Origin of the sequence: Pseudonocardia lutea, assembly GCF_042658055.1 — a bacterium.
GTDB classification, from domain to species: Bacteria; Actinomycetota; Actinomycetes; order Mycobacteriales; family Pseudonocardiaceae; genus Pseudonocardia; species Pseudonocardia lutea.
The window spans coordinates 1-47,677 of record NZ_JBHSQK010000063.1; the positions used below are offsets into that span (position 1 = coordinate 1).

General features: G+C 75.2%; 43 protein-coding genes and 1 pseudogene. 18 read left to right on the plus strand and 26 right to left on the minus strand.

Features of this window, described 5'->3' with window-relative positions; all coding sequences use genetic code 11:
* The 7 genes from ACFQH9_RS22750 to ACFQH9_RS22780 all read left to right on the plus strand — a co-directional run.
* Positions 1-2,902, plus strand: a 2,902-nt coding sequence (locus tag ACFQH9_RS22750) for a Pls/PosA family non-ribosomal peptide synthetase (protein WP_379568702.1), incomplete at its 5' end; no start/stop codon positions are given.
* A gap of 11 nt (positions 2,903-2,913) precedes the next feature.
* On the plus strand, positions 2,914-6,186 hold the full coding sequence (locus ACFQH9_RS22755; RefSeq protein ID WP_379568704.1) for a non-ribosomal peptide synthetase: 3,273 nt from the start codon (positions 2,914-2,916) through the stop codon (positions 6,184-6,186).
* 51 nt (positions 6,187-6,237) lie between these two features.
* Entirely contained in the window at positions 6,238-7,230 is a 993-nt protein-coding gene (locus ACFQH9_RS22760; RefSeq protein ID WP_379568706.1) for a TauD/TfdA family dioxygenase, read from the plus strand.
* Positions 7,227-8,291: a 2,3-diaminopropionate biosynthesis protein SbnB gene (gene sbnB, locus ACFQH9_RS22765; RefSeq protein WP_379568708.1), complete on the plus strand. Its 1,065-nt coding sequence runs from the start codon at positions 7,227-7,229 to the stop codon at positions 8,289-8,291. The genes ACFQH9_RS22760 and sbnB overlap by 4 nt, the downstream gene beginning before the upstream one ends.
* Before the next feature lie 169 nt (positions 8,292-8,460).
* Positions 8,461-8,604: an alpha/beta fold hydrolase gene (locus tag ACFQH9_RS22770; RefSeq protein WP_379568710.1), complete on the plus strand. Its 144-nt coding sequence runs from the start codon at positions 8,461-8,463 to the stop codon at positions 8,602-8,604.
* Positions 8,605-8,672: 68 nt separating this feature from the next.
* The gene (locus tag ACFQH9_RS22775) at positions 8,673-9,032 is read left to right on the plus strand and encodes a hypothetical protein (RefSeq protein ID WP_379568712.1); all 360 of its coding nucleotides are present in this window, start codon (positions 8,673-8,675) and stop codon (positions 9,030-9,032) included.
* On the plus strand, positions 9,016-9,186 hold the full coding sequence (locus tag ACFQH9_RS22780) for a hypothetical protein (protein ID WP_379568714.1): 171 nt from the start codon (positions 9,016-9,018) through the stop codon (positions 9,184-9,186). The genes ACFQH9_RS22775 and ACFQH9_RS22780 overlap by 17 nt, the downstream gene beginning before the upstream one ends.
* A 79-nt stretch (positions 9,187-9,265) precedes the next feature.
* Here the strand turns inward: ACFQH9_RS22780 and ACFQH9_RS22785 are convergent, their stop codons facing one another.
* The gene (locus tag ACFQH9_RS22785; protein WP_232872009.1) at positions 9,266-9,448 is read right to left on the minus strand and encodes a hypothetical protein; all 183 of its coding nucleotides are present in this window, start codon (positions 9,446-9,448) and stop codon (positions 9,266-9,268) included.
* 54 nt (positions 9,449-9,502) lie between these two features.
* Entirely contained in the window at positions 9,503-9,787 is a 285-nt protein-coding gene (locus ACFQH9_RS22790) for a YggT family protein (RefSeq protein ID WP_379568717.1), read from the minus strand.
* Between the two features lie 95 nt (positions 9,788-9,882).
* On the opposite strand from ACFQH9_RS22790, the gene ACFQH9_RS22795 reads away from it, so the two are divergent.
* Positions 9,883-10,026 (plus strand): hypothetical protein, encoded by a 144-nt coding sequence (locus tag ACFQH9_RS22795; RefSeq protein WP_379568719.1) that lies wholly within the window; start codon positions 9,883-9,885, stop codon positions 10,024-10,026.
* A gap of 33 nt (positions 10,027-10,059) precedes the next feature.
* Here the strand turns inward: ACFQH9_RS22795 and xylB are convergent, their stop codons facing one another.
* From xylB to ACFQH9_RS22815, 4 genes are all read right to left on the minus strand, one after another.
* The gene (gene xylB, locus ACFQH9_RS22800; RefSeq protein WP_379568721.1) at positions 10,060-11,451 is read right to left on the minus strand and encodes a xylulokinase; all 1,392 of its coding nucleotides are present in this window, start codon (positions 11,449-11,451) and stop codon (positions 10,060-10,062) included.
* A 157-nt stretch (positions 11,452-11,608) separates the two neighbouring features.
* Complete coding sequence (locus ACFQH9_RS22805) at positions 11,609-13,093, minus strand: deoxyguanosinetriphosphate triphosphohydrolase family protein (RefSeq protein ID WP_379568723.1); 1,485 nt, start codon at positions 13,091-13,093, stop codon at positions 11,609-11,611.
* A gap of 62 nt (positions 13,094-13,155) precedes the next feature.
* A complete protein-coding gene (locus tag ACFQH9_RS22810; RefSeq protein ID WP_379568725.1) occupies positions 13,156-13,395 on the minus strand; it encodes a hypothetical protein in 240 nt (79 codons plus the stop codon).
* 163 nt (positions 13,396-13,558) lie between these two features.
* Positions 13,559-15,004 (minus strand): cytochrome P450, encoded by a 1,446-nt coding sequence (locus tag ACFQH9_RS22815; protein ID WP_379568784.1) that lies wholly within the window; start codon positions 15,002-15,004, stop codon positions 13,559-13,561.
* Positions 15,005-15,145: 141 nt separating this feature from the next.
* On the opposite strand from ACFQH9_RS22815, the gene ACFQH9_RS22820 reads away from it, so the two are divergent.
* The gene (locus ACFQH9_RS22820; RefSeq protein ID WP_379568727.1) at positions 15,146-15,724 is read left to right on the plus strand and encodes a TetR/AcrR family transcriptional regulator; all 579 of its coding nucleotides are present in this window, start codon (positions 15,146-15,148) and stop codon (positions 15,722-15,724) included.
* Positions 15,725-15,760: 36 nt separating this feature from the next.
* Here the strand turns inward: ACFQH9_RS22820 and ACFQH9_RS22825 are convergent, their stop codons facing one another.
* From ACFQH9_RS22825 to ACFQH9_RS22835, 3 genes are read right to left on the minus strand one after another with little or no spacing between them, the layout of a single operon-like run.
* A complete protein-coding gene (locus tag ACFQH9_RS22825; protein WP_379568729.1) occupies positions 15,761-16,588 on the minus strand; it encodes an ABC transporter permease in 828 nt (275 codons plus the stop codon).
* The gene (locus ACFQH9_RS22830) at positions 16,548-17,372 is read right to left on the minus strand and encodes an ABC transporter ATP-binding protein (RefSeq protein WP_379568731.1); all 825 of its coding nucleotides are present in this window, start codon (positions 17,370-17,372) and stop codon (positions 16,548-16,550) included. The genes ACFQH9_RS22825 and ACFQH9_RS22830 overlap by 41 nt, the downstream gene beginning before the upstream one ends.
* Positions 17,369-17,866 (minus strand): MarR family transcriptional regulator, encoded by a 498-nt coding sequence (locus ACFQH9_RS22835; protein WP_379568734.1) that lies wholly within the window; start codon positions 17,864-17,866, stop codon positions 17,369-17,371. Before ACFQH9_RS22835 ends, ACFQH9_RS22830 begins: the two co-directional genes overlap by 4 nt.
* Before the next feature lie 118 nt (positions 17,867-17,984).
* On the opposite strand from ACFQH9_RS22835, the gene ACFQH9_RS22840 reads away from it, so the two are divergent.
* Entirely contained in the window at positions 17,985-18,179 is a 195-nt protein-coding gene (locus tag ACFQH9_RS22840) for a hypothetical protein (protein WP_379568736.1), read from the plus strand.
* A gap of 71 nt (positions 18,180-18,250) precedes the next feature.
* On the opposite strand, the gene ACFQH9_RS22845 is transcribed toward ACFQH9_RS22840, so the two are convergent.
* Both ACFQH9_RS22845 and ACFQH9_RS22850 read right to left on the minus strand, forming a co-directional pair.
* Complete coding sequence (locus ACFQH9_RS22845) at positions 18,251-18,976, minus strand: SRPBCC family protein (protein ID WP_379568738.1); 726 nt, start codon at positions 18,974-18,976, stop codon at positions 18,251-18,253.
* A gap of 92 nt (positions 18,977-19,068) precedes the next feature.
* A pseudogene (locus ACFQH9_RS22850) lies at positions 19,069-19,365 on the minus strand (ArsR/SmtB family transcription factor); the annotation flags it as partial.
* Between the two features lie 81 nt (positions 19,366-19,446).
* Between ACFQH9_RS22850 and ACFQH9_RS22855 the strand changes: the two are divergent.
* From ACFQH9_RS22855 to ACFQH9_RS22870, 4 genes are read left to right on the plus strand one after another with little or no spacing between them, the layout of a single operon-like run.
* On the plus strand, positions 19,447-19,641 hold the full coding sequence (locus ACFQH9_RS22855; protein WP_379568740.1) for a hypothetical protein: 195 nt from the start codon (positions 19,447-19,449) through the stop codon (positions 19,639-19,641).
* A 50-nt stretch (positions 19,642-19,691) separates the two neighbouring features.
* The gene (locus ACFQH9_RS22860) at positions 19,692-20,435 is read left to right on the plus strand and encodes an SDR family NAD(P)-dependent oxidoreductase (RefSeq protein WP_379568742.1); all 744 of its coding nucleotides are present in this window, start codon (positions 19,692-19,694) and stop codon (positions 20,433-20,435) included.
* 8 nt (positions 20,436-20,443) lie between these two features.
* Positions 20,444-21,118, plus strand: a complete 675-nt coding sequence (locus tag ACFQH9_RS22865; protein WP_379568744.1) for a TetR/AcrR family transcriptional regulator — start codon at positions 20,444-20,446, stop codon at positions 21,116-21,118.
* Positions 21,115-22,164 carry a phosphotransferase family protein gene (locus ACFQH9_RS22870; RefSeq protein ID WP_379568746.1) on the plus strand — a complete coding sequence of 350 codons (1,050 nt, stop codon included), beginning with the start codon at positions 21,115-21,117 and terminating at the stop codon, positions 22,162-22,164. The genes ACFQH9_RS22865 and ACFQH9_RS22870 overlap by 4 nt, the downstream gene beginning before the upstream one ends.
* A 158-nt stretch (positions 22,165-22,322) precedes the next feature.
* Here the strand turns inward: ACFQH9_RS22870 and ACFQH9_RS22875 are convergent, their stop codons facing one another.
* The 3 genes from ACFQH9_RS22875 to ACFQH9_RS22885 are packed head-to-tail and all read right to left on the minus strand — an operon-like array spanning position 22,323 to position 24,125.
* Complete coding sequence (locus tag ACFQH9_RS22875; protein WP_379568748.1) at positions 22,323-22,829, minus strand: gamma carbonic anhydrase family protein; 507 nt, start codon at positions 22,827-22,829, stop codon at positions 22,323-22,325.
* Positions 22,830-22,839: 10 nt separating this feature from the next.
* A complete protein-coding gene (locus tag ACFQH9_RS22880; protein WP_379568750.1) occupies positions 22,840-23,343 on the minus strand; it encodes an O-acetyl-ADP-ribose deacetylase in 504 nt (167 codons plus the stop codon).
* Positions 23,340-24,125, minus strand: coding sequence for a 5-formyltetrahydrofolate cyclo-ligase (locus tag ACFQH9_RS22885; RefSeq protein WP_379568752.1), 786 nt, complete (start codon positions 24,123-24,125; stop codon positions 23,340-23,342). Before ACFQH9_RS22885 ends, ACFQH9_RS22880 begins: the two co-directional genes overlap by 4 nt.
* Before the next feature lie 54 nt (positions 24,126-24,179).
* Here ACFQH9_RS22885 and ACFQH9_RS22890 point away from each other — a divergent pair, with 54 nt between their 5' ends.
* On the plus strand, positions 24,180-26,441 hold the full coding sequence (locus ACFQH9_RS22890) for a molybdopterin-dependent oxidoreductase (protein ID WP_379568754.1): 2,262 nt from the start codon (positions 24,180-24,182) through the stop codon (positions 26,439-26,441).
* Positions 26,442-26,532: 91 nt separating this feature from the next.
* Here ACFQH9_RS22890 and ACFQH9_RS22895 read toward each other — a convergent pair whose 3' ends face one another.
* The 11 genes from ACFQH9_RS22895 to ACFQH9_RS22945 all read right to left on the minus strand — a co-directional run bounded on the left by ACFQH9_RS22895 (position 26,533) and on the right by ACFQH9_RS22945 (position 43,721).
* Positions 26,533-27,225 carry a DUF4383 domain-containing protein gene (locus ACFQH9_RS22895; protein ID WP_379568756.1) on the minus strand — a complete coding sequence of 231 codons (693 nt, stop codon included), beginning with the start codon at positions 27,223-27,225 and terminating at the stop codon, positions 26,533-26,535.
* A 152-nt stretch (positions 27,226-27,377) separates the two neighbouring features.
* A complete protein-coding gene (locus tag ACFQH9_RS22900; RefSeq protein WP_379568758.1) occupies positions 27,378-27,635 on the minus strand; it encodes a DUF7218 family protein in 258 nt (85 codons plus the stop codon).
* A 248-nt stretch (positions 27,636-27,883) separates the two neighbouring features.
* Positions 27,884-29,590, minus strand: a complete 1,707-nt coding sequence (locus ACFQH9_RS22905) for an MFS transporter (RefSeq protein ID WP_379568760.1) — start codon at positions 29,588-29,590, stop codon at positions 27,884-27,886.
* A gap of 252 nt (positions 29,591-29,842) precedes the next feature.
* Positions 29,843-30,331 (minus strand): NUDIX hydrolase, encoded by a 489-nt coding sequence (locus ACFQH9_RS22910; protein ID WP_379568786.1) that lies wholly within the window; start codon positions 30,329-30,331, stop codon positions 29,843-29,845.
* A 67-nt stretch (positions 30,332-30,398) separates the two neighbouring features.
* Positions 30,399-30,737 carry a UBP-type zinc finger domain-containing protein gene (locus ACFQH9_RS22915; RefSeq protein WP_379568762.1) on the minus strand — a complete coding sequence of 113 codons (339 nt, stop codon included), beginning with the start codon at positions 30,735-30,737 and terminating at the stop codon, positions 30,399-30,401.
* Positions 30,734-32,164, minus strand: a complete 1,431-nt coding sequence (locus tag ACFQH9_RS22920; RefSeq protein WP_379568764.1) for an ATP-binding protein — start codon at positions 32,162-32,164, stop codon at positions 30,734-30,736. The genes ACFQH9_RS22915 and ACFQH9_RS22920 overlap by 4 nt, the downstream gene beginning before the upstream one ends.
* A complete protein-coding gene (locus ACFQH9_RS22925; RefSeq protein WP_379568766.1) occupies positions 32,164-33,849 on the minus strand; it encodes an NAD(P)/FAD-dependent oxidoreductase in 1,686 nt (561 codons plus the stop codon). The genes ACFQH9_RS22920 and ACFQH9_RS22925 overlap by 1 nt, the downstream gene beginning before the upstream one ends.
* 155 nt (positions 33,850-34,004) lie before the next feature.
* Positions 34,005-35,966 (minus strand): exodeoxyribonuclease V subunit alpha, encoded by a 1,962-nt coding sequence (gene recD, locus ACFQH9_RS22930; RefSeq protein WP_379568768.1) that lies wholly within the window; start codon positions 35,964-35,966, stop codon positions 34,005-34,007.
* A complete protein-coding gene (locus ACFQH9_RS22935; RefSeq protein ID WP_379568770.1) occupies positions 35,963-39,781 on the minus strand; it encodes a UvrD-helicase domain-containing protein in 3,819 nt (1,272 codons plus the stop codon). The genes recD and ACFQH9_RS22935 overlap by 4 nt, the downstream gene beginning before the upstream one ends.
* Complete coding sequence (recC, locus tag ACFQH9_RS22940; protein WP_379568772.1) at positions 39,778-43,140, minus strand: exodeoxyribonuclease V subunit gamma; 3,363 nt, start codon at positions 43,138-43,140, stop codon at positions 39,778-39,780. The genes ACFQH9_RS22935 and recC overlap by 4 nt, the downstream gene beginning before the upstream one ends.
* Before the next feature lie 86 nt (positions 43,141-43,226).
* Complete coding sequence (locus tag ACFQH9_RS22945; protein ID WP_379568774.1) at positions 43,227-43,721, minus strand: DUF6319 family protein; 495 nt, start codon at positions 43,719-43,721, stop codon at positions 43,227-43,229.
* 126 nt (positions 43,722-43,847) lie between these two features.
* Between ACFQH9_RS22945 and ACFQH9_RS22950 the strand changes: the two genes are divergently transcribed.
* Genes ACFQH9_RS22950 through ACFQH9_RS22960 form a run of 3 tightly spaced genes read left to right on the plus strand, consistent with a single transcriptional unit; the run spans position 43,848 to position 46,119 of the window.
* A complete protein-coding gene (locus ACFQH9_RS22950; protein WP_379568776.1) occupies positions 43,848-44,390 on the plus strand; it encodes a MarR family winged helix-turn-helix transcriptional regulator in 543 nt (180 codons plus the stop codon).
* Complete coding sequence (locus ACFQH9_RS22955) at positions 44,387-45,673, plus strand: MFS transporter (RefSeq protein WP_379568778.1); 1,287 nt, start codon at positions 44,387-44,389, stop codon at positions 45,671-45,673. Before ACFQH9_RS22950 ends, ACFQH9_RS22955 begins: the two co-directional genes overlap by 4 nt.
* Positions 45,670-46,119, plus strand: a complete 450-nt coding sequence (locus tag ACFQH9_RS22960; protein WP_379568780.1) for a universal stress protein — start codon at positions 45,670-45,672, stop codon at positions 46,117-46,119. Before ACFQH9_RS22955 ends, ACFQH9_RS22960 begins: the two co-directional genes overlap by 4 nt.
* Here the strand turns inward: ACFQH9_RS22960 and ACFQH9_RS22965 are convergent.
* Positions 46,116-47,677, minus strand: a 1,562-nt coding sequence (locus ACFQH9_RS22965; RefSeq protein WP_379568782.1) for an alpha/beta fold hydrolase, incomplete at its 5' end; no start/stop codon positions are given. The two genes, ACFQH9_RS22960 and ACFQH9_RS22965, sit on opposite strands and share 4 nt — an antisense overlap.

Genomic DNA, 47,677 nt, shown 5'->3' on the forward strand with positions numbered 1-47,677 from the left:
CCCGCGCCCGCCCGTCGTCGCGTCGCCCGGGCCGGCCCCGGCCCGGCAGGCGCCCGTCCCACCTCCGGCGCCCTCCGCCCCGGCCCACACCCCGTCCGGCGGGGCGTCGACGGCCGGCCCGGCGGCGGCGCTCGCCGTCGTGCTGGCCGAGGTGCTCGCGGTCGAGCACGTCCCGACCGACCGCAACGTCTTCGACGACCTCGGCGCGGACTCGATGGTGATGACCCGGTTCTGCGCGCGGCTGCGCAAGCGGGACGACCTGCCGTCGATCTCGATCAAGGACGTGTACGCGCACCCGACCATCGCCGGGCTCGCGACCGCCTTCGCGCCGTCCATGCCCGCCACCGCACCGGTGGTCCCGGCCGGGGCCCCCGGCGACGACGTCGTCCAGGGGCTGGCCCGGGTCCTGGCCGAGGTGCTGGGCGTCGACCGGGTGCCGACCGACCGCAACGTGTTCGACGACCTCGGCGCGGACTCGATGGTGATGACCCGGTTCTGCGCGCGGCTGCGCAAGCGGGAGGACCTGCCGTCCGTCTCCATCCGCGACGTCTACGCCAACCCGACGATCGCCGGCATGGCCGCCGCGGCGGGCGTCGCGCCGTCGTCGGACCCGGTCCCGCGGCCGGCGGCCCCCGCACCGGTCCGGCCGGTGCGGCACAGCACCTTCGGCTACTACCTCACCGGCGCCCTGCAGCTGGTGCTCTTCCTGCTCTACGCGACCGGCGCCGGGTACGTGATGGACCGCGCCTACCTCTGGATCTCGTCGAGCACCACGCTGCTCCAGACCTACCAGCGCTCGGTCGAGGCCGGCGCGGGGGCGTTCCTGGCGCTGGCGCTGCTGCCGGTCGTGGCCAAATGGCTGCTGATCGGGCGGTGGAAGGAGACGGAGTTCCCGGTCTGGGGCCTGCGCTACTTCCGCTTCTGGCTGGTCAAGACGCTGGTGCGCGCCAACCCGCTGGTCTTCCTGATCGTCGGCTCGCCGCTCTACACCCTCTACCTGCGGCTGCTCGGCGCGAAGGTGGGCAGGAACGTCGTGATCCTCACCCGCCACATCCCGGTGTGCACGGACCTGGTCACGATCGGAGCCGGCACCGTCGTGCGCAAGGACGCCGTGCTGCAGAGCTACCGCGCCCACGCCGGCACGATCCAGCAGGGCCGGATCACGCTCGGCCGCGACGTCGTGGTCGGCGAGAAGAGCGTGCTCGACATCGGCACGGCGATGGGCGACGGCGCCCAGCTCGGCCACGCCTCCTCCCTCCAGCGGGGGCAGAGCGTCCCCGCCGGACAGAGCTGGCACGGCTCGCCCGCGGTCCCGACGGACACCGACTTCCGCGCCGTCCCGCCCGCCCGGGTGCGCCCGCTCCGCAAGCTCGCCTACGTGACCAGCCAGCTGGTCAAGCTGTTCGCGATCTACCTGCCGCTGGGGTTCGGCGGGCTCTTCCTCCTGCTGACCGCGGTCCCGCAGCTCACGGCGCTGCTCGACCCCGGCGCCGTCGGGTACACCACGTCCGGCTTCTACGTCGACGCACTCGTCGGCGCGACCGCGACCTACTTCGGCGGGCTGGCGCTCGGCCTGGTGGTCGTCCTCACCGTCCCGCGGCTCGTGGCCCTGTTCGTGCGACCCGACCGGGTCTACCCGCTGCACGGGTTCCGGTACTCGCTGCACCGCACCGTCACGCGGCTGACGAACCTCAAGACCTACGTCCTGCTCCTGGGCGACAGCTCCTTCATCACCAGCTACCTCTACCTGCTCGGCTACGACCTCGGCCGGCTCGAGCAGACCGGGTCGAACTTCGGCTCCGCGGTGCAGCAGGAGAGCCCGTACCTGGTCTCGATCGGCCGCGGCACGGTGGTCGCGGACGGGCTGTCGGTGAACAACGCCGACTTCTCGAGCACGTCGTTCCGGACCGCGCACGTGGCGATCGGCGGGAACAACTTCCTCGGCAACCACATCCCCTACCCGATCGGCGGCCGCACCGGCGACAACTGCCTGCTCGCGACGAAGGTGGCGATCCCGATCGACGGGCCGGTGCGCGAGGGCGTCGGGCTGCTCGGCTCGCCGGCCTTCGAGATCCCGCGCACGGTGCAGCGCGACAAGGTCCTCGAGGTCGACGAGCGCGAGCGCCGCCGCCGGCTGCGCCGCAAGAACCGGCACAACCTGCTGACCCTGATGTTCGCGCTCGCGGTCCGCTGGGGCCACGTCGTCGGGCTCCTGCTGCTCGGCATGCTGGCGGTGGACCACTACGCCGACCACGGCGCGGTCGCCTTCGGCGCGGAGATCGTGGCCAGCGTCCTGTTCACCATCCTCTGGTTCGTCCTGTGGGAGCGCCTGGTGATCGGGTTCCGCCGGCTCCGCCCGAAGTCGTGCTCGATCTACGACATCCAGTTCTGGCGGCACGAACGCTTCTGGAAGCTCGTCGTCCCGCCGATCGAGCGCCAGCTGGCCGGCACGCCCTGGAAGAACCTGGTCTCCCGGATGCTCGGCGTGCGCCTCGGCCGACGGGTGTTCGACGACGGGGTCGCACTCACCGAGCGCACCCTCACCACGATCGGCGACGACTGCGTGCTGAACGCCGGCAGCATCATCCAGTGCCACTCGCAGGAGGACGGCGCGTTCAAGTCCGACCACACCGCACTCGGCGCGGGCGTGACGCTCGGCGTCGGTGCCCTCGTCCACTACGGCGTGACGATCGGCGACGCCGCGGAGATCGCCCCGGACTCCTTCGTCATGAAGGGCGAGGAGATCCCGGCCGGCTCGCGGTGGGGCGGCAACCCCGCCCACGAGCTGCCCGAGACGCCCGTCGCCCCGGCCCTCCCGTCCCCCGCCGCCCCGACCTCCCCGACCTCCCCGACCTCCCCGGGCGCGTCCGACTGGACCGCCGCCCTGCTGACGGCCCGCTAGGAGCCCCCGCGATGACCACCCCGACCACCCCGTCCACCGGCCCGATGATCACCCGGGAGAACCTGATGACCTCGCCGACCGCCGCGCCGACCTGCGCCCCGGGCAGCCCGGCCCGCGTCTGGTGGACCGCCGCGCTCACCGCGGGTGGACGCACCACGCTCCCGCGCTGGGCCGCCGAGCCGCGCCCGGGCGTCGCCACGGTCGAGGTGCCCCTGTCGGGCCCGGCCGGCGAGGCCGCGCTGGTCGCCGCGCACGCGAAGGTGCTGGCCGCGTTGTCCGGCGAGCCCGAGACCGTCGCGGGGCTGGTCACCCCGGCGGGTCCGCTGCCGTTGCGGCTCCCCGTGGAGCCCGGCCCGTGGCGGGGCCTGCTCACGGCGGCCGAGAAGACCCTCACCGAGCTGCACGCCCACCAGGACTTCCCGGTCGACGCGCTGCGGGCCGAGCTGGGCGTCGCCGGGCCCGGGTTCGAGACCGTCCTGGACCCCGCCGGGCCCGCGCCGGAGCCGACCGGGGAGGTCGTGCTCACCGTCGGCGTCCGGGACGGGCGGCTGGAGCTGCGGCACCGCACGGAGGTCCTCGACGCCGCCGCGGGCGCCCGGATCGCGGGCTACCACCTCGCCGCGCTGGCCCAGCTCGCCGCGGACCCGGAGGCCGACCACACGGCGTCGTCCCTGCTCTCCCACGAGGAGCGCACCTACCAGCTGGAGGGCCTCGCCGGTCCGCGGCGCCCGCTGCCCGACCGGCGCTTCCACGAGCTGGTCGAGGAGCGCGTACGGCGGCACCCCGACGCGATCGCCGCGGTCCAGGGCGAGATCCGCTTCACCTACGCCGAGCTGAACGACCGCGCCAACCGCCTCGCGCGGGCGCTGCGGGCCCACGGGCTGGAGCGCGAGGGCGTCGTCGGGGTGGTGATGGAGCGCAACCTCGACTGGATGACCGCGGTGCTCGCCGTGTTCAAGGCGGGCGGGGTGTACCTGCCCATCGAGCCGGGCTTCCCCGACGAGCGCATCCGCAAGACGCTGACCCGCGCGGAGGCCGTGCTCGTGGTGACCGAGCCGGGCAGCACGGAGTCGCTCGACCGCGCGCTCGACGCGATGCCCGAGGTCCGGGTGCTCACCCTGGCCGGCGCGCTCGCGGAGGAGGCGGACGGTTCCGACCTCGGGATCGCCGTCGGGCCGGACCAGGCCGCGTACGTCTACTTCACCTCCGGCTCCACCGGCGAGCCCAAGGGCGCGATGTGCGAGCACGCCGGGATGCTCAACCACCTGTTCGCCAAGATCGAGGACCTGGAGATCGCCGAGGGCGCGGTCGTCGCGCAGACCGCCCCGCAGTGCTTCGACATCTCGCTCTGGCAGCTGGTGTCCGCGCTGCTGGTCGGCGGCCGGACCGTCGTGATCGCGCAGGAGGCGATCCTCGACGTCGAGCGGTTCGTCGACACCCTCGCCGGCGAACGCGTCGCGGTGGTGCAGGTCGTGCCCTCCTACCTCGAGGTCGTGCTGTCCTACCTGGAGCGCACGGGCCGGACGCTGCCGAACCTGCGCTGCGTCTCCGCGACCGGCGAGGCACTCAAGACCGAGCTCGCGCAGCGGTTCTTCGCGCAGGTCCAGGGCGTCGCGCTGGTCAACGCCTACGGGCTGACCGAGACCTCCGACGACACCAACCACGAGGTCATGCGGTCCGCGCCGGCCAAGGTGGTGCTCGGGCCGGCCGTGCGCAACGTGCGGGTCTACGTCACCGACGAGAACCTCGAGCCGGTCCCGCTCGGCGCCCCCGGCCTGATCTGCTTCGCCGGGGTCTGCGTGGGCCGCGGGTACGTCAACGACCCGGAGCGCACGCGTGCGGTCTACCTGACCGACCCGCACGTGCCGGGGGAGCGGCTCTACCGCGGCGGCGACTACGGCCGCTGGACACCGGAGGGCAAGCTCGAGTTCCTCGGCCGCCGGGACAGCCAGGTCAAGATCCGCGGCTTCCGCATCGAGATCGGCGAGATCGAGAACGCGCTGCTGGGCGTGCCCGGGGTGCGCGACGGCGCGGTCGTCGTGGCCGAGCGGCCGGGCGCCGGCGCCCAGCTGGTCGCCTTCTACGCCGCGGCCGAGGATCTGCCGGTCGACCTGCTGCGCGACACCCTGGCCCGGTCGTTGCCCGTGTACATGGTCCCCGCGGCCTTCCACCGCCGGGAGCCGTTGCCGCTCACCGCCAACGGCAAGATCGACACGAAGGCGCTCACCGCGCTGGCGGTCGAGCTGGCCCAGGAGCCGGCGCCGACCGACCAGGAGCCGCCGGCCACCCCCGCGGAGCGCCGGCTGGCCGCGGCGTTCGCCCAGATCCTCGGCGTGCCGGAGGCGGAGATCGGGCGGCACGACCACTTCTTCGACCGCGGCGGCTCGTCGCTCTCGGCGGTCAAGCTCGCGGTCGCGCTGGACCGGGCGGTCTCGCTCAAGGACATCACCCGCAACCCGGTGCTCGCCGACCTGGCCGTGCTGCTCGAGCCGGCCGGGGGCGCCGCGACCGCCGGTACCCCCGAGGCGCCCGCGGAGCTGCTGCAGCCCCTCACCACCGGCGGCGACCCGGCGCGGGCGCTGGTCTGCTTCCCGCCGGCCGGCGGCAACGCCGTCAACTTCCGGCCGCTCGCCGCGCAGCTCGCCGGGCTGACCGTGTACGGCGTCGAGCCGCCCGGGCACGACCCGTCCGCCACGGAGAAGTTCGCGCCGCTCGGCCGGATCGTCGACCGCGTCGCCGCCGAGATCACCGCCAAGGGGCTCACGTCGGTGCTGCTGTGGGGGCACTCCTCGGGCACGGCGTTCGCCGTCGCGGCCGAGCAGGAGCTGGCGAGGCGCGGCGTCGCCGTCGAGCTGGTCGTCCTGTCCTCGCAGCAGCTCGGCGACCCGACCACCAGGCGCAACGGGATCGTCGAGCTGTCCGGCCGCTCCGACGCGGCACTGGTCGACCGGCTGCGCGAGACCGGCCTCCACCCGGAGCTCGACCAGCTCGACACCGAGGGCGCCCAGCGGGTCGCGGCGGCGTACCGCCACGACTGCGTCGAGGCGCACCGGTACCTGGCCGACGCGGCCACCGGCGGCGTGCGGATCACCGCACCGGTCCTGGTCGTGCGGGCCGCCGACGACCCGAGCACGGCGGACGAGACCCGGCGGCGGGACTGGGAGCTCCTCGCCGGGGTGGTGCAGACCCGCGAGCTCGACGGGGGCGGGCACCACTTCCTCCGGAGCCGGCCGCACGAGGCGGCCGCGGTCGTACTCGACGCCCTCCCCGCGCGCTCTTCCTGATCACACCCTCCGTCCGCCCTCCCTGTCCACACCGTTCGAGAGGACACCGAGATGACCCAGCCGGCACCCGCCCTGGACCTGACGCAGCGCCCCGGTGGGCCCGTCGTCCTGACCACGACCGCACCCGCCGGACCGGCCGCGTGGGCCGCGGAGAACCGGGAGGCCGTCCGGAACCTGGTCGCGCAGTACGGGCACCTGTTCGTCCGCGGCCTCGGCCTGCAGGACTGGGCGGCCACCGCGGCCGTCTTCCGCGGGCTCACGAACCAGCTGCTCGGCGAGCGGGAGGCGTTCGCGCCCCGACAGCACTTCGGCGACGGCGTGCACTCGTCGACCGCCTGGCCCGCCAACCAGCAGATGTGCATGCACCACGAGCTGAGCTACACGCTCGAGTTCCCCGGCCTGATGCTGTTCGCCTGCCTCAACCCGCCCGCGGCCGGCGGCGCCACCACGGTCTCGGACTCCGCCGCGGTGCTGGAGGCGCTGCCCGCCGACCTCGTCGGCCGGTTCGAGCGCGAGGGCTGGATGCTGACCCGCACCTACAACGACGAGATCGGCGCCTCGTGGGCCGAGGCCTTCGGCACGGACGACCGCGCCGCCGTCGAGGCCTACTGCCGGGCCAACGCGATCGAGTTCGAGTGGACCGGGGACGGCGGCCTCAAGACCCGGCAGCGCCGGCTCGCCGTGGTCCGGCACCCGGTCAGCGGGGCGCGCTGCTGGTTCAACCAGATCGCCTTCCTCAACGAGTTCACGCTCGACCCGGACGTCCGCGAGTTCCTCGTGGACACCTACGGGCCGGACGGTCTGCCGTTCACCACGAGGTTCGGCAACGGCGAGCCGATCGGCCCCGAGGTGATCGCGCTGATCAACGACGTCTACACCGCCCACACCCTGCGCGAGCCCTGGCAGGCCGGGGACCTGCTGCTCGTCGACAACGTCCGGTGCGCGCACAGCCGCGAGGCCTACCAGGGCGACCGCCAGGTGCTCGTCGGGCTGGCCGACTCGGTCAAGCTCGCCGACTGCGCCCCCACGGCGGGTGCCCAGTGACCGCCGTCGACCCCGCCCGTGCGCCCGCCGGCGCCGGGCTCACGGTGCCGCCCTTCGCCGTCGTGTCCGGGGCCCAGGTCCAACGGGCGCTGCAGGGCCGGGAACGGGAGATCACCGACCTGGTCGAGGCCACCTACCGGCTGCACGGGGCGGGGGACACGGTCAACCCGCCGTCGTACTTCCTGCGGTTCCCGGACCGGCCGACCTCGCGGATCATCGCGCTGCCGGCCTCGCTCGGCGGTCCCTCCGCGGTCGACGGGCTGAAGTGGATCTCCAGCTTCCCGGACAACGTCCAGGCCGGGATCCCGCGCGCCTCCGCGGTGCTGATCCTCAACGACCACGACACCGGCTACCCGTTCGCCTGCATGGAGAGCTCGATCATCAGTGCGACCCGCACGGCGTCGTCGGCGGCGCTCGCGGCGGCCCGGCTCAGCGAGGGCCGTACGCGCCCGACCCGGGTCGGGTTCTTCGGCACCGGCCTGATCGCGCGCTACATCCAGATCTTCCTCGCCGGCACCGGCTGGGAGTTCGAGGAGATCGGCGTGTTCGACCTGTCCGCGGACAGCGCGGCCGGGTTCCGCGGGCACCTCGAGCGCACGGGGACGCCGGGCCGGGTCACGATCCACGAGACACCCGAGGAGCTCGTCCGGAGCAGCGACCTGGTGGTCTTCGCGACGATCGCCGGCACCCCGCACGTCACCGAGGTCTCCTGGTTCGACCACGGGCCGCTGGTCCTGCACGTCTCGCTGCGCGACCTCGCGCCGGAGATCCTGCTGGCCGCGACCAACTACGTCGACGACGTGGAGCACTGCCTCAAGGCGGACACCTCGCCGCACCTGGTCGAGCAGCGGCTCGGGCACCGGGACTTCCTGGCCGGGACGCTCGACGACGTCCTGGAGGGGCGGGCGCCGGTGCCGGCCGAGGGCACGGTGATCTTCTCGCCGTTCGGCCTGGGCGTGCTGGACCTTGCGGTCGGCAAGTACGTGTACGACGAGGTCGTGCGGGCGGGGGAGCTGCAGGTCGTCGACGGGTTCTTCCACGAGCTGAAGCGGCACGGGTAGGTCGGCGCGCGCCCTCGTACGCTCCGCTCCGTGGTGGATCACGTCACCGGGCGAGCCGCCGGCGGGATGGCTGGCCCAGTACGAGGCCCAACGGGCGTTCGACGGGCGCGCCGACCCGCCCCGCATCGTCGCTCCGACGCTGGTCCTGGCCGGGGCCGAGGAGCGGCTGGTGACGGCCGGCGACGTGCGGGCGGTGGGCGACGGGATCACGGGCGCCTCGACCAGCACGTTCCCGGGGGCGGGGCACCTGATCGGCGTCGAGTGCCCGGAGCGGTTCGTCGCCGAGGTGCGGGCCTTCCTCCTGGGTGCCTGACGGTCGTGCGGGCGGCGCGCCGCCGGGTTCGCCGGTTTCGTCGGTGGGGCCCGCTAGCGTCCGCGTCGATGGCTGCGACGTGGATGAGCTTCCTGGGCGGGCTCCTCGGCGCGCTGCTCGGCGCCGTGGCCAACATCCTGGTCGGCGAGGGCAAGCGGCGCCGCGAGGAGGACACCGCGCTGCTGGGCTGGTGCAGCCAGGTCTACGACTGGGTGGTCGAGGGCAAGATCAGCCCCGGGTCCGCCCGGCACATGCTGGAGGAGCGGCGGATCGTCGGGCACTGGTACGCCTTCAACCGGCGCTACGCGAAGCGTGTCGACGCTATCCTGGACGAACTCGACCGGGCGTTCGCGCCGCCGGAACCACCGGCCGCGGTCCGCGAGGAGTTCGTGCTCGATACGGAGGACGACGATGGCCGACCAGGATGACGCCCACGTGGTCACCGAGGTGACCGCGCGCCAGGTCCGCGCCGCCCGTTTCCGGGTGGAGCGGGACTCGAGACAGGGCCGGGCCACGCCGGAACGCATCCGCAGGCTCGCCCGGGTGCTGCTGCCGGGGGAGGAGTCCCCGCAGCCCGGCTGAGCCCGTCCTGCGCGCCGGAGATCCGCCGACCCGCCTGGACCTCTCACGACGCGCATCCGCGCGCCCGGCGGTGGGTGGGTCAGCCCTCGCCGTCGGCGTCCGCCACGTCGGGGCTGTCGCCCCGCGGGTCCTGCGTGCCCCCGTCCGGCCGGTCCTCCGGCGGCGCCGTCATCGTGGGCTCGGCGTCCTGGTCCACGGGGTCGTCCGGCAGCGCCGGCTCGTCCTCGGCCCTGCTGTGCTCGGGGTTCTGCGGGTCGGTCATGACCTGGGCCTACCCGGGTGGGGATCGGGTATGCCGGGCGCGGCTCGCCGTCCCTCAGAACGGGATCAGCGGGACGATCGCGGTGCGCAGGATCAGCACGCCGACGAAGACGATGATGAAGGCGAGGTCGAGGCTGATCCCGCCGAGGTTGACCGGCCTCACCACCCGGCGCACCGGCGCGATGACGGGTTCGGTGATGCCGTGGGTCACGCGGCGGGCCTGGTAGAGGGCCGAGCCGCCGCTGCCGGGGGAGAGCACCCCGATCCAGTCGACGACCACCCGCGCGAGCAGGACCAGCTGGAACAGCACCAGCAGCACCCCGAGGAGGGAGGCGATCACGGCGGTCTCCTTTCCGGTTCCTCTCCGAGTGTCCCGATCCCAGGTGAGAGGGGCCTGAGAGTTTCCGTCGATGGGCCGCCCCAAGGTCGACGACCATGACGGCCGCCGCTCCCGTGGTGTCGGCCGCGGACGCGAGCGGCAGGGCGCGCTGGCACGCGCTCGCCCTCACGGACCCGATCGCCCGGCTGGTGGGGTTCGCCCGCGAATCGACGCCTCTGCTGCCCGAACACGGATCATGAGCGGAAGGGACGGCCCACAGCTGGCGGTCGTGGTCAGCGAGGAAGGTACTTCTCCGCGGCCTCGCGGTAGCGCTCCTCCAGGCCGGCGGTGAGCTCGCCCTCGAACCTCTCCGGGGTGCCGCCGGCCTCCCAGACCGGCGGTTCCGATCCGCCCGCCAGCACCCAGGCGGCCTGCCGGGCCGCGCCGTCGGCCACGTACTCGCCCGGTTCGGGCACCACGACCGGCACGCCGAACACCGTCGGGGCGATGCGCCGCACCGCCTCCGAGCGTGCGGCCCCGCCGATCAGCATGATCTCGTGCGCGTGCACGCCGACCGCGGCCAGCGCGTCGACCCCTGCCTTCTGCCCGGACAGCATCCCCTCGATCGCGGCGCGGGCCAGGTTGGCCGGCGTGGCGTTCGCGAGCGTCATGCCGTGGATCGCGCCGGTGGAGTCCGGCAGGTTCGGCGTGCGCTCGCCCTCCAGGTACGGCACGAGGGTGAGGCCCTCGGCGCCGGGCGGGGCGGAGAGGGCGAGCCGGGAGAGCTCGTCGTGGTCGACACCGAGCAGCCGGGCGGCGGCGTCGAGCACCCGGGCCGCGTTGAGCGTGACCACCAGCGGCAGGAAGGCGCCGGTGGCGTCGGCGAACCCGGCGATCGTGCCGGTCGGGTCGTTGCCCTGCCGGTCCCCGCGGGCCGACACGACACCCGAGGTCCCCAGGGAGACGACGACGTCGTCGCCCGCCCCGAGCCCGAGCGCCGCGCCCGCGTTGTCCCCGGCCCCGGGCCCGAGCCGGAACCCCGGGCCCTCGATCGACTCGGCCGGGCCGAGCACCCGGGGGAGGACGACGTCGTCGCGGCCGAGGCCGAGCCGCAGCAGGTCGCGGCGGTACGCACCGGAGGAGGCGTCGAAGTACCCGGTGCCGGAGGCGTCGGACCGGTCGGTGACCAGCGCGTCCAGGCCCGAGGTACCCGCCAGCTGCCAGGTCAGCCAGTCGTGCGGCAGGCAGACGGCGGCGGTACGTGCGGCGTTGGCGGGCTCGTGCTCCGCGAGCCACCGCAGCTTCGTCACGGTGATCGACGCGACCGGCACCGTGCCGGTGGCGTCCGCCCAGGCCTGCGCGCCGAGCTCCTCGACGAGCGCGGCGGCGGCGGGAGCCGAGCGGGTGTCGTTCCACAGCAACGCCGGCCGGACGACCTCGCCGGTCTCGTCGAGGCACACCATGCCGTGCTGCTGCCCGGCGACGCTGACGGCCGCGACGTCGTCGAGCCCGCCGGCCTGCTCGAGGGCCTGCTGCAGCGCCGCCCACCAGTGCTTCGGCTCGATCTCCGTCCCGTCGGGGTGCGCGGCCCGCCCGGAGCGCACCAGCTCCCCGGACTCCGCGTCCCGGACCACGACCTTGCAGGACTGCGTCGACGAGTCGACGCCGGCGACCAGCTCACCCATGGGCACACCCTGCCGTGCGAGGCCCTTCCCGCGCGAGGGCAGGATCACTGCGTGCAGAGAGTTCTGATCACGGGGGCGTGTCGGCCAACACCCGGCGGGTCTGGTCGCTCGACGGCGGCGCGGCCATCGGTACCGCGACTCGCGGAGGAGCGGAGCGTCAGAGCGCCATCGCGTCGGTCCAGAGGCGGGCGGAGCGGCCGGTGAGGACGTCGAGCAGGGCGCCGGCCTGCGCGTCCGTCAGCGAGGCCACGTAGTCGATCACCGCCCGGCCGCGGGCGAGGTCGCCGACCTGCGCCGCCTTGACGACGCCTTCCTCCGCGAGCGCCGCGTACTCGCCGCGGGCCAGCTCGACCAGGTCGTGCAGGCGCGGCGGGAGGCCGGGGGCGTCCGGGGAGCGGCCGTCGGCCAGCCAGTCGTGCAGCGCCCCGACCAGCCCGGTGACGACGGTCGCCTGCCCGCGCTGGTGCGAGGCCAGGTCCGCCCGGCGCAGCACGAACTGCTGGTGCACGAACTTGAGCACCGCCACCTCGTGCCACTGCGCCTCACCGAGCGCCACGTGCGCCGCGCGGACCGGCGGGTCCGCGAGCACCCGGATGCCGCCGACCAGCCGCGAGGTCCAGCGGGCGGAGAACTCCGCGACCGCCCGCTCGGCGGCCATCGACCCGTCGAACGGCACGGCGAGCAGGCCGTCGACCAGCTCGGCCCGCACCCGGGCGACGGCCGCGGCGAACGCGTCGTCGGAGTAGACCCAGTCGTCCCGCTCGGCGAGGCGGCGGCGCAGCCGCTCCAGCGCGGCACCCGGGCCGGCGGTCGGCCCCGGCTCTGCGGACCGCTCCCAGCAGCGCAGCTCGGCGGCCACCCCGGCCTGCTGGAGCACGCCGACCCGGTGGAAGTCCTCGACGTCGTGGATCGCGTAGGCGATGTCGTCGGCGGTGTCCATGACCGCGGCCTCGACGGTCTGCTGCCACGGCGCCACCGGGAACGGGGCGCGGGCCGCCCGCAGCTCGCCCAACTCCGTCACGTAGGCGGAGAACTTGGCCGAGCCGGAGTCGGGGACGCCGGGGAGCGGGCCGCCGCCGCGGGGCGGCAGGTCGGCCTCGCTCGGGTGCGGGTCCGGGTACCCGCGCCGGGCCCAGGGGTACTTGAGGACGGCGGCGCGCACCGCCGCCGTCAGGCCGAGGCCGGTGCGGCCCGGGCCGTGCAGGTCGATCGTGGTGAGGATCCGGAAGCTCTGCGCGTTGCCCTCGAAGCCGTCCCGCAGGCCGAGGCGTTCGCGGGCGAGCCGGTCGAGCACCTGCTCGCCGAGGTGCCCGAAGGGCGGGTGGCCGAGGTCGTGGGCCAGCGCCGCGGCCTCGACGACGTCCGGGTCGCACCCGCCGAGCTTGTCCACCAGCGGCCCGGACTCCTCGCCGAGCCGCTCGGCGATTGCCCTGGCGACCTGCGCGACCTGCAACGAGTGCGTGAGCCGGTTGTGCAGCAGCAGTCCCGCCCCGTTGGGGCTCACCACCTGCGTGACGCCGGCGAGCCGGGCGAAGAAGGGCGAGGCGGCGATCCGGTCCCGGTCCACCCGGAACGGGGAGCCGGCCAGCCCGGCCCCCGTCTCCGCCGCGCCGGCGGCCCGCTCGTCCCGGCCCTCGGTCATGCGTCGAAGGCTAGCCACGGCGGTCGGTACCGGCCGCGGCGGCACTCCCTCGGGCGTCGCGGTCAGCGGGCGACCGGGATCCGCGGGTTGTAGGCCAGCAGCGACCACTCGTCGAGGCGCCGGACGGTGCTCCGCAGGTGGCCCGAGGGCGGCCGGTGGGACGGGGTGTCGGGCAGCACACCGCCGAGGGGCACCGCCGGACGGAACTGCTCGGCGCGGAAGGGGAACCGATGGCGCGGGGCGGGGTGCTCGCCGGAGGCGCCGGTGGTGCGGGTGCGGGTGCGGGTGCGGGTGCCGATCATGGTGTCCTCCTGCTGTCGGGGGCGGGTCTCGTTCCCGCCGACCACGACTGTCCCGCCGAGCCGGGTCGCCCGCCGTCGGGCAGCCGCCCGGTCTCGCGGAGGACCGGCGTGTGCGGCGATCGGCCGACCCCCACGGACGACCGACCGACACCTCGGCGCTGCGTCAGAGGCGGTGCAGCCGCACCGGGATGCCGCCGACGGGGACGGGCAGCGAGGTGTTGTCCCAGCGCAGCGTGTGGCCGGGCTCGATCTCCCAGCGGTAGGTCCGCAGCATCTCGTGCAGGATCGCGGTGACCTCGTAGGTGCCGAAGTGCAGGCCGATGCACTTGTGCACGCCGCCGCCGAAGGGGATCCAGGCGTCGCGGTCGGAGCGGTCCTCGCGGCGCGCCTCGGAGAAGCGGTCGGGGTCGAAGGTCTCCGGGTCGGTCCAGCAGGTCGGGTCGTAGTGGTTGACCCCCTGCGCGACGACGACCCGGGTCCCCTTCGGCACGTGGTACCCGGCCACCGAGGTGTCCTTGACCGCGGTGCGCATCACGACCGGGACCGGCGCGTCCATCCGGAGCGCCTCCTTGACCACGAGCTCCAGCGTGGTGAGCGACTTCAGCGCGGCGACGTCGGGCGGGGTGTCGCCCAGGGCGAGCGACTCGGCGCGGGCCTTCTCCTGCCACTCCGGGTTGCGGGCCAGGTGGTAGGCCGCCGACGCCGTGGCGATCGTCGACGTGTCGTGCGCGGCCATCATCAGGAAGATCATGTGGTTGACGACGTCCTCGTCGGAGAACCGCTCGCCCTCCGGCGTCACCGCGTGGCAGAGGGCGGTGAACAGGTCGTCGCCGTCGCCCGCCCGCTTGGCCGGTAGTGCGTCGCGGAACCACTTCTCCAGCACCGTGCGGCCCTGCAGGCCCTTCTGCCAGCGCGTGCCCGGGATGGGGTAGCGCACGAAGGCGTTGGCCGCGCGCACGCAGTCGACGAAGGCCCGGTTGATCCGGTCGGCCTCCGGGCCGCTGCGGGCGTCCATGAAGACCCGGGTGGCGATGTCGAGCGTCATGCTCTTGAGCGTGGGGTAGAGCCGCAGCGCGCCCTCCCACGTCGGGACCACCTCCCGGATCACGGGCACGGCCTCGTCGACGTAGGACGTGATGCGCTCGGCCGTGAACGCCTCCTGCATGATCCGCCGGTGCGCGCGGTGCTCGTCGAAGTCCATGAGCATGAGCCCGCGGTGGAAGAACCTGTCGACCAGGACGCGCCAGCCCTCCTGGGAGAAGGCCTTGTCCCGGTTGGTCAGCACCTCGCGGGTCGCCGCCGGTCCACCGACGACGACCGCCCGGCCCGTCGGGGTGCGCATCCACCAGACCGGGCCGTAGTGGGCGCTGCGGCGGCGGTTGAGGTCGGTGCCGAAGCGGACGTAGCCGAGCGCGTGCCCGAGCAGGGGGAGGCCCTCGTCGCCGGGCACGGGACGCAGGCCTTCCGGCGCGGCGGAGAGCGGGGTGCCGACGGTGCCGGCCGAGCGCTCGAGCAGGGCGCGGTCGACCCGCTCCGGCAGCGGCAGGGTCAGCACGGAGGAGAACCGCTCGCGGGCCCGGCGGGGGGCGGAGCCCACCACGGAGCCGATCCCCGCGCCGACGCGCTGCACCTGCTCGATCACCGTCACGTGAGTCCTCCTCGACCTCGGGCTACGGCGCCGACGTTAGACACTGTGACCGGATATGTCCAGATGATTGACGGATGGCGTGCCGACGTCCAGGCTGTCCGGGTGGAACCCAGGTCGATGGCCCAACGGGCCCGCGCCGGACTGCACGACGACGCGCTCGACGTGGCCGAGGAGCTCGTCGTCGACCGGGGGTTCCGGGCCTTCTCGATGCGCGACCTCGCCACCCGGGTCGGGGTCAGCCGCCAGACCCTCTACAACGAGTTCGGGGACCGTCGCGGCGTGGCGTCGGCGCTGGTCCTGCGCTCCACCGAGCGGTTCCTCGACGAGATCGAGCAGGCCCTGGCCGGGGAGGCGGACCTGCACGCGGCCTGGGTGGCCGCGGTGCGCGGCGCCCTGGCCCGGGCCGAGGACAACCCGCTGCTCAAGACGCTGCTGACCGGCGAGGAGGGCACGCCTGAGCTCTTCGGCACGGACAGCGAGCCGATCGTGGTCGCGGCACGCGAGCGTGCCGCGGGGTACCTGCGCCGGCGCTGGCCCGATCTCGACCCCGACGCCGTCGGGCTCGCCGCCGAGACCGCCGCCCGGCTCACGGTGAGCCACATCGTGCTCCCGCTCGCCCCCGCCGACGTCATCGCCGAGCAGGTCGCCACGGTGGTGGTCCGCATCTGCTGTGCGCGGTGAGTGGTGCGGCAGCACCACCGACCGCGCACCGGCGGGTCAGCGCGTGAGGCGGGGGAGCAGCGCGCTCGCGACGGTGATCATCACGGCGGCGGCGAGGAGGAGCACGCCGAAGCAGAGCCCGAGCCGCGCGGGTACGCCGACGAGCAACCCCCGCAGGGCTTCGACCTCGTAGGACAGCGGGTTGACGTGGTTGACCCACTGCAGCCAGGTCGGCATCAGCGCCACGGGGTAGAGCGCGTTGGAGGCGAAGAACAGCGGCATGGTGATCGCCTGCCCGATGCCCATCATCCGGTCGCGGGAGAGCACCAGCCCGGCGATCGTGATCGACAGGCAGCAGAAGAAGGCCGAGCCGAGCATCAGCGCCACGACGACGCCGAGCAGCTCGAGCGGGTTCGTCGTCAGCGACACGCCCAGCACCAGCGCCAACAGCAGCACGACGACGGCCTGCGCCACCGCCCGCACCCCGGCCGCGAAGGCCTTGGCCGCGACCAGGGCGACCCGCGGCGTCGGCGTGACGAGCAGCTTGGCCAGCACACCGGCGTCGCGCTCCCAGATGATCTGGATGCCGTAGAAGATCGCGATGAACAACGCCGACTGGGCGAGGATGCCGGGGGCGAGGAAGTCCAGGTAGGGCGTGTTCCCGGTCGGGATCGCGTGGAGATTGGTGAAGACCTGGCCGAAGACGAGCAGCCACAGGGCGGGCTGCACGGCGCGGGTGGCCAGCTCGGTGCGGTCGTGGCGGAGCTTCTGCAGCTCCACCAGGCACATCGTGGCGATGCGCGAGAGGCCGGTGCGGACGAGCGCGACCGGGCCCGGCTCGGTGTCAGCCCAGGCGGCCGGCGGTGCGGCGAGCGGCGCGGACATCGCGGATCCCTCCCTTGTCGTCCGTCAGGGTGTCGCCGGTGTGGTGGCGGAAGACGTCGTCCAGCGTGGCGGCCGGTCCGATCGCGCCCTTGAGCTCCGCGGGTGTGCCCAGCGCCCGGATCCGGCCGCGGTGCATCAGTGCGATCCGCTCGCAGTGCTCGTCGGCCTCCTGCATGGCGTGCGTGGTGACCAGCACCGTCATCCCGGTCTCGGCGCGGGTCCGGGCGATCCGCTCCCACACCCCGTCGCGCGCGACGGGGTCCAGGCCGACCGTCGGCTCGTCGAGCACCAGCAGCTGCGGGGCGCTGACCAGCGCCTGCGCCAGCTCGAGCCGGCGCACCATGCCGCCGGAGTAGGTCTTGACGGGCCGGTCCGCCGCCTCGACCAGGTCCATCGCCTCGAGCACGCTCCCGACCTGCGCCTTCCGGGCGCGGCGCGGGACGTCGAAGAGCCGGGCGAACAGCATGACGTTCTCCCGGCCGGTCAGCGTGCCGTCGGCGGAGAGCTGCTGCGGGACGTACCCGATCAGCCGCCGGACCTGGGTCTTCTGTCGGGCGACGTCGCGGCCGAGCACGGTGACCGCGCCGGGCGGGGCGGGCAGCAGCGTGGTGATCGAGCGGATCGTGGTGGTCTTGCCCGCGCCGTTGGGGCCGAGCAGGCCGAAGACCTCGCCGCGCCGGACCTCGAGGTCGAGGCCGTCGACCGCGACGGTGTCGCCGAAGGCCTGGCGCAGCCCGGTGCAGCGGACGGCGGGGGGATCGGTGCTGTCGACCGGGCTGGTCACGGGGCCTCCGGCGCGGGTCGGTCCTCGAGGGTCGCGAGGAGGTGTTCCAGGGCGGGGAGCGCCGCGGCGATCGCGGCGCGTTCGGTGGGGGCGAGCTGCGCGAGACCGTCGTCGAGCAGCTCGCGGCGGGCCCTCCGGCGCTGCGCGAGGCGCTCGACGGCGGCGGGGGTGAGGAAGAGCCGGACGGCGCGGCGGTCGTCCGGATCGGGGTCGCGGCGCAGCAGGCCGGCGTCGACGAGCTGGTTGACCAGCGTGCTCACCGAGTTGCCGGCCAGGTACAGGGCCCGGGCGGCGGCCGCGACGCCGATGCCGGGCTCGGCCTCGACCTGCTGCAGCAGCTCCGCCTGCGCCCCGCGCAACGGCGGCTGCCCGAACCGGGCCCGCAACCGGCGGCGGAGCACCCGCCGCAACCCCACCACGACGCGCAGCACCTCGTCCGACGTGGTGGGAGACGCGGAGGTCGGTACCGAGGTGGAGGCGGTCGCGGAAGCCACGCGACGACGATAGCTCGCACTCAGAGCTGTTAGCAACGCTCAACATAAGCGCGAGGGGTTTGCGATCACCATCGACTCCGACGAGTGGCCCTACAAGGTCCTCTCGATCAGGGGGCGTGTGCAGGTCATGAAGGTCGTCGGCGTCTGCGCGGAGTACGCCGAGGCGGCCGAGCGGTATTTCGGCCCGAGCCGGGGTGCGGCGTGGGTGAGCGGGTTCCCGCCCGACGTCGAGATGTGGCGCATCGCGGTCATTCCCGAGCAGGTGCGCATTTTGGACTTCGAGACCCGCTTCCCGAGCGCACTGTCGAGGTGAGCCGCCGGCACGTCGTCGCCGCCGATGCCTGCGGTGATGTGTGACCGCGGCAGCCGACGGACCCGACCGGGTCAAGGTCGGGCGGCGGCGGTGGCCAGCGCCGTGGCGATCTCCTGCACCCGGGCGCGCAGGAGGGCGGCGGCTTCGGTGGTCGGCACGTCGAACGGGCCGGTCACGGCGGCGACCAGGCGGGCGCCGTGGCCCGTGCCCTCGACCAGTTCCCACTGCACCGTCCCGCCCGCGAGCACGGCCGGCTCCAGCAGCGGGCGGGCGGCGTCGGCGGGGGCGGTGAGCTGTCGTTCGATCCGGACCGTGTCGCCCTCGACCACCGGGGCGTCGAGGTCGAACTCCCGGACGTACTCCTCGTGGCGCGCCGTCATGTCGACCGTCGGGGCCGGCTCCTCACCCGCCAGCACCTGCGCCAGGCCCTCCACGCAGGCCGACCAGCCGGTCGCGAAGCTGGCCGCGCCGTAGCGGTCGGTGAAGGCGTGGTGCAGGACCAGCAGCGATCCGCCGTCGACCGGGTGGACCTCCCAGCGCAGGTGGTCCGAGTCGCCCCAGCTGAAGGCGAACAGCCGGGGCGGGTCGAGGGCGGTGACGACGCCGCGAGTGTCGCCGTCGTCGAACAGGATCTCGCCGCCCTCGCGCAGGTCGAGCCGCACGGTCGACGGGAACCACCGCGCGAGGTGCTCCGGCGTGGTCAACGCTCGCCACACCTTCTCCGGCGGGTGGGGGAGCAGTCGCTCCAGCCGGAGCACGGTGCGGCCGTCGCGCAGGGTCAGGCTGTCGGGGGTCATCGGGTCTCCTCGTCCGGAACGGGATCGGGCACGGGACCAGGCCTCGAGTCGGATCCGGGATCGGGTGCATCCGGTCCGGCGTCGGGGTCGGGCATGCGGTCCAGCTCCCGCTCCAGGGCGTCGAGCCGGCGGTCCCACAAGCGGCGGTAGGGGGCGAGCCAGGCGTCGAGCTCGGCGAGCGGCTCGGGCCGCAGCGCGTACCGGCGCCGCTGCGCGTCGACCTGCGCCTCGACCAGCCCGGCCTCGCGCAGCACCCGCAGGTGCTTCGACGTGCCCGGCTGGCTCAGGCCCAGCTCGGCCGAGAGTTCGCCGACCAGCCGCGGGCGCTCCCGCAGCAGGTCGAGGATCCGCCGCCGGGCCGGTTCGGCGAGGACGGCGAACGGCAGCACGGCCTCAAGGTACCGGCACAGTTATATGACTGACAAGGTATGTACGAGCATCCGGCGTCCGGACCTGCCAGGCTCGCACCCATGAGCGAGCAGCAATGGTTCTACTGCCTCAAGCACCACACGGTGGAGGGCCCGGAGGGCTGCCGGGCCGCGGACCGGCTGGGCCCGTACCCGGACAAGGAGACGGCCGCGCGGGCCCTGGAGATCGCCCGCGAGCGGACCGAGCAGGCCGACCGCGAGGACGAGGAATGGCGCGAACGGGGTTCCACGCGCTGATCACCGGCTAGGCTCTCCGTTCGATGCAGGCGCATGAACGGAGGACGCCGATGGACAGCAAGGTCGCTGTCGTGACCGGGGGCAGCCGCGGCATGGGGCGCGAGATCTGCCGGGATCTCGCGCGCCGCGGCCACCGGGTGGTCGTGGCCAGCCGCAAGGCCGAGGCGTGCGAGACCCTCGCCGCCGAGCTCCGCGAGGAGTTCGGGGTGCAGGCGCTCGGGATCGGCTGCCACGTCGGCCGGTGGCAGGACTGCGACGCCCTGATCGACCGGGTGCTCGAGGAGTTCGGCCGGATCGACGTCCTGGTCAACAACGCCGGGATGTCGCCCCTCTACCCCTCGCTCGGCGAGGTGGGGGAGGAGCTGTTCGACAAGGTCATCGGCGTGAACCTCAAGGGCCCGTTCCGGCTCGCGGTGCGCGCGGGCGAGGCGATGCAGAAGGGCGAGGGCGGGCAGATCGTCAACGTCAGCAGCATCGCCGCCGTGCAGCCACAGCCCGGCGAGCTGCCGTACGCCACGGCGAAGGCGGGGCTCAACGCGATGACCCTCGGCCTGGCCCGGGCCTTCGGGCCGACGGTGCGGGTCAACTGCGTCATGCCCGGGATGTTCCGCACGGACATCAGCAAGGCGTGGGACGACGAGATGTTCGCCAAGGGGGAGACCGCGGCGCTCGGCCGGATCGGCGAGGCCGAGGAGATCGTGGGGGCCGTGCGGTACCTGACCAGCCCGGACTCCAGCTTCACCACCGGCGCGATCCTGAAGGTCGACGGTGGCATGGCCTGGGCCCCGGCATGACGGACACCGTGACCGGGACCGACACGAAGGTCGACACCCGCACGCGGCTGCTCGACGCCGCGGAGGCGCTGTTCGCCGAGCGGGGCAGCGAGTCGGTGTCCCTGCGCGAGATCGGCCGGGCCGCGGGCGCACGCAACGTCATCGCCGCGCAGTACTGGTTCACCGACCGGGACGGCCTGATCAAGGCGCTGATCGACCGGCACCGCCCGGAGATCGAGGCGGCCCGGCACGACCTGCTCGACGGCTACGAGGCCGCCCTCGCGGACGGCACCGCCGGCGACGCCGACGCCCGGATCCATGCGCTCGCCGACGCCCTCGTGCGCCCCAGCGCGGTCAAGCTGGACCAGGGGGCGAGCGGCGCCGGGTACCTGCGCACCGTCGCCGACCTGCTCACCCGGCCCGAGCCGCAGACCGAGCCGCTGGGCTACGACGTCGAGGGCGGCAGCATCCTGCGCTGGCGCGCCCTGCTCGAACCGCTGCTCGACCCGGACGCCGTGGTGCTGCACCGGCGCTTCCACGTGATCCGGTTCGTCGACGTCGAGCTGGCCCAGCGCGCCCGTGCCCCCGGCCGGCGCGACCACCGGCTGTTCGTCAGCCAGCTCGTCGACTCCGCCGCCGGGCTGCTGGGCGCCCGCGTCTCCGAGGAGACCCGGCGGCTGCGGGCCGAGAGGAACGAGCGATGAGCGCCGTCGACACCGTCGACCTCGACCGGCTGGCCGGGTGGCTGCGCACCCAGGGCGTCGAGGGGACGATCGGGCAGGTCACGCCGCTGGCTGGCGGAACCCAGAACGTCGTGCTGCGGATCGAGCTCGACGGCCGGCCGGTCGTGCTGCGGCGCCCGCCCGAGCACCCGCGGCCCACCAGCGACCGCACCATCGCCCGGGAGATCACGGTGCTGCGCGGGCTCGCCGGCACGGACGTCCCGCACCCGCGGCTCATCGCGGGCTGCGAGGACACCTCGGTGCTCGGCGTCGTCTTCTACCTGATGGAGCTGATCGACGGCGTCAACCCCGGCGAGGAGGTCACGCCCGAGCAGCGGGCGGACCCGGAGCTGCGGCACGGGCAGGGCCTGGCCATGGCGCGGGCGTTGTCCCGGCTCGGCGCGCTCGATCCCACCGCGCAGGGGCTCGACGTGCTGCGCAAGCCCGGCAGCTTCCTGGAGAAGCAGGTCCCGCAGTGGCTGCGGCACCTCGAGGGCTACCGCGAGTTCCCGGACTGGGAACCGGGCGGGCTGCCCGACGTCGAGCTGGTCGCCCGTTGGCTGGAGGAACACCGGCCCGCGGACGCCCCGCCCGGCGTGATGCACGGCGACTTCCACCTCAACAACGTGCTGCTCGCCCGAGCGGAGCCCGCGGTGGCGGCGATCGTGGACTGGGAGATGTGCACGGTCGGCGACCCGCTGCTGGACCTGGGCTGGCTGATGGTGACCTGGCCGCAGGAGCCCACCGCGATGGACGTCGGGGGGCCGCTCGCGCAGCTCGGCGGCCTGCCCACCCGCAAGGAGCTGGTCGCGGCCTACGCCGGGGCCGGGGGCCGGGAGCCGGTGCACGTCGACTGGTACACCGCGCTCGCCGGGTTCAAGCTCGGGATCGTCCTGGAGGGGACGTGGGCGCGGGCCGGCGCGGGCAAGGCGCCGCGGGAGATCGGGGAGCGCCTGCACGACCACGCCGTCGGCCTGCTCACCCTCGCCGGCCGGGTCGCGCGGGGGGAGTGGTCGGTGCTCGACTGAGCCGCCCTCGAACCGCGTCGTGGAACCATGACGCGCTTCGAGCGCCCATCCGAACGCGTTATGGAGCCACAACGCGATTTCGGATGCTGCGAGAGCGCACTAGGAAACCATGACGCGGATTTCGAGGGCGTTCGAGCGCGTCATGGTTCCACACCGCATCAGCCGGCGTTGCGGTGGACGCCGGCGAGGTGCACATAGGCGGCGGCGTTCAGCGCGATGCCCTTGCGCTCCTCCTCGCCCGTCTCCTTGCGCACCTTGCCCGGCACGCCCGCGACCAGGGAGTTCGGCGGGATCTCCACGCCCTGCGTGATCACCGCACCCGCGGCGACGATCGTGCCGGAGCCGATCCGCGCGCCGTTGAGCACCACGGCGCCCATCCCGACGAGCACGTCGTCGGCGATCGTGCAGCCGTGCAGGACCGCCCGGTGTCCCACGCTGACCCCGGAGCCGATCGTGACGGGGAAGCCGGGGTCGGCGTGCACGACGGTGCCGTCCTGGATGTTGGAGCGGGCGCCGACGGTGATCGAGTCCATGTCGCCGCGCAGCACGCACGTGTACCAGACGCTCGCCTCGGCCTCGAGCCGCACGCGCCCGGCCAGCACGGCACCCGGCGCGACCCACGCCTGCGGGTCCACCGACGGCGTCGCCCCCTCGATCGTGATCATCGGACTCCTCTCACACCTTCTCGAACGCGCGCAGGATCTCCGCGCTGAACAGCACGAACCGCGCCATCTCGACCTGCGTGTCCGCCTCGCGCACCGTGGTCACGGCGATCCGGGCGGCGTCCGCGAGCGGCCATCCGTAGATCCCCGCCGACACCGCCGGGAAGGCGACGGACCGGGCGCCGAGCTCGTCGGCCACGCGCAGCGACTCCCGGTAGGCCGAGGCGAGCAGGTGCGAGCGGTCCTCCTTCTTCGCGTACACCGGCCCGACGGTGTGGATCACCCAGCGGGCCGGCAGGTTCCCGGCCGTGGTCGCCACCGCCTGGCCGGTGGGCAGTCCGTCCGGGTACCGCGTGGCCCGCAGCTCCTTGCACTCGGCGAGGATCGCCGGGCCGCCGGCGCGATGGATGGCGCCGTCGACGCCCCCGCCGCCGAGCAGGGACGAGTTGGCCGCGTTGACGACGGCGTCGACCTCCTGGGTCGTGATGTCCCCCTGGACCAGCTCGATCCGGGTCACGAGGTACCTCCCTGGGCGCGGAGCTTCTGCAGCAACGGGATCGCGGCGATCTTCTCGTCCGTGAGCGACTCCCACAGCACTTCCCCGGTCGGCCGCGGCGCACGCGCCGCCCGGCAGTCGATCACCCGGTCCGGGGTGACGACGAGGTCCACCGGGATGTCGTGCGCCGCCGTCGGGACCGTCCCGGCCGGCCGGACCTGCAGCTCGTGCACCGTGGTCACCACGACGGTGTCCGCCGAGACCAGCCCGGCCGCCCCGGCCAGCGCGAACTCGAGGTCGGCGAACCCGCCGCCCTTGCCCAGCCGCGCCCCGTCCTCGCCGACCGCGACGCAGCCCGTCACCACGAGGTCGACCGGGTCGAGCTCGGCGACGGCCACGCGGCGGGCCGAGCGGGTCGCGTTCTTGATCGACACCGCGCGCCGCGGCGGGTCCGCCAGGTGCGCGGGGTCGAGCAGGAAGAACGGGTCCTCCTCGGCGAGCCTCGGCACCGCCATGTAGAGCGTCTTGCCGTCCTCCAGGGCGCGCTGCCGGACCGGGAGCTGCGCCGAGTCCGGGTTGGACTTCACCGCCCGGGCCTTCTCCCACTCCGGCAGCGACCGCAGCAGCTCGGCGGCCTTCTCCGCCCCGGTGAAGTTGGAGATCCGGTTCCGAGCGCCCGGGAACCGCGCGACCTTCGCCTCGGTCAGCGCGGCCCAGACCTCCTCGCGCAGCGCCGCCTTGGCCGCGAGGAGGCCGCGGTCGCCGCCCGCGTCGTGATCGTGCCGCCGGGGCGTGCGTGCCATGCGCCGACCCTATCCAGCCCGGCCGGCCTCGGCGCGTGCCGCATGATGGGAGCCATGACGGCGGTCCCGCACAGCGCGCACTGGGGAGTCTTCCGGGCCGAGTGGCGGGCGGGTGAGCTGCAGGTCCGGCCGCACGAGGCCGACCCGAACCCGTCGCCGGTCCTGCAGAACATCCCCGCCGCCCTCCGCAACCCGGTCCGGGTGGCCCGCCCCGCCGTCCGCCGCGGCTGGTGGGAGCAGGGTCCGGGGCCGACCGACCGGCGCGGGCGGGAGGAGTTCCTCGAGGTCGGCTGGGACGAGGTGCTCGACCGGCTGGCCGCGGAGTTCCGGCGGGTGTACGCCGACCACGGCCCGGCCGCGGTCTACGGCGGCTCCTACGGCTGGGCCAGCGCCGGGCGCTTCCACCACGCGCAGGGCCAGATCCACCGGTTCCTCGCCATGGCGGGCGGCTACACGCAGTCCGTCAACACCTACTCCGGCGGCGCGGCCGAGGTGCTGCTCCCGCACGTCCTCGGGCCCTTCGACGCCGTGACCCGCTCCGTGGTGACCTGGGACCAGATCGCGGCGCACACCGACACCGTGCTCGCCTTCGGCGGGATGGCGCTGAAGAACTCGACGGTCGCCGCGGGCGGAGTCAGCCGACACGTCGAGCGGGGCGCGATGGTCGCCGCGCACCGGCGCGGGGCGCGGTTCGTGCTGGTCAGCCCGCTGCGGCAGGACCTGCCGGAGGAGGTCGACGCCCGGTGGTTCGCCCCCGAGCCCGGGACCGACGCCGCGCTGATGATCGGCCTGGCCCACACCCTGCTCGCCGAGGACCTGCACGACCGGGAGTTCCTCGTCACGCACTGCGCGGGCTGGCCGGAGTACGAGCGGTACCTGCGGGGGCGCGACGCCGAGTGGGCCGCCGGGATCTGCGGGATCGCGGCGGAGGAGATCCGCGGGCTGGCCCGCCGGCTCGCCGCGGGGCGCACGCTGATCACGGTGTCGCAGTCCCTGCAGCGCGCCGAGCACGGCGAGCAGCCGGTGTGGGCGGGGCTGGCGCTGGCCGCGATGCTCGGCCAGATCGGCCTGCCGGGCGGGGGCTTCGTCTACGGGCTCGGGTCGCTCGGCCACTACGGCCGCCCGCGCAACGCCGTCCCGGTCCCGACCCTGCCGCGGCGGCCGAACCCGGTGCGCAGCTTCATCCCCGTCGCGCGGGTGGCGGACATGCTGCTGCACCCCGGCGAGCGCTACTCCTACAACGGCGAGGACCGGACCTACCCCGACATCCGGCTGATGTACTGGTGCGGCGGGAACCCGTTCCACCACCACCAGGACCTCGCACGGCTGCGCCGGGCGCTGGGCCGGGTGGACGCCTTCGTGGTGCACGAGTCGGTGTGGACGGCGACGGCCCGGCACGCCGACGTCGTCCTGCCCGCCACGACCACGCTCGAGCGCGAGGACATCGGGGGGCACGGCACCGATCCGCTGGTGGTGGCCATGAAGCAGGTCGCGGAGCCCTACGGCGAGGCCCGCGACGACCACGCGATCCTGGCCGCGCTGGCCGACCGGCTCGGCTTCGGCGCGCGCTTCACCGAGGGCCGGAGCACCCGCGAGTGGCTCGCGCACCTCTGGGAGCGGACCGAGAAGGCCCTGGCGGACAAGGGTTTCCCCGCACCGACCTTCGAGGAGTTCTGGGCGGTGGGGGAGCACGAGCTCCCGCCCGGGCGCGACGACGGCGGTCTGCTGGCCGCGTTCCGCGCCGGTACCGGCACGCTGCCCACCGAGTCCGGGCGCATCCAGCTCGCGTCGGAGCGGATCGCCGCGTTCGGCTACGACGACTGCCCCGGCCACCCGGCGTGGCTCCCGCCCACCGAGCCGCCCACACCGGAGCAGCCGCTCTGGCTGGTGTCGAACCAGCCGTCGACGCGGCTGCACAGTCAGCTCGACTTCGGCGCGACCAGCGCGGCTGGGAAGGTCGGCGGCCGGGAGGTGGTACGGATCCACCCCGCCGACGCGGCTGCGCGGGGTGTCGGGACCGGCGACGTCGTCCGGCTGTCCAACGCGCGCGGCGCCTGCCTGGCCGCCGCCCGGGTGACGGACGAGGTGCGGGCCGGGGTGGTGCAGCTGCCGACCGGGGCCTGGTACACGCCGGCCTCGGCGGACGACCCGACCTGCGTGCACGGCAACCCCAACGTGCTGACGCGGGACATCGGGACCTCGCGGCTGGCGCAGGCCTGCACGGGGCAGCTCACCACGGTGCAGGTGGAGCGGTACGCGGGGGAGCCGCCCGTGGTCCGGGCGCACCGACCGCCGCGGATCGTCGCGCGCGTCTGAGGCCTTCCCCGCCCGCCGCCGGGGCTCGCGTCCCTCGGCCGCACCCCCGTCCAGGTCGATCCCACTGAGCTCGGGGCTCNGCCGGGAGTTCTCAGGAGGGAGCGTGCCGCTGCTGCCACGCGTGGATGCGGTCCTCCGGCCGGCGCAGCCCGGCCAGCGCGCGCACCGCGGCCGCGACCTCGGGCCGTGCCCGGTGCTCGGCGACCGCCCGCTCCGCCTCGGCCAGCTCGCGGGCCGCGGCCGCCTCGGCCGCACCCCCGTCCAGGTCGATCCCACTGAGCTCGGGGCTCAGCTGCGGATCCTCGAACGTGCCGACCCGTTCCCGGGCGTAGGGGCTGTCGGCGCGGAGCCGGCCGGTGAACCGGCCCCAGGAGCCGACCGTCAGCAGGATCCCCCCGACGACCAGGCTGAAGATCACGTTGGGCATCCGGAACGCCAACAGGTTCAGGCCCGAGTTGAGGACCAGCACGTTCACGATGCCGGAGAGCAGGAACAGGGCCCCGACCACCACCTGCACGCTCGAGGACAGCCGCCCGCCGCGGATCCCGGCGCCGACGAGGATCGCGCCGAACATGACCGAGATCGTGGACAACAGACCGTTGGAGGACAGGCCGAGGACGGGCTGGCCCTGGGTCGAGAAGAAGTCCAGCCGCTGCACGAACCCCAGCACGGCGAACACCCACAGGCCGAGCCCGACCATCACCGATCCCGTCCGGTGCAGCAGGTCGATGCGGTGCGCGGTGTGCGCCGCGGTGGTGTCCTCGGGTGTGCCGGTGTTGCTCACGGTGCTCCTCGTGGTGGAGACGTTCGCGTCGTCGCCCGTGCGAAACGCGCCAAACCTTGTTCACGAACAGGATGGTGCGTGCCGCCGGAGGTCGCCACCCGAACGTCCCGGGGAGGTCGGCGCGATGCCCCGGAAGGTGCGGGGCGCGGCGCTCAGTGGTCCCGCAGCGCCTTGACCAGCTCGTCCTTCGACATGTTCGACCGGCCCTCGATGCCCACCTTCTTGGCGCGCTCGTAGAGCTCGTCCTTCGTCATGTCCTCGTAGGAGCCGGACCTGCCGCCCCGCGCCGAGACCTTCTTCTTGCCCTCGGCGGCGGACGCGTTCGCGATGCGGGCGGCCTTCTCCTTGCTCTCGCCGCGGTCGCGCAACTCCTCGTACGTCTTCTCGTCCTTGATGCTCGAGTTCGGCATGTCAGCGGTCGTACCCGTACGCCTCGTGTGCTATGCGCCACGGGCCGTGAATCTGCCGAATACGTCTGGTCGCCCGGTGTCGGGACGCCGTTCGGCTCCCGGCTCGGTGGGGTGCCTGCGGCGATCCGGCTCCGCGGGGGTGCCCGGTCTGGTCTCCGGTCTGCTGGCTGGTGCTGTGCCCGACCGCTCGGCCTCGGCCCCGGGTTCATCGGAATGACGCCGGCGGACGGCCGTCAGCACGCACCGGATCAGGAGGCCAGCAGCTCCAGGCCCGGGTAGGGGCGGATCCGGGCGCCGGGTGCGCGGGTCGGCGGGGTGGTCGTCGCCCCTGCGGTGAGGGCGGGCAGCTCCGCCGCCGCGCGGTGCACGATCGCCCGGCCGCGCAGCATCGCCGGCCGCGCGGTCACCGCCACGCGGGAGCGGGTGGTGCGGACGACGCGCAGGGGCTGGGTGCGCGCGACGACCGTCGCGGTGCGGGCGGCGAGGATTCCGAGGCCGGCCGGGTCGACGGGGCGGGCCGTGGCCTGCGCGACGCGGCCGAGTGCGGCGCGTACGGGCCGGGCGGGCAGCGACGAGAGGACCGGCAGGGACGGCAGGGTGGCGCGGGCGGGCAGGGCCAGCCGCGCCGGGAGCCGCAGGCGCGGCTTCTCGCGGGCGACGGCGAGCGCCAGCCCGGCCGCGACCACGGCCAGCAGCGGCACCGAGGCGAGCGCGGCCGGCAGGCCGGCGTGCTCGGCGAGGAACCCGATCGCGGGCGGTCCGCCGAGCAGCCCGCTGTAGCCGACGGTCGACGCCAGGCCGACGCCGCGCGGACCCGAGTGCGCCCCGGCCCGCGCGATCGTGACCGGGAACAGGTTCGCCAGGCCCAGCCCGACCAGAACGAACCCGGCCAGCGCGAGCTCGGCCGACGAGGTCAGCAGCGCGGTCGTCATGCCGGCCGCCGCGAGCAGCGCGCCGCCGCCGAGGAGGCGGGTCTCGCCGAGCCGGCGCAGCAGCACCCCGCCGGTGAGACGGCCGCAGGCCATCGCGAACGAGAAGCACGAATAGCCGGCCGCGGCCAGCGCGGGAGTGGCGCCGAGCGTCTCGCGCAGGTGCAGGGCGCCCCAGTCGGTGAGGGCGCCCTCGCCGAAGGCGGTGCAGCCCGCGATCAGACCGAGCAGCACGACGAGGCTCCGGCCGCGGCGGCGACCGGGGTCCCCGGACGCGGCGGACCGTGGAGCCGCGTCGTCGCCGTCCCGCAGGCCGGCGAGCGCCGAGCGGGTCGCGACGACGACCACGAGCCCGACGACGCCGACGACCGCGAGGTGCGGCAGCACCGGCCCGAGCGACGAGGCGACCCCGCCGGTGGCGGCGCCGGCGAGCCCGCCGAGGCTGAACGCGGCGTGCAGCGCGGGCAGCAGGGGCCGCCCGGGCCGCTGTGCCTCGACGGCGACGCCCGCGCTGTTCACCGCCACGTTGACCATGCCGGTGAGCGCGCCGAAGAGCAGGAGGACCGCGGAGAGCTGCGGGACGGACGTCGCCAGCCCCGGCAGCGGGACGACCAGCGCCGTCCCGGCAGTGGCGGCGAGGGCGACCCGCCCGGCGCCGAACCGGCCGGCGAGCACACCGGTGAGCTGCATGCTGGCGAGTGCGCCGAGCGAGACGCAGAGCAGCGCCACGCCCAGCGTGGCGTGGGTGGCGCCGACCCGGGTGGTGACGTCCGGGATCCGCGCGGCCCAGCTGCCGAACACCGCGCCGTCGAAGGCGAACAGCGCCGTGACGGCGGTGCGGAGCCGGCGGAAGGAGACCGGCGCGCCGCTGCCGTCCGGGGTGGACGGCGCGGTGGACGGCGCGGTGGACGGCGCGGTGGAGACCGGGGTGGAGGCCGGCGGCCTGGTACGCGGCGGACGGAAGGGTCGGAGATCGCGGAGGCGGACGGGCGCGCGCCGGCGCGACCCGAGGGGGGAGACGGGCATGAGACGTGGTCCTCGGGCGGGCCGCACGCTCCGCCGGCGCTCGGGTTGCCGGATCCGGAGGGGCCCACCGTGACGGTCGCGACGCTGGGGAGGTGCGTGCGACGGGCGGTCGGGGTGTGGAGACGCACGACCGCGTGCGCCAGCCGTCCACGATGTCAGGAACCGGGCCGTGATCGCCACCGGACCCCAGGTGAGACGCCTCACGATCGATTCAGATGCGGTTCGTCGGACCCGCGCACGGGAGGGCCGGGTTCAGGCCGCGGTGAGGAGCGCCTCGAGCCGGTCGAGGAAGGGCAGCTGGCCCTTCACGAGCTTGACCCGGGCCGTGGCCAGGTCGAACCAGGCCGCGCGGTCGATCTCGGGGAAGCGCAGCCGGCGCCCGGAGTTGCGCGGCCACTCGATCTCGATCCACGAGCCGTCGTCCGGCCGCTCGGCGACGGCGGCGACCTCCGCGTCCGGGACGTCGCCGGCCAGCGCGAACCCGAGGACGGTCTTGCGCCGGCCGGACTGGACGACCGAGCCGAGCGCGTGCAGCTCGCCCCTGGGCGGGGCGAAGCCCAGCTCCTCGGCGAACTCCCGGCGCGCGGCGGCGACCGGCTCCTCGCCCGGGTCGAGCTCGCCCTTGGGGATCGACCAGGCGGCGGCGTCCTTGCGGGACCAGAACGGCCCGCCCATGTGCCCGAGGAGCACCTCGACGATCCCGGCGCGGTCACGGTGGAGCAGGATCCCGGCACTCGTCAGCACGGCACGATTCTCCGCCCGGAGCTCGCTCCGTCTTCGGCCCGGGTCCCGGCGCCGGCGGCTCCGGTCAGTGGATCTTGGACCGCCAGTCGGCGGGGACGCGGCCGGCCGGGCCGGGCACGGGCTGGTCCGCCGGGCGTGCGTGCGGCGGGGCCAGCGGTGGGCCGGAGAGCGCGACCTCGCGCTCGTAGTCCCAGAACCAGTCCTCACCCGGCTCGAAGCTCTGCACGACCGAGTGCCCCGTGGAGCGGAAGTGCGCGGTGGCGTGCTGCTCCGGGGAGCTGTCGCAGCAGCCGACGTGCCCGCAGGTCGCGCAGCGGCGCAGGTGCACCCACCAGCCGCCCGCGGCCTCGCACTCGGCGCACCCGGTGCCCGAGGGCGGCACCGACGGGTCGATGGTCGTCACGATTCCTCCACGAGGGCGTCGAAGGGCAGCAGGACCTGGAACCGGGTGTCGCCGGGCGCGGACACCACCCGCAGGTCCCCGTGGTGGCGGTTCACCACGATCCGCCACGAGATGTCCAGGCCGAGCCCGGTGCCCTCGCCGACGGCCTTGGTGGTGAAGAACGGCTCGAAGATCCGCGACCGGATCTCCGCCGGGATCCCGGGCCCGGTGTCGCCGATCTCGACGAGCAGTCGCTCGCCCTCCCGCGCGGTCCGCACGGTCAGGGTGCCGTGCCCCTCCATCGCCTGGACGGCGTTGTCGATCAGGTTCGTCCAGACCTGGTTCAGCTCGGCGGCGTAGACGTTGACCTTCGGCAGCGTGCGGTCGAAGTCCTTGACCAGCTTCACGCCGTTGCCGAACTTGCCCTGCAGCATGATCAACGTCGACTTCAGCAGCTCGTGCACGTCGACGGTCTGGTACGGGGCACGGTCCATCTGCGAGTACTGCTTGGCCGCGCCGACCAGCGTCGAGACCCGCGTGGTCGAGTCCGCGATCTCGTTCATCAGCAGCTCGGTCTCGACCGTGTAGTTCAGCCAGCGGATCGCGCTCTCCAGGATCGGCGCCGGCACGCTCGCCTTGACCTGGCCCAGCCACTCGACGTCGATCCCCGCGGCCACGAAGTTCGGCGCGATGTCCCAGCCGCCCTCGATCCCCTGGTCGGAGATCCACTCGCCGACCTCGTCCTCGGCGTCGCCGGCCTCGAGGGGGCCGAGCTCGGGGGCCTTGCCGACGCGGTCGGCGGCGTCCTCCTGCAGGCGCATGAGGGTCTCGAGGTCGGCCCGCTCGTACGGCCCGGCCGCGATCAGCCCCAGCTTGTGCCGCATCCCGGCGACCCGCTCGCGCAGCGTCGAGGTGGCGCGGACCGCGGCGGCCGCCGGGTTGTTCAGCTCGTGGGTTAGCCCGGCGGACAGCGAGCCCAGGGCGAGCAGCCGTTCACGCTGGCTGACGGCCTGCTGGGTGTTCTGGATGCCGAAGAACAGCCCCTCCAGCAGGTGCAGCGCCATCGGGAACCACTCGCGCATCAGCGTGGAGAGCTTCTCGGCGTCGAGCACGTAGAACCGCGACGGCACGGTGACCCGCAACGAGTTGTTGTAGACCTGCGGCACCCGGTCGCCGAGGTAGGCGTGCCAGGCCCCGGCGTACACCCCGGGCTGGGAGGTGCGCTCGACCTCGACGTCCTCCTCGCCGGACCGCCTGCTGAGCACGACCGTGCCCTCGATCAGCACGTAGAAGCAGGTCGCCGGGTCGCCCTCCCGGTAGACCACGCCGGGGTCGAAGGTCTCGGTCCGGCCCTGGCGGCACAGCGCGTCGAGCTGCTCGGGCTGCAGCTTCTCGAACAGGAAGAGCCGGCGCAGCTCGTCCGGGTCGCAGGCGGTCGGTGCGCTCATCAGGGCCTCTCCAGGTAGCGGTGGACGAGCGACACGGCCATCGCCCCGTCGCCCACGGCCGACGCGACCCGCTTCACGGACTCGGCCCGCGCGTCGCCGGCGACGAAGACCCCCGGCAGGCTCGTCTCCAGGTGCAACGGGTCACGCTCCTCGGTCCATCCCGCCGGGCGCCTGCCCTCGACGACGAGGTCGGGGCCCGCCAGGACGAACCCGCCGGCGTCGCGCTCGACGAGATCGCCGAGCCAGTCCGTGCGCGGGGTGGCGCCGATGAAGATGAAGAGGTAGCCGGCGTCGACGGTCTCGGTCTCGCCGGTGTTCCGGTCCCGGAGGACGAGCTTCTCGAGGTGCTCGCCGCCGGTGGCCTCGACGACCTCGGTGCAGGTCCGCACGGTGATCTCGGGGATGCCCTCGATCTGCTCGATGAGGTACTGCGACATCGACGCCTGCAGGCCCGGCCCGCGCACCAGCATCGTGACGCTGCGGGCGTGCCGGGAGAAGTAGACGGCCGCCTGACCGGCGGAGTTGGCCCCGCCGACGATGTAGACGTCGCTGCCCGCGCAGCCCGCCGCCTCCGTCAGCGCCGACCCGTAGAAGACGCCGCGCCCGGACAGCTCCGCCAGCCCGGGGGCGTCGAGCTCGCGGTAGCTGACCCCGGTCGCGAGGACCACCGCGTGCGCGTGGATCGCGCTGCCGTCGGCGAACCGGACGGTGCGGGCCGGGCCGTTGGCCTCCAGCCCGACGACCTCGCGGGCGGTCAGCAGCTCCGCCCCCAGGCGGAGGGCCTGCCGGCGGGCGCGGTCGGTGAGCTGCGCGCCGGACACCCCGTCCGGGAAGCCGAGGTAGTTCTCGATCCGGGAGCTCTGCCCGGCCTGGCCGCCGGTCGCGGTCCGCTCGACCAGGACCGTCCGCAGCCCCTCGGACGCCCCGTAGACGCTCGCGCCGAGCCCGGCCGGGCCCCCGCCGATCACGATGAGGTCGTAGAAGTCCGTGGCGGGGACCGTCGCCAGCCCGACGCGCTCGGCGAGCTGCATCTCTTCCGGCGCCACCAGGCACTCCCCGGCCGGGGAGATCACCACGGGCAGGTGCGAGTCGTCGACGCCGGCCGCCTGCAGGAGCCGAGCGGCCTCCGGCTGGTCGACCGGGTACCAGCGGTAGGGGACCTGGTTGCGGGCGAGGAAGTCGCGGACCTCGTGCGAGCGGGCGGACCAGCGGTGGCCGATCACCCGGGTCTCGCACACCTCCCGCCGCGGCGCGGCCCGCCAGGCGTCGATCATGGCGTCGACGACGGGGTAGAGCTTCTCCTCCGGCGGGTCCCAGGGCTTGAGCAGGTAGTGGTCGAGGTCGACGACGTTGATGGCGGTGATGGCGGCGTCGGTGTCGGCGTACGCGGTCAGCAGCACCCGCCGCGCGGCGGGGTACAGGTCCATGGCCTGCTCGAGGAACTCCAGCCCGTTCATCCCGGGCATGCGGTAGTCCGCGAGCAGGACGGCGACGTCGTTGCCGCGCAGCGCCATCTCCTTCAGCGCGTCCAGGGCCTGCTGCCCGGACTCGGCGCGCACGACGCGGTAGTTCTCGCCGTACCGGCGCCGCAGGTCGCGCGCCACGGCACGGGAGACGCTGGGGTCGTCGTCGACGGTGACGAGGGCGGGCTTGGCGGGGACGAGCGAGGAGGCAGCCTCCGGCATGCGCCCCATCCTGCACTGCCCGGCGCCGCGGGGGCACCGTCATTCGACGGCAGAGGCCCCGTGTTCGCCCTCGGCTGTACGGAGGGCCCGGGACTGTCGGGTTCGCCCTGGTCGGTGGGCCTCCGAGTGGCGAAGGTCATGATCGCCGCCGCGGTTCACCCCATCCGCTCGCGCAGGCCGCTGGCCCGGCTGACGGGGCGCGCGACGGCCGCGCGGACCGCGTCCTCGCTGCCGACGACCCGCACGGCGGTGCGGGCACGGGTCACCGCCGTGTACAGCAGCTCCCGGGTGAGCAGCGGCGAGTCCGGCGGCGGCAGCACCACGGTCACCCGGGCGAACTGGCTGCCCTGGCTGCGGTGGACCGTCATCGCGTGCACCGTCTGCACCGCGCCGAGGCGGGCGGGCGCGAAGGACTGCGGGGCGTCGGGCCGGCCGAACACCGCCCGCAGCGCACCCTCCTGGCGCACGACCACCCCGGTGTCGCCGTTGTAGAGCCCGAGGTCGTAGTCGTTGGCCGTGACGAGCAGCGGGCGCCCCGGGTACCAGGGTCCGGGCCGGCCGGGCTCGACCTCGTCGAACCCGGGCCGCGCCTGCGCGAGCCAGCGCTCGACCTCCGGCCCCCACCGGGTGACGCCGTACGGGCCGCGGCGGTGGGCGCAGAGCAGGCGGTGCCGGTCGAGGGCGTCGAGCGCCTCGGCGGTGCGCCCCGCGACGGCCGCGGCGAGGAGCCCGCCGGCGGCCTCGACGACGTCCGCCCGCAGCCCCTCCAGGCCCGCGGGCTCCCGCACCTCCAGGTCGCTCTCCACGAACACCAGGTCGGGCCGGCCCTCGCGGAGCAGTGCGACCGCCGCGTCGGCCGCGCCTGCCTGCACGGCGCCGGCGAACTCGGCGATCCCGCCCTCGAACCGCCAGGTGTGCCGCAGCGTGACGACCCCGTGGACCACCGGCGGGTCCTCCTCGGCGAGGGCCCCGACCGCCCGCAGCCTGGTGTCGAGCTGGGGCTCGGGTCGCCCGCCCGCGCGAGCGAGGTCGCCGAGCACCGCACCGGCCTCGACGGAGGCCAGCTGGTCCGGGTCGCCGACCAGCACGAGCCGGGCGTCGGGCCGGACCGCCTCGAGCAGCCGGGCCATCAGGGTCAGCGAGACCATCGAGGTCTCGTCGACGACCACGACGTCGTGCGGGAGGCGGTTGAAGCGGTCGTGCCGGAAACGGCTCGACGAGCCGGGCCGCCGCCCGAGCAGGCGGTGGATGGTGGCGGCCGACGGCGACCCGACCCGGGCCCGGTCCTCCACCGGCAGCTCGGCCGTGTGGTGGGCGACGGCCTCGCCGATCCGCGCGGCCGCCTTGCCGGTGGGCGCGACGAGCGCGACCCGCAGCGGCGAGGGCTGGCCGCCGGCCTCGTGCAGGTCGTGCAGCAGGGCGAGCAGCCGCGCGACCGTGGTGGTCTTGCCGGTGCCGGGGCCGCCGGCGAGCACCGTGACCCGGCGCAGGGCGGCGACCGCGGCGGCGAGCCGTTGCAGGTCGGTTCCTCGGGGGGCGTCCGCGCCGGCCGGCCGGTCGAACAGCCGGGCGAGGGCCGCGCGCAACCGGTCGGCATCGGCCTCGGGCTGTTCGGCGGCGGCGCGCTCGCGCAGCTCGCGGCGCACGAGCTCCTCCTCGGCCCAGTAACGGTCGAGGTAGAGCAGGCCCCGCCCGCCGGCGACCGGGATCATCCGCAGCGGGCGCCCGGCGGCCGCGTCGGCGCCGCCCGCGACCAGTGGGCTCCGCTCGACGGCGGCCCGCCACGCCTGCGGCTCGGGCCACGGCAGGGCCGAGACGTCGACCGACTCCTCGCCCTCGCCGAGCACGGTGTGCGCGACCTCGGCGAGATCGACGCAGACCGAGCCGTTGCGGATGGCGCGGACCGTGAGCGCGACGGCCAGCAGCACCTCCTCGGGCTCGCCCCGGGGATCGCCGCCGAGTCGGCCCAGCCGGGTCGCGACGTGCACGTCCGCGGCCGACAGCACCCCGGCCACGTTGAAGGCGCCGAGCAGGCCCGACGCCGTGCGGGCGGTGCGCAGGTCGTAGGGGTCGCGCTCCGGCGGGACGGGCGGGGCCGCGATTTGCGGGACGCTCACCGGTGTCCTCCGAGGTCGCCGAGGTCGCCGAGGTCGAACAGCCCGGGCTCCTCCGCGGGCGCATCCGCGGCGGGTCTGCGGGAACGCGGGCCGGGCCGCTCGCGGGGACCCGGCGCCCCCGCAGGCTCGGGCAGCTCGAGGGGCAGCTCCTCGCGAGCCCCCTCACCGCCGGTGATCGCCGTCCCGGACCCTTCGCCGCCGCTGGCGGCCCTCATCGGTCCCGCCTCGTGATCACGGGTCGACGCCGCGGCCGGGCCCGGTGCGGTGATCGCCGTCCCGGACCGTTCAGTGCCACCATCGGCCGCCACCGGTCCCGAGCGGTGATCATGGATGGGCACAGCAGCGGCAGGGCTCGGAGCGGCGGCGTCCCGGATGATCGCCGGTTCGGACGCTTCCGCGCCTTCCATGGCCGCCGGCGGTCCGGGACGGTGATCATGGGTGGGCGTGGTCGGGCGGGCGTCGAGGACCTCCGAGAGCTCGGCGATCAGGGCGGGGGGCGGCTGCCACCCGAAGACGCCGCAGGGGGTGCCCTCGACCTGCGGGGTGTCCGGCCCGCACATCCCGCGGAGGAAGAGGTAGAGGACACCGCCGAGGTGTCGCTCGGGGGAGTACCCGGCCAGCCGCCAGCGCAGGAAGCGGTGCAGCGCGACCGAGTAGAGCAGCGCCTGGAGCGGGTAGTGCGCTGCCTGCATCGCGGCCGCGAGCACCGGCGGGGCGTAGTGCGCGGCGGTCAGCGGCTCCCGCCCGCCCGGGCCGGAGGGGCCGAGCCAGTTCGTCTTGTAGTCGACGACGAGGTAGCGGCCGTCGACCCGCAGCACGGCGTCGATCGAGCCGGTGAGGTACCCGCGCAGCGGCTGGCCGGCCAGGCCGGGGGCGGCGATCAGGTCGGGATAGCCCGCGAGCGGGTCGCCGTCGGGCAGGTGCCGGCGCAGCACCGGGGCCAGGTCGCCGAGCGTGACCTCCCCGGACGGGGTGTCGCCGCCCGCGAGCGGCATCTCGAAGTCGAGCTCGGACAGCCGGTCGGCGGGCCGGATCGCCCGCAGCGCCCGCCCGCCGGCCAGCGGACCCAACGGCGTCTCGATCACGGGGTGCAGCGCCGCCGCGAGCGCCTCCGGGTCGACCTCGGCGGGCTGCCGGGCCAGCTCGTCGTCGACCCGGGCCCGCAGCTCGGCGGCCAGGTCGGCCGCGGTGGTGTCGAGGTGCTCGACGACGGCGTGGACCAGCGTGCCGAACGCGGTGCCCAGCGGCAGGTCGGCCATCGGCGAGGGCACGTCCGCCCCGAGCTCGGACGTGACGTCGAGCAGTTCGAGCTCGGCCTCGTCGTCCTTGCCCGGCGCCTCGGGCTCGGACCCGACGCCCGGCGTCGGCCGCTCCGGGGTCTCGACGGCCGCGTGGTGCCCGTGCGCGTCGGCGGTGAGCGCGCTGTAGGAGGTGCGCCGCCAGGCCGCGTCGAGCCGGCGCGCGAACCGGGCCACGCCAAGCTCCGGCGGGTCGCCGTCGCGGGCCGGGGCGGGAGCCGGAGCGCGGTCCGACAGCGTCTCGACGGCGAGGCCCGGCACCGACCGCAGCAGCTCCAGCGCGGAGGCGTCGGACGGGATCCGGTACCCCGCCTCCGGCACGGTGCCGGCGGCGGGGCGCCCGATCAGCAGCCGGTGCAGGGCCGAGCACTCGGTGGTGGTGGTCGGCGCCCACCAGGCCACGACCTGGCAGCGCGCCCGGGTGAGCGCGACGTACATCAGCCGCAGGTCCTCGCCGGCCTCCTCCTCGAGGTGCCGCCGCAGCCGCTCGCCGTGGTGCGGGCCGACGGCGCCGCCGACGTCGAGGACCCGGGCGCCCTCGTCGTCGTGGACGAGCAGGACGTCGGCCTTGTCGTTGACCCACCGGTCCCAGCCGAACGGCACGTAGACGACCGGGAACTCGAGCCCCTTGCTGCGGTGCACCGTGACGATCTGCACGGCGTCCGCGTCGGACTCCAGGCGCCGGCTCCGCTCGGTCGTGGTGTCCCGCGCGGCGTCGGCCATGCGGTGGCGCAGCCACTCGACCAGCGCCGAGGGCCCGAGGTGCCGCTCCAGCGACGCCCCGTGCAGCACCTGCCCGATGTGCCGGACGTCCGTGAGCCGCCGGTCGCCCTCGCGCAGCCCCAGCAGCCGCGACGGCAGCCGGGTGCGGCTGGTGACCGCCTCCAGCAGGGCCGCGACGCCCCGCTCGGCCAACACCGCGTGCCACGCGCGCAGGTCGGCGCCCAGCTCGTCGATCAGCTCCTCGGCCCGCTCGCCGCACAGCTCCTCGACGGTGTGCCCGACGAAGCAGGTCAGTGCCGCGGCCCGCAGGCGGGTGGTGCGCTGCGGCTGCTCGACGGCCTCGAGCAGGGTCAGCCACTCGGCCGCGGCCTCGGTGGAGAACACGCTGGTGGTGCCGGTGAGCACCGCCGGGACGCCGGCCGCGGTGCACGCCTCCCGGACCTGGACGCCCTGGGCGTTGGTCCGGACCAGCACCGCGACGTCCCCGGCGCGCAGCGGCCGGTCCTCGACGGTCGCGGAAGAGGCGAGCAGGGCGGCGACGTCGGCGGCGACGTCCTCCGCCACGACCTCGCGCGCCTTCTGCGCGCGGCCCAGCCGCCGACCGGTGAGCGGTTCGAGCCGGTCCCGGTCCACGACCCGCAGCCGGAAGGGGGCGTCGGACGGCGCCCCGGCCAGCCGCCGCGCGGTGTGGTGGGCCGCCACCGGCCGGACGACGATCTGGTCCGATCCCAGCGCCACCCCGTGATCCTCGTCGCAGCCGAACACCCCGTCGAGCGCCTCGAGCAACGCCTCGTCCGTGCGGTAGTTCGTGCCCAGCGTCCGCAGCGCGCCGGCCTCCTGCGCCGCCGCCAGGTAGGAGACGACGTCCGCCCCGCGGAAGGCGTAGATCGCCTGCTTCGGGTCGCCGATCAGCACGAGCGTGACGTGCCCGTGGAAGGCCCGGCGCAGGATCTCCCACTGCACCGGGTCGGTGTCCTGGAACTCGTCGACCAGCACCACCGAGTACCGGGCGCGCAGCCGGGCGCGGGCCGCCTCGCCCCGCACCGGGTCGCGCAGCGCGCCGGCCAGCCGGGTGAGCATGTCGTCGTAGCTGAACAGCCGCCGGGCCCGCTTGCGCCGGTTGACCTCGCCGCGGACCGCCTTCGCGAAGCTGTACCGCACCCCGGCCGCGGACGCGGGGCCCGCGTCGGCGGGCTCCAGCCGCGCCTGCGGGTCGCCGACGGCCCGACGGGCGAGGGCCAGCGCCTCCTCGCGGTCGAAGTCCGGCCGCCCGGCGCCCGGCGCGGCGTACTTGCGGACGTAGAAGTCGTCGACCACCTCGGTGAGCAGGTCGTCGACGTGCTCGACGAACTCCGCGTCGGGGTCGCTGTCGCCGGCCACCCCCAGCCCGGCGAGCATCTGCTGGCAGAACTGGTGCGTGGTCGCGATCGTCGCGGCGTCGAACTGGGCGAGCGCCGCCCGCAGCCGGGCCCGGCGCGCCGCGACCTCCTCGGGCGTGCCCTGCTGCAGCAGCCGCACGACCGGGTCGGCCGACGGCACCCCGGCCGCCAGCCCCCGCTCGGTGGCGCCGAGCCGCTCCCGGACCCGTTCGCGCAGCTCCTGCGTGGCCTCGCGGCCGAAGGTGACGAGCATCAGCGCGGGCAGCTCGGCGACGCCCTCCGCCACGTACCGGGTGGCGAGCGCGGCGATGGTGTAGGTCTTGCCGGTGCCGGCGCTGGCCTCGAGCACGGTGGTGCCCTCGGGCAGCGGGCCGTCGACCTCGAACTGCGGATGGGTGAGCAGCGCCTGGGTCACAGCACCTCCAGGTGCTCGACCGCGAGCAGGGGCCGCCACAGCCGCTCGGCCAGCGCCCCGAAGCGGGACACCCCGTCCGCGTCGCGCACCCGGAGCAGCGCCTCGAACTCGGGCTCCGCCCCGAGCACCGCCACGATCGACTCGTCCTCCTTCTCGAACTTCCACTCCCGGCCCGCCGCGGACTCCGCGTCCCGCGCGGCGGCACCGCTCCGGCGCGCCCTCGCGTACTCCGCCGCGCAGGGCGTGGACAACGGCAGGGGCTCGCACAGCCCTTCGCGGTGCAGCGCGACCAGGTCGGCGAGCGCCGCGCGGGCCTCCTCGGCGCCGAGCGGGCGCAGCGTGGCCCGGGCCGCGCCGCCACCGCGGGCCCGGCCGAGTGTGACGGCCCGCCACGGCGTGTCCGGCCTGGTCACGGCGAGGGCGAGCAGGCGCGCCCACGCCCGCAGGCGGTGCTTCGGGCCGAGCCGCGAGTACTCGACCGTGACGAGCGTGGTGCCGTACAGCCCGGCCACCGTGCCGACCACCCGGTCGCCGCCCGGCAGCACCGCCGCGACGTCCCGCGACCCCGGCTCGCCCACGCGCAGCTCGGCGCTGGCCGCCACCAGGGGCTCGACCGCCCCGCTCACCTTCTCCAGCACCGCCCGCCCGAGCGCGCCGGGCGGCAGCTCGCCGCGCCGCCACTCGGCCTGGGTGCAGTGCTCGGCGTCGGCGCCCGCGAGCCGGTCCCGCAGCATCCGGTTCCCGACCGCCCACTCGTCGAGCCCGCCGAGGCTCACCGGCAGCGCGTCGGCCGGCTCCTCGTCCTCCGAGCGCGGCACCATGCCGACCCGCTGCCGCAGGAAGGCCTTCATCGGGTGCTCGAGGAACCGCACCAGGTCGTCGAGCTCGACGGTGTCGGCGCCGTCCGCCGGTGCGAGCGGCGCGGCCAGGAACGGCGGCACCGGCCGGCGCTCGCCCTGCAGCGCCCGGGCACCGGCCAGCGCGTTGCGGTCGAAGCTGAACGGTGCGCGCCCCCCGGTGAGGTCCGGGGTGAAGTTGCGGGGGTCGAAGGGCTGCAGCGGGTGCCGGACCGTGATCGCCTCGCTCGCGGTGGCGAAGCGGGAGCCGGCGGGTACCCGCACGGTCGCGTCGACGGCGTCGAGCAGCTCGCCGATCGGGACCGCGGGCGGCCGGTCCGCCCCGGTCCGCTCGTTCATGCCCGAGTGCACCACGACCAGGTGCTCGGTGGCCGCCGTGAGCGCGTCGAGCAGGAGCTGGCGGTCCTCGCTGCGCGGGTCCCGCTCGCCGACGCGCGGGTCCCGGGCCAGCACGTCGTCCCCGTCCGGCGCGCCGGTGCGGGGGAACACCCCGTCGTCCACCCCGAGCAGGCAGACGACCCGGTGCGGCACCGAGCGCATCGGCACCAGGGTGGCGACGGTCAGGGTGCCGGTGCGGAAGTTCGCCCGGCTCGGGCGGCCGCGCAGCCGGTCGGCGAGCAGGCCGCGGACGTCCGACAGGGTGAGCGGGACGGTGCCGCCCTGCGGCCCGGCCGAGCGCACCACCTCGGCGAGCTCGGCCCGCGCCTGCGCCTCCTGCCAGGCCTCCGACGCCGTCGTGGCGGTGAGGGCGGACAGCCCGTCGAGCAGCGCCGCGACCCATGCGGTGAGCGGCTGCGGGCCGGCGAGCGCGTCGAGCGTGGTGCGCAGCCGGTCGAGGATCTCGGCCAGCGAGCCGACGAGGTCGACGTCCGAGGAGTCGACGTCGTCGAGCGGCAGGGCGGTGCCCAGCCAGCCCTGCTCGCCCGGCCGCTCGGCCATGGCGACCCCGAGCAGCATCCGGTCCAGCCCCGCCGACCAGGTGTTCTGCGGGAAGCCGTCGAGCTTGAAGGGGCGGCGGTGCTCGCCGTCGAGCCCCCACCGCACCCCCGCCCGCACCACGAGCTCGCCGATCCGGTCCAGCGCGTCGTCGTCGAGCCGGAAGCGGCGCCGCACCGGCGCGGAGCCGACCAGGTCGAGCACCTGGGAGGCCGAGACGCGGGAGTCGGCCAGCTCGAGCAGCGCCGACACCGTGCCGAGCAGGGGATTGGCCTGGCGCAGCGCCCGGTCCGCGAGCCGGACGCGCAGCCGGTGCCCGGGGTGGGTGTCCGCCTGGTCGGGGCCGACCGCCTCCGTGACCGCCAGCCCGAACGACGCCGAGATCAGCGGCGCGAACGCCTCGATGTCCGGGCACATCACGATCACGTCCCGCGGTTCGAGGGTCTCGTCGGCCGCGAGCAGGCCGAGGACGATCTCCCGCAGCACCTCGACCTGGCGGTCCGGGCCGTGGCAGGCGTGCACCTGCACGCTGCGGTCACCCGGATCGAGCAGCGGCAGCTCACCCGTGGGGACGTGGTCCTCGCGCAGGGCCTGCTGCAGGCGCCCGAGCAGCGTCGCCGGCGCCGGCCCGACCGGGTGGTGGACCACCTCGACCGCGGCCGGCAGCCGCAGCTGCAGCTCCCGGACGTCCCGCCCCAGGGAGCGCAGCAGCGGGTTGACCACAGCGTTCGCCGACTCGTCCGCGCGGCGCGGAACGGCGGCGCCCTGCGAGGCGGACAGCTTCTCCCACAGCGCGGGGGAGGGGTGCGGCAGCCAGAGGTGCACCTCGCGGTGCTCGGCGAGCGCGGACAGCACGGCGAGGTGCTCGGCCGCCAGCCGGGTGGGGCCGAACACCGACAGCCGCCCGGGCAGGTCCACCAGGCCCGGGTCCGCGCGCAGCGCCCGCTCGGCCTGCTCGAGCCGCTCGGCCGGACCCGGGACGCCGATCCGGGCGCGCAGCCGCCGCCACAGCTCCACCTGCCAGCACAGGTCCTCCGGAACGCCCTCCGACGAGCCCGCCCACCAGGCCCGGAGCATGTCCGGCCGGTGCACGGCGTAGCCGGCGAAGAGGTCCGCGAGCCGGCGGGCCACGGCGTAGGTCCGGCTGCCGCCGCTCTGCGAGAGGTGCGCGGCCAGGGCGGCGAAGGTCTCGCCGGGCACCTCGACGGCCGCCACGACCTCCTCCAGCAGCGGCCACACCGCCCGCGCCGGGTGCCAGGGGTCGGTCTCCGGGTCGGTGCCGGTCGCCGCGTCGACCGCCTCGGCGAGGATCTGGCCGGGAGGGGGGAACCGGACGTTGGCGCACACCCCGTCCGCGCCCCCGTCCCTCCCGCCGCCGGTGCCCAGGCGGTGGGCGAGCCGCTGCCCGAGCCACCGCTCGACCCCGCGCTCGGGCACCGCGACGATCTCGGGCACGAAGGGGTCCGCCGCCGGCCCGCCGATCACCTCGGCGAGCGCGTCGGCCAGCCGGTCGGCCCGCTCGGCCCGGTGCACCACCCACACGTGGGTCAAGTTAGCGACGCGCACCGACGGAACCGGCGAGCCCCCCGCGGTGTGTTCGGGACCTGTCCACAGCTCCGCGCCGGCGCCGCGGGCCGGGCCCGCCGGAAGGCTCAGTCCAGCTCGGCGAGCGCCTTCTTCGCCTGCTCCAGCTGGGCCTCGAGCTCGGCGACCTTCGCCTCCCGGGTGGCCCGTGCCTCGCCGATGACCTCCTCGATCGGGCCGGAGATCTCCGCGTGCAGCTCGGCGGCCGCCTTCTGCACCGCGCCGGCGGACACCGGCAGGGCCCGGGCCAGCCACGTCGTGCCGCGCTTGAGCTCGGCCTGCCACTCGCCGTCGGCCGTGCCGCTGACCGTGAGGGTCAGCTCGACCACCCGGGTCGTGCGGGCCGTCGAGCCCTTCGGCCGGCCCCGCTTGCGCGGGCCCGGCTCGGCCGGTGCGGTCCCGGTCGCCCCGCTGCCGGCCGGCTCCGTCGCCGGGGTGGAGGCGGAGCTCGCCCCGGGGGTCGCGGATCCGCCGGTCGGGCCGGTGTCGGTCGGGGCGGTGCCCGTCAAGGTGGTGTCGGTCGAGGTGGTGTCGGTCGAGGTGGTGTCGGTCTCGGCGGTCACGTGCTCCCTCTCCTGCCGGGCGGAACGTCCAGGTTGACCGTAGAACGGGTGTTCGACCGCTCCGGGATCCGGGTGTCGCTCACACTGCATCGACGACTTATATAGTTGCGTGATGTAATGGTTCGCGTGACTCCCACGGCACCCGCGAGCCCGGCGCGCGACGACGCGCAGGTCGCCGAGTTCGCCCAGGTCCTCGAACGCACCGCGAGCTGGCTGCGCCGCACGCTGCGCGGCGAGGAGTGGAACGCCGTCGCCCTGTCCGTCCTCGACGACCTGGACCGCCAGGGCCCCCGGCGGGTCACGGAGCTGGCCGTCCAGGAGCGGGCCTCACAGCCCGGCATGACCGGCATCGTGAGCCGGCTCGAGGCGGCCGGGCTCGTGCAGCGCGCCCCCGACCCGTCGGACGGGCGCGCGACGCTCGTCTCGGCCACCGCCGCGGGCCGCGCCTACAACACGGAGCGGCACGCCCGGCGCACGGCGCTCCTCGCCGACCGGATCACCACCCTGTCCGCCGACGACCGGCGCGCGCTGCTCGGCGCGACGTGCGCCCTGGCCGCCCTGATCGACACCCCGTCCCCGACGACCCCCGCCGGCCCCACCGGGCCCGACGACGAGGCCGCCGGCACCCCGACCACCCGCCCGACCCGTACCGAGGGGGAGCCGTCGTGAGTTCTCACGGCACGTCCGCAAGTCTGTTCCGGCAACCGAAGGCGGTCTGGGCCGTCGCCTTCGCCTGCGTCATCTCGTTCATGGGCATCGGTCTCGTCGACCCGATCCTGCCCGCGCTCGCGAGCCAGCTGCACGCCAGCCACACCCAGGTCGAGCTGCTGTTCACCAGCTACCTCGTGGTCACCGCGGTGGCCATGCTGGTCACGGGCTGGGTGTCCAGCCGGATCGGCGCCAAGCGCACGCTGGTCATCGGGCTGGCGCTGATCGTCGTCTTCGCCGCCGCGGCCGCGCTGGCCGGCGGGATCGGCGGGATCGTCGGCTTCCGCGCCGGCTGGGGCCTCGGCAACGCCCTGTTCATCGCCACCAGCCTCGCCGTGATCGTCGGGTCCGCCAGCGGCGGGTTCGGTGGCGCGATCGTGCTCTACGAGACCGCGCTGGGCGTCGGCATCGCCTCCGGGCCGCTGCTCGGCGGCCTGCTCGGCAACATCTCCTGGCGCGGCCCGTTCTTCGGCGTCTCGGCGCTGATGCTGATCGCGCTGGTCGCGACCCTGGTGTTCGTCGACAGCACCCCCAGGCCCGCCCAGCCGTCGAAGCTCTCCGAGCCGCTGACCGCGCTGCGCCACCGCAGCCTGCGCACCACGAGCCTGGTCGGCCTGCTCTACAACTGGGGCTTCTTCACCCTGCTCGGCTACGCGCCCTTCCTCATGAACCTCTCGGCGCTGCGGCTCGGGGCCGTGTTCTTCGCCTGGGGCGTGCTCGTCGCACTCTTCGCGGTGTTCGGCGCCACCTGGCTCAAGGGCCGTTTCGGCACCGCCCGCACGCTCTACGGCAGCCTGGTCTGCATCGCGGTGATCCTCGCGGTGATCGGCACCTTCGCCGGCACCGTGCCCACCGTGATCGTCGCGGTGATCCTCTCCGGCGCCTTCGTCGGGCTGAACAACACGCTGGTCACGACCGCGGTCATGAGCATCTCGCCGGTGCCCCGCAACGTCGCCAGCGCCACCTACGGCTTCGTCCGGTTCATCGGCGGCGGCCTCGCCCCGTTCGTCGCGGGGCTGCTGGCCGAGGGCCTGAACGTGCACGTCCCGTTCTGGATCGCCGCCGTCGTCGTCCTCGCCGGAGCGCTGCTGCTGAGCACCGTGCACCGCGCCCTGGAGGACGCCGACGAGGACGCCGCGGCCGAGGACGCGGCCGCCGAGGAGGCCGTCACGCAGGTGCCCGCGGTCGAGGAGGAGGCCATCCTCGCCGAGCAGGCGCTGGAGCACGAGAGCGGCCGGCGGTGAGCTTCGAGTACGGCTGCGACGGCCCGCGGGCCGTCGTGGTCGGGATCGACGGCTCCGAGACGGGCTGGCGGGCGCTGCACTACGCCGTGGGGCAGGCCCGCCGGCAGGGCGGCCGGGTCGTGGCGGTGTACGCCGACCGGCTGCCGTCCGTCGCCTTCGCCACGGCCGTGCCGCTGGCCGCGTCGGTCGTCGCCGACCCGCAGGCCGACACCCTGCTGCAGGAGCTGCGCGCCGGGGTCGAGGAGCTCGGCCCGCAGTACGGCGTCGATGTGGCCTTCGAGGTGGTCGTCGGCGACCCGGTCCTGGCGCTGACGCAGGTCGCCGAGCGGGAGCGGGCCGACGCCATCCTCGTCGGGGCCAGCGTGCAGGCCGGGCACAAGCTGTTCGGATCGGTCGCCGTGCGGGTGGTGCGGGCCGGGCGCTGGCCCGTGACCGTCGTGCCCTAGGTTCCCGGCCACCGGAGGGCCGCTGTGGTGGCAGGGCCCGGGGAGAGCGGGCCGGCCGGGGTGGCCCAGGAGAGGTAGGTGCCCGGGGCCGGGTGGATCGGGTGCAGCCCGCGTCCGCCCAGCTCCGGCGGTGCGTCGACGACGGCCCCGGACCGCTCGCCCAGCCAGGCCACGAGGTCCTCCCACCAGGAGCCCTGCTCGACGTGCGAGGCCGCCCGCCACCGCTCGGCGTCGGCCGGGTTGCCCGCCGACACCGCGCCCGCGGCGACCCGGTGCGCGCTGGTGCCGTACCCGACCGCGGCCGCGGTGCTGCCGGGGACCAGCACGAACCGGCACTTGCCGCCCAGCACCTGCGAGGTCCGGTAGACGGCCTGCCAGCTCCCGACCCGGTCCGCGACCCCGGAGAGCAGGTAGACCTCCCGGTCCACCGCGGAGAGGTCCACCGGGCCGCCGAGCACGCGCGCCGCGCCGGGCCGGGTCAGCGCGCCGGAGAGCGCCAGCTCGGCGAGGTCGCGGAACAGCGCGGCGGGCACGTGCAGCGCGTCGAGGTTCCAGGCGCGCAGCGGATCGGGCCGGCCCGTCCCGGCGCCGAGGTACCGCCGCTCCCAGGCCGGCCAGACCAGCGCCTCCGGGCAGAGCAGGGCGTGGATCTCGGCGAGCCGGCGCCCGTCGAGCAGGCCCGCCCGGCCGACGGCGGCGACGGCGGCGCGGACGTCGTCGTCGTCGACCGGGGCGGCGGCGGGCCCCGTGCGCGAGCGCTCGCGGTCCAGCGTGGTGCCGGCCAGCACCAGCGCCGCGACCCGCTCCTGCCGCTCCAGCCGCGCGGTGACGGCCGCGGCGAGCAGCCCGCCGGTGGAGATGCCGAGCAGCGTGGTGCGGTCCACCCGGCAGATCCGTTCGCACGCCCCCAGCGCCTCGGCGACGGCCTCGGCGTACGCGTCGAGCCCGCGCCCGGCGTCCTCGGGGCCAGGGTCGCGCCAGGACAGCGCGAACACCTGCTGGCCGGCCTCGACGAGGCGGCGGACCAGGCTGCGGTCCGGGGCGAGGTCGACGAGGTGGAAGCGGTTGACCACGCCCGGCACCACCAGCACCGGCACCTCGGCGACCTGCTCCGTGGCCGGCAGGTAGTGGAGCAGCTCGAACAGCGGGGTGCGCAGCACGACGGCACCCGGGGCGCTCGCCGTCCCGACGCCGGGCTCGAGCCGCGCGTGGCCCTCCGGCAGGCGCGGGCGCGACGCGAGATCCGCGCGCAGGGCCCGCACGGTCCGGACGGCGCTCGCGCCGCCGGAGCGCAGCGCCTCGCGCAGGCCGCGCGGGTGCAGCAGCGGGTTCGTGCCGGGGGCGAGGAGGTCGGCGAGCCGGGCGACGGCGACCCGCAGCCGGTCGGCGTCGTCGGCGTCGGCGGCGAGGTCCTCGACCAGCTCCAGCGCGGAGTCCCGGGCGGCCCGGTGCGCCTGCAGCAGCCGGGAGAGCAGCGGGTCGTCCGTCCAGGCCGGGTCCGCGTGCCGGGCGTCGTCGGCGCGGACGGCGGCCGGGCGCCCGCCCAGCCCGATGCGGC

What these genes read in the sequence shown, in the direction of transcription:
- ACFQH9_RS22755 (WP_379568704.1), top strand. Translation starts at nt 2,914, where the DNA reads ATGACCACCCCGACCACCCCGTCCACCGGCCCGATGATCACCCGGGAG.
- ACFQH9_RS22760 (WP_379568706.1), top strand. Translation starts at nt 6,238, where the DNA reads ATGACCCAGCCGGCACCCGCCCTGGACCTGACGCAGCGCCCCGGTGGG.
- ACFQH9_RS22775 (WP_379568712.1), top strand. Translation starts at nt 8,673, where the DNA reads ATGGCTGCGACGTGGATGAGCTTCCTGGGCGGGCTCCTCGGCGCGCTG.
- ACFQH9_RS22780 (WP_379568714.1), top strand. Translation starts at nt 9,016, where the DNA reads ATGGCCGACCAGGATGACGCCCACGTGGTCACCGAGGTGACCGCGCGC.
- ACFQH9_RS22785 (WP_232872009.1), bottom strand. Translation starts at nt 9,448, where the DNA reads ATGACCGACCCGCAGAACCCCGAGCACAGCAGGGCCGAGGACGAGCCG.
- ACFQH9_RS22795 (WP_379568719.1), top strand. Translation starts at nt 9,883, where the DNA reads ATGACGGCCGCCGCTCCCGTGGTGTCGGCCGCGGACGCGAGCGGCAGG.
- xylB (WP_379568721.1), bottom strand. Translation starts at nt 11,451, where the DNA reads ATGGGTGAGCTGGTCGCCGGCGTCGACTCGTCGACGCAGTCCTGCAAG.
- ACFQH9_RS22805 (WP_379568723.1), bottom strand. Translation starts at nt 13,093, where the DNA reads ATGACCGAGGGCCGGGACGAGCGGGCCGCCGGCGCGGCGGAGACGGGG.
- ACFQH9_RS22810 (WP_379568725.1), bottom strand. Translation starts at nt 13,395, where the DNA reads ATGATCGGCACCCGCACCCGCACCCGCACCCGCACCACCGGCGCCTCC.
- ACFQH9_RS22825 (WP_379568729.1), bottom strand. Translation starts at nt 16,588, where the DNA reads ATGTCCGCGCCGCTCGCCGCACCGCCGGCCGCCTGGGCTGACACCGAG.
- ACFQH9_RS22845 (WP_379568738.1), bottom strand. Translation starts at nt 18,976, where the DNA reads ATGACCCCCGACAGCCTGACCCTGCGCGACGGCCGCACCGTGCTCCGG.
- ACFQH9_RS22855 (WP_379568740.1), top strand. Translation starts at nt 19,447, where the DNA reads ATGAGCGAGCAGCAATGGTTCTACTGCCTCAAGCACCACACGGTGGAG.
- ACFQH9_RS22860 (WP_379568742.1), top strand. Translation starts at nt 19,692, where the DNA reads ATGGACAGCAAGGTCGCTGTCGTGACCGGGGGCAGCCGCGGCATGGGG.
- ACFQH9_RS22870 (WP_379568746.1), top strand. Translation starts at nt 21,115, where the DNA reads ATGAGCGCCGTCGACACCGTCGACCTCGACCGGCTGGCCGGGTGGCTG.
- ACFQH9_RS22875 (WP_379568748.1), bottom strand. Translation starts at nt 22,829, where the DNA reads ATGATCACGATCGAGGGGGCGACGCCGTCGGTGGACCCGCAGGCGTGG.
- ACFQH9_RS22885 (WP_379568752.1), bottom strand. Translation starts at nt 24,125, where the DNA reads ATGGCACGCACGCCCCGGCGGCACGATCACGACGCGGGCGGCGACCGC.
- ACFQH9_RS22890 (WP_379568754.1), top strand. Translation starts at nt 24,180, where the DNA reads ATGACGGCGGTCCCGCACAGCGCGCACTGGGGAGTCTTCCGGGCCGAG.
- ACFQH9_RS22900 (WP_379568758.1), bottom strand. Translation starts at nt 27,635, where the DNA reads ATGCCGAACTCGAGCATCAAGGACGAGAAGACGTACGAGGAGTTGCGC.
- ACFQH9_RS22905 (WP_379568760.1), bottom strand. Translation starts at nt 29,590, where the DNA reads ATGCCCGTCTCCCCCCTCGGGTCGCGCCGGCGCGCGCCCGTCCGCCTC.
- ACFQH9_RS22920 (WP_379568764.1), bottom strand. Translation starts at nt 32,164, where the DNA reads ATGAGCGCACCGACCGCCTGCGACCCGGACGAGCTGCGCCGGCTCTTC.
- ACFQH9_RS22925 (WP_379568766.1), bottom strand. Translation starts at nt 33,849, where the DNA reads ATGCCGGAGGCTGCCTCCTCGCTCGTCCCCGCCAAGCCCGCCCTCGTC.